General features: G+C 55.0%; 46 protein-coding genes, 2 tRNA genes and 2 other RNA genes. 24 read left to right on the top strand and 26 right to left on the bottom strand.

Annotation, left to right across the window (positions count from 1 at the left end):
* Positions 1-653 precede the first annotated feature (653 nt).
* Positions 654-1,061 (top strand): histone-like nucleoid-structuring protein H-NS, encoded by a 408-nt coding sequence (gene hns / locus HII27_RS23140; protein WP_185669730.1) that lies wholly within the window; start codon positions 654-656, stop codon positions 1,059-1,061.
* Positions 1,062-1,228: 167 nt separating this feature from the next.
* Here hns and galU read toward each other — a convergent pair whose 3' ends face one another.
* The 3 genes from galU to rssA form a co-directional block, all read right to left on the bottom strand.
* Entirely contained in the window at positions 1,229-2,137 is a 909-nt protein-coding gene (galU, locus tag HII27_RS23135) for a UTP--glucose-1-phosphate uridylyltransferase GalU (protein WP_185669729.1), read from the bottom strand.
* A gap of 320 nt (positions 2,138-2,457) precedes the next feature.
* Positions 2,458-3,471, bottom strand: a complete 1,014-nt coding sequence (gene rssB / locus HII27_RS23130) for a two-component system response regulator RssB (protein ID WP_185669728.1) — start codon at positions 3,469-3,471, stop codon at positions 2,458-2,460.
* A 91-nt stretch (positions 3,472-3,562) separates the two neighbouring features.
* Positions 3,563-4,474 (bottom strand): patatin-like phospholipase RssA, encoded by a 912-nt coding sequence (rssA, locus tag HII27_RS23125; protein WP_185669727.1) that lies wholly within the window; start codon positions 4,472-4,474, stop codon positions 3,563-3,565.
* 111 nt (positions 4,475-4,585) lie between these two features.
* Here rssA and HII27_RS23120 point away from each other — a divergent pair, with 111 nt between their 5' ends.
* The 6 genes from HII27_RS23120 (at position 4,586) to HII27_RS23095 (ending at position 6,648) form a co-directional block, all read left to right on the top strand.
* The gene (locus tag HII27_RS23120) at positions 4,586-5,044 is read left to right on the top strand and encodes a YchJ family protein (RefSeq protein ID WP_185669726.1); all 459 of its coding nucleotides are present in this window, start codon (positions 4,586-4,588) and stop codon (positions 5,042-5,044) included.
* Between the two features lie 45 nt (positions 5,045-5,089).
* On the top strand, positions 5,090-5,932 hold the full coding sequence (gene purU, locus HII27_RS23115; RefSeq protein ID WP_185669725.1) for a formyltetrahydrofolate deformylase: 843 nt from the start codon (positions 5,090-5,092) through the stop codon (positions 5,930-5,932).
* A gap of 162 nt (positions 5,933-6,094) precedes the next feature.
* A tRNA-Tyr gene (locus tag HII27_RS23110) sits at positions 6,095-6,179 on the top strand.
* A 44-nt stretch (positions 6,180-6,223) separates the two neighbouring features.
* A non-coding RNA gene (locus tag HII27_RS23105) (RtT sRNA) lies at positions 6,224-6,355 on the top strand.
* A 34-nt stretch (positions 6,356-6,389) separates the two neighbouring features.
* A tRNA-Tyr gene (locus HII27_RS23100) sits at positions 6,390-6,474 on the top strand.
* A gap of 46 nt (positions 6,475-6,520) precedes the next feature.
* Positions 6,521-6,648: non-coding RNA, RtT sRNA (locus HII27_RS23095), on the top strand.
* A gap of 157 nt (positions 6,649-6,805) precedes the next feature.
* Here the strand turns inward: HII27_RS23095 and narI are convergent.
* The 5 genes from narI to HII27_RS23070 form a co-directional block, all read right to left on the bottom strand.
* Positions 6,806-7,483 carry a respiratory nitrate reductase subunit gamma gene (narI, locus tag HII27_RS23090; RefSeq protein ID WP_035895580.1) on the bottom strand — a complete coding sequence of 226 codons (678 nt, stop codon included), beginning with the start codon at positions 7,481-7,483 and terminating at the stop codon, positions 6,806-6,808.
* The gene (gene narJ / locus HII27_RS23085) at positions 7,483-8,193 is read right to left on the bottom strand and encodes a nitrate reductase molybdenum cofactor assembly chaperone (protein WP_185669724.1); all 711 of its coding nucleotides are present in this window, start codon (positions 8,191-8,193) and stop codon (positions 7,483-7,485) included. The genes narI and narJ overlap by 1 nt, the downstream gene beginning before the upstream one ends.
* Complete coding sequence (narH, locus tag HII27_RS23080) at positions 8,190-9,728, bottom strand: nitrate reductase subunit beta (RefSeq protein WP_185669723.1); 1,539 nt, start codon at positions 9,726-9,728, stop codon at positions 8,190-8,192. Before narH ends, narJ begins: the two co-directional genes overlap by 4 nt.
* On the bottom strand, positions 9,725-13,468 hold the full coding sequence (locus HII27_RS23075; RefSeq protein WP_185669722.1) for a nitrate reductase subunit alpha: 3,744 nt from the start codon (positions 13,466-13,468) through the stop codon (positions 9,725-9,727). The genes narH and HII27_RS23075 overlap by 4 nt, the downstream gene beginning before the upstream one ends.
* 393 nt (positions 13,469-13,861) lie before the next feature.
* Complete coding sequence (locus HII27_RS23070; RefSeq protein ID WP_185669721.1) at positions 13,862-15,253, bottom strand: NarK family nitrate/nitrite MFS transporter; 1,392 nt, start codon at positions 15,251-15,253, stop codon at positions 13,862-13,864.
* 311 nt (positions 15,254-15,564) lie between these two features.
* Between HII27_RS23070 and narX the strand changes: the two genes are divergently transcribed.
* Positions 15,565-17,364 (top strand): nitrate/nitrite two-component system sensor histidine kinase NarX, encoded by a 1,800-nt coding sequence (gene narX / locus HII27_RS23065; RefSeq protein ID WP_185669720.1) that lies wholly within the window; start codon positions 15,565-15,567, stop codon positions 17,362-17,364.
* Entirely contained in the window at positions 17,357-18,007 is a 651-nt protein-coding gene (gene narL, locus HII27_RS23060; protein ID WP_065356687.1) for a two-component system response regulator NarL, read from the top strand. The genes narX and narL overlap by 8 nt, the downstream gene beginning before the upstream one ends.
* A 9-nt stretch (positions 18,008-18,016) precedes the next feature.
* Here narL and HII27_RS23055 read toward each other — a convergent pair whose 3' ends face one another.
* The 7 genes from HII27_RS23055 to nasR form a co-directional block, all read right to left on the bottom strand.
* The gene (locus HII27_RS23055) at positions 18,017-19,471 is read right to left on the bottom strand and encodes a YchO/YchP family invasin (RefSeq protein WP_185669719.1); all 1,455 of its coding nucleotides are present in this window, start codon (positions 19,469-19,471) and stop codon (positions 18,017-18,019) included.
* Positions 19,472-19,534: 63 nt separating this feature from the next.
* Positions 19,535-22,141, bottom strand: coding sequence for a nitrate reductase (locus tag HII27_RS23050; RefSeq protein ID WP_185669718.1), 2,607 nt, complete (start codon positions 22,139-22,141; stop codon positions 19,535-19,537).
* Positions 22,138-26,202 (bottom strand): nitrite reductase large subunit NirB, encoded by a 4,065-nt coding sequence (nirB, locus tag HII27_RS23045; protein ID WP_185669717.1) that lies wholly within the window; start codon positions 26,200-26,202, stop codon positions 22,138-22,140. Before nirB ends, HII27_RS23050 begins: the two co-directional genes overlap by 4 nt.
* Positions 26,203-26,211: 9 nt before the next feature.
* Positions 26,212-27,000: an ABC transporter ATP-binding protein gene (locus HII27_RS23040; protein WP_185669716.1), complete on the bottom strand. Its 789-nt coding sequence runs from the start codon at positions 26,998-27,000 to the stop codon at positions 26,212-26,214.
* Between the two features lie 9 nt (positions 27,001-27,009).
* Positions 27,010-27,885: a nitrate ABC transporter permease gene (ntrB, locus tag HII27_RS23035; protein ID WP_185669715.1), complete on the bottom strand. Its 876-nt coding sequence runs from the start codon at positions 27,883-27,885 to the stop codon at positions 27,010-27,012.
* Between the two features lies 1 nt (position 27,886).
* Positions 27,887-29,143, bottom strand: coding sequence for a CmpA/NrtA family ABC transporter substrate-binding protein (locus HII27_RS23030; protein ID WP_185669714.1), 1,257 nt, complete (start codon positions 29,141-29,143; stop codon positions 27,887-27,889).
* A 207-nt stretch (positions 29,144-29,350) separates the two neighbouring features.
* A complete protein-coding gene (gene nasR, locus HII27_RS23025) occupies positions 29,351-30,568 on the bottom strand; it encodes a nitrate regulatory protein NasR (RefSeq protein WP_185669713.1) in 1,218 nt (405 codons plus the stop codon).
* A gap of 70 nt (positions 30,569-30,638) precedes the next feature.
* On the opposite strand from nasR, the gene HII27_RS23020 reads away from it, so the two are divergent.
* Positions 30,639-30,992, top strand: coding sequence for a DsrE/DsrF/TusD sulfur relay family protein (locus HII27_RS23020; protein ID WP_185669712.1), 354 nt, complete (start codon positions 30,639-30,641; stop codon positions 30,990-30,992).
* A 276-nt stretch (positions 30,993-31,268) separates the two neighbouring features.
* Entirely contained in the window at positions 31,269-31,514 is a 246-nt protein-coding gene (locus HII27_RS23015) for a DUF1883 domain-containing protein (RefSeq protein ID WP_185669711.1), read from the top strand.
* A gap of 42 nt (positions 31,515-31,556) precedes the next feature.
* On the opposite strand, the gene HII27_RS23010 is transcribed toward HII27_RS23015, so the two are convergent.
* Positions 31,557-32,219 (bottom strand): gamma-glutamylcyclotransferase, encoded by a 663-nt coding sequence (locus HII27_RS23010; protein ID WP_185669710.1) that lies wholly within the window; start codon positions 32,217-32,219, stop codon positions 31,557-31,559.
* A 364-nt stretch (positions 32,220-32,583) separates the two neighbouring features.
* Here HII27_RS23010 and chaA point away from each other — a divergent pair, with 364 nt between their 5' ends.
* Positions 32,584-33,684 (top strand): sodium-potassium/proton antiporter ChaA, encoded by a 1,101-nt coding sequence (gene chaA, locus HII27_RS23005; RefSeq protein ID WP_185669709.1) that lies wholly within the window; start codon positions 32,584-32,586, stop codon positions 33,682-33,684.
* A gap of 110 nt (positions 33,685-33,794) precedes the next feature.
* Here the strand turns inward: chaA and kdsA are convergent, their stop codons facing one another.
* From kdsA to hemA, 6 genes are read right to left on the bottom strand one after another with little or no spacing between them, the layout of a single operon-like run.
* Positions 33,795-34,649, bottom strand: a complete 855-nt coding sequence (gene kdsA, locus HII27_RS23000; protein ID WP_035891549.1) for a 3-deoxy-8-phosphooctulonate synthase — start codon at positions 34,647-34,649, stop codon at positions 33,795-33,797.
* 52 nt (positions 34,650-34,701) lie between these two features.
* Positions 34,702-35,511: an invasion regulator SirB1 gene (gene sirB1 / locus HII27_RS22995; RefSeq protein WP_185669708.1), complete on the bottom strand. Its 810-nt coding sequence runs from the start codon at positions 35,509-35,511 to the stop codon at positions 34,702-34,704.
* A gap of 3 nt (positions 35,512-35,514) precedes the next feature.
* Complete coding sequence (gene sirB2 / locus HII27_RS22990; RefSeq protein ID WP_185669707.1) at positions 35,515-35,907, bottom strand: invasion regulator SirB2; 393 nt, start codon at positions 35,905-35,907, stop codon at positions 35,515-35,517.
* Entirely contained in the window at positions 35,904-36,755 is an 852-nt protein-coding gene (gene prmC / locus HII27_RS22985) for a peptide chain release factor N(5)-glutamine methyltransferase (protein ID WP_185669734.1), read from the bottom strand. Before prmC ends, sirB2 begins: the two co-directional genes overlap by 4 nt.
* A complete protein-coding gene (gene prfA, locus HII27_RS22980) occupies positions 36,755-37,837 on the bottom strand; it encodes a peptide chain release factor 1 (RefSeq protein ID WP_185669706.1) in 1,083 nt (360 codons plus the stop codon). Before prfA ends, prmC begins: the two co-directional genes overlap by 1 nt.
* Positions 37,838-37,872: 35 nt before the next feature.
* Entirely contained in the window at positions 37,873-39,129 is a 1,257-nt protein-coding gene (gene hemA, locus HII27_RS22975) for a glutamyl-tRNA reductase (protein ID WP_185669705.1), read from the bottom strand.
* Positions 39,130-39,326: 197 nt separating this feature from the next.
* Between hemA and lolB the strand changes: the two genes are divergently transcribed.
* The 4 genes from lolB (at position 39,327) to dauA (ending at position 43,759) form a co-directional block, all read left to right on the top strand.
* Positions 39,327-39,950: a lipoprotein insertase outer membrane protein LolB gene (gene lolB / locus HII27_RS22970; protein WP_185669733.1), complete on the top strand. Its 624-nt coding sequence runs from the start codon at positions 39,327-39,329 to the stop codon at positions 39,948-39,950.
* Positions 39,950-40,798, top strand: a complete 849-nt coding sequence (gene ispE / locus HII27_RS22965) for a 4-(cytidine 5'-diphospho)-2-C-methyl-D-erythritol kinase (RefSeq protein ID WP_185669732.1) — start codon at positions 39,950-39,952, stop codon at positions 40,796-40,798. The genes lolB and ispE overlap by 1 nt, the downstream gene beginning before the upstream one ends.
* 206 nt (positions 40,799-41,004) lie before the next feature.
* Positions 41,005-41,952 (top strand): ribose-phosphate diphosphokinase, encoded by a 948-nt coding sequence (gene prs / locus HII27_RS22960; RefSeq protein ID WP_003856663.1) that lies wholly within the window; start codon positions 41,005-41,007, stop codon positions 41,950-41,952.
* A 124-nt stretch (positions 41,953-42,076) separates the two neighbouring features.
* Positions 42,077-43,759, top strand: a complete 1,683-nt coding sequence (gene dauA / locus HII27_RS22955) for a C4-dicarboxylic acid transporter DauA (RefSeq protein WP_317983866.1) — start codon at positions 42,077-42,079, stop codon at positions 43,757-43,759.
* A gap of 93 nt (positions 43,760-43,852) precedes the next feature.
* Here the strand turns inward: dauA and HII27_RS22950 are convergent, their stop codons facing one another.
* Positions 43,853-45,316 carry a pyridoxal phosphate-dependent decarboxylase family protein gene (locus HII27_RS22950; RefSeq protein ID WP_185669704.1) on the bottom strand — a complete coding sequence of 488 codons (1,464 nt, stop codon included), beginning with the start codon at positions 45,314-45,316 and terminating at the stop codon, positions 43,853-43,855.
* Between the two features lie 15 nt (positions 45,317-45,331).
* Positions 45,332-46,717 carry a diaminobutyrate--2-oxoglutarate transaminase gene (locus HII27_RS22945; protein WP_072011324.1) on the bottom strand — a complete coding sequence of 462 codons (1,386 nt, stop codon included), beginning with the start codon at positions 46,715-46,717 and terminating at the stop codon, positions 45,332-45,334.
* 610 nt (positions 46,718-47,327) lie between these two features.
* Here HII27_RS22945 and lysC point away from each other — a divergent pair.
* Entirely contained in the window at positions 47,328-48,689 is a 1,362-nt protein-coding gene (lysC, locus tag HII27_RS22940; protein WP_185669703.1) for a lysine-sensitive aspartokinase 3, read from the top strand.
* Positions 48,690-48,778: 89 nt separating this feature from the next.
* Here the strand turns inward: lysC and ychH are convergent, their stop codons facing one another.
* Positions 48,779-49,063, bottom strand: coding sequence for a stress-induced protein YchH (gene ychH / locus HII27_RS22935; RefSeq protein WP_185669702.1), 285 nt, complete (start codon positions 49,061-49,063; stop codon positions 48,779-48,781).
* Between the two features lie 279 nt (positions 49,064-49,342).
* Here ychH and pth point away from each other — a divergent pair, with 279 nt between their 5' ends.
* Both pth and ychF read left to right on the top strand, forming a co-directional pair.
* Positions 49,343-49,927: an aminoacyl-tRNA hydrolase gene (gene pth / locus HII27_RS22930; protein ID WP_185669701.1), complete on the top strand. Its 585-nt coding sequence runs from the start codon at positions 49,343-49,345 to the stop codon at positions 49,925-49,927.
* A gap of 160 nt (positions 49,928-50,087) precedes the next feature.
* Entirely contained in the window at positions 50,088-51,182 is a 1,095-nt protein-coding gene (ychF, locus tag HII27_RS22925; protein WP_185669700.1) for a redox-regulated ATPase YchF, read from the top strand.
* A gap of 303 nt (positions 51,183-51,485) precedes the next feature.
* On the opposite strand, the gene HII27_RS22920 is transcribed toward ychF, so the two are convergent.
* On the bottom strand, positions 51,486-52,538 hold the full coding sequence (locus HII27_RS22920) for a LacI family DNA-binding transcriptional regulator (protein WP_185669699.1): 1,053 nt from the start codon (positions 52,536-52,538) through the stop codon (positions 51,486-51,488).
* A gap of 222 nt (positions 52,539-52,760) precedes the next feature.
* On the opposite strand from HII27_RS22920, the gene HII27_RS22915 reads away from it, so the two are divergent.
* The 5 genes from HII27_RS22915 to HII27_RS22895 all read left to right on the top strand — a co-directional run.
* Entirely contained in the window at positions 52,761-53,201 is a 441-nt protein-coding gene (locus tag HII27_RS22915) for a PTS sugar transporter subunit IIA (protein ID WP_185669698.1), read from the top strand.
* A 10-nt stretch (positions 53,202-53,211) separates the two neighbouring features.
* Complete coding sequence (locus tag HII27_RS22910) at positions 53,212-53,478, top strand: PTS sugar transporter subunit IIB (protein WP_185669697.1); 267 nt, start codon at positions 53,212-53,214, stop codon at positions 53,476-53,478.
* Positions 53,479-53,509: 31 nt separating this feature from the next.
* Positions 53,510-54,772 carry a PTS ascorbate transporter subunit IIC gene (locus HII27_RS22905; RefSeq protein ID WP_185669696.1) on the top strand — a complete coding sequence of 421 codons (1,263 nt, stop codon included), beginning with the start codon at positions 53,510-53,512 and terminating at the stop codon, positions 54,770-54,772.
* A gap of 22 nt (positions 54,773-54,794) precedes the next feature.
* Positions 54,795-55,472, top strand: coding sequence for a D-allulose 6-phosphate 3-epimerase (gene alsE, locus HII27_RS22900; RefSeq protein ID WP_185669695.1), 678 nt, complete (start codon positions 54,795-54,797; stop codon positions 55,470-55,472).
* Between the two features lie 133 nt (positions 55,473-55,605).
* The coding region (locus HII27_RS22895; RefSeq protein ID WP_185669694.1) for a hypothetical protein at positions 55,606-55,766 on the top strand (161 nt) is incomplete at its 3' end.

Here is a 55,766-nt window from a genome sequence, read left to right as displayed (position 1 = left end):
AGCGGAGCAGGAAGGACATCTGATGGAAATGGAAGCCACGCAAGCACCTTAAAATCACCATCATACACTAAATCAGTAAGTTGGCAGCATTACCGCGAAGTCCTTACCATTGTTATCTGCAAATTAAACGTAACTTTCCGAAAATAACATCGTCATAACTATGGACATAACCCCGCAGCCCCGTATACCGTACGACGCAATTGCCCTTTTCATCCATTGAACTTACTTACCGTGCGTATACAATTTATCGCCGCGTGCTATCAATCAAATAGATGAATGAAGGTTAAGAAACAGAGCAGCAGAAAGCCTGGAGGGCACAAAGCGGTAAGGAACCATCCCCTTTATCCACGATAAAACCGTGTTCGGCAAAGGATGCATTCTGGCTAATACATAAGGTTGATATTTATCCATACGGAGTATATTTATGTGGGTAAACCGTCCTGCATCCCGCGTGTAATCACGTGTTGCCCTTCAACAATAAGCGCAGCGCGGCAGTGGGTGTTCGTCAGCAATTTAACTTATACATATTAAATATCGCACCAAATAACAGGTTATTTTGAATTCCTTACATTCTTCCCTATTGCACAACTGATTTTATCGCTCTATTATTACCTCAACAAACCACCCCACAATATAAGTTTGAGATTACTACAATGAGCGAAGCACTTAAAATTTTGAACAACATCCGTACTCTTCGTGCGCAGGCAAGAGAATGCACCCTTGAAACGCTTGAAGAAATGCTGGAAAAATTAGAAGTTGTTGTTAACGAACGTCGTGAAGAAGAAAATGCGGCAGCTGCTGAAGTTGAAGAGCGCACTCGTAAACTGCAACAATATCGCGAAATGCTGATTGCTGACGGTATTGACCCGAACGAACTGCTGAATAGCATGGCTGCTGCTAAAGTTGGCACTAAAGCTAAACGCGCTGCTCGTCCGGCTAAATATAGCTACGTAGACGAAAACGGCGAAACTAAAACCTGGACTGGCCAGGGCCGTACTCCAGCAGTTATCAAAAAAGCAATGGAAGAACAGGGCAAATCCCTGGACGATTTCCTGATCTAAGGTTAATCCATCCTGCTTCGTAAAAATCCCGCTTCGGCGGGATTTTTTATATCTGAAAAACACTGGCGATGATAACAAGCAGGCATAATGGCGCTCGTTTTTTATCCATTAGTGTTATTCAGATATAAAAAAGCCGGGTTTCCCCGGCTTTAGCAACATTCGTTAAATTACTTCGCAACGCCCAACGTGTCTTGCAGCCAGGCTTTGAAATCTTCGCCCAGCGTATTGTGGCGAATACCGTATTCAACAAACGCCTGCATATAACCGAGTTTATTCCCACAGTCGTGGCTTTTGCCTTTCATGTGATACGCTTCAACCGTTTCTTTTTCGATCAGCATATCAATAGCATCGGTTAACTGAATTTCGTCGCCGGCACCCGGAGGGGTTTTTGCCAGCAGCGGCCAGATTTCAGCGCTCAGGACATAGCGACCAACAACGGCCAGGTTAGACGGCGCAACGTCCGCTTTTGGCTTCTCAACCACGCCAACCATCGGGACGCTATCGCCTGGGTTCAGAGCGGCACCTTTACAGTCAACCACGCCGTACGCCGTCACGTCTGCTACCGGCTCAACCATGATCTGACTTGCGCCAGTTTCATCGAAACGCGCAATCATATCAGCAAGGTTGTCACGGCTCAGATCGGATTCATATTCATCCAGAATCACGTCTGGCAGAATAACCGCAACGGGTTCATCACCCACGACCGGATGCGCACACAGCACCGCATGGCCCAGGCCTTTCGCCAGCCCCTGACGCACCTGCATGATGGTCACGTGTGGTGGACAGATAGACTGCACCTCTTCCAGAAGCTGACGTTTTACGCGCTTCTCCAGCATGGCTTCAAGCTCGAAGCTGGTGTCAAAGTGGTTTTCAATGGAATTCTTGGAAGAATGGGTAACCAGTACAATTTCAGTGATACCAGCTGCAATACACTCGTTCACAACATACTGAATTAAAGGCTTATCCACCAACGGCAGCATTTCTTTAGGGATTGCTTTCGTTGCTGGCAGCATCCTTGTACCTAATCCCGCCACCGGGATTACAGCCTTTCTTACTTTCGAATTTAGGGCAGCCATTCAAATCTCCTGAACTGTTCAAACTTTGAACTTGCTCGTTAATTAATAACGCAATAAGTATATCATCACAGCCACATGAGGCTGCTCCGAAAAGAATGCGTTAACCTCGAATTAAGATTAATACTCGAAGAAGTCGAGCTGTAGGAGGGAACGCCGCTCATAAACTCAGGTTACAGATTGAAACACTGTCACAAAAGTAATGAACCTGACCAACGCACCAGCACGCTGAAACATGACGAGTATATCCACATCAATTTGCCAGATAGTATCACTACGGCAGATAAGCTGTTAAAGCTATCCCTGTAAAAAAATGCGTTTGCTCATTCCGCAGACAACATTAAGCGTAAACGGCCGCCATTACCCCAAATCTGACACTGCCATGAAGTGCAGCGTTGACTTATTTGATTGAGATAGGCCGTTCCTAACGTCCCCAAAGGAACGCCATTGCTTATTTGTATTTGATGCTCACCGGTATTTAAGGTTCCATTCAAACCGGCCGACACGAGGATAAGATTTTTTAATCCGCTATGGTAATAACCAACTAACAGTGGGAACTGACCTGGAAGATTTGCCTGGCGAAGAAGTTGGTTGACCTGTTTTAACAAACTGCCCAATTCCGGCAACCGTTGCCCCTGGTGGGAAAGCTGCTCCTGAAGCAGGCCATTAAAAAGCACGCGAAGTAATAACGCCGCCAGCACGCCATTATCCCCTGCCCGGGTGACATCCAGGCAATAAAAAGCCAAATCGTGTTCTGATAGCGGCGCAATATCGAGCACCAACCCCGGCGCGTCCACCGCCATTAATTGGCGATAATTTATACGACAGCGTGAAATAACCTGCTGAACCGGCGGCTGCAACTCCTGTAAGAGCTTAGCCGCGGCAGCAGGATTGTTAACCAACGCGTCCCAGTCTTCAAATAACCGCTCTTCTTCTTCCACCCGGGAATTAAACATATTGGGATAAAGACAGGCCAGCACCGTCTCACGCAGTCGGTTCAGGTCTTTCACCGGTTTTAATAAGACGTCCTGTACGCCAAGGCGTAGCGCTTTGGCAATATCGGCCATATTTTCAGTGGCGGAAATAATCAGGATTGGAATCTGCTCACCGGCGTTGCGGACGTGCTCCACCAGCTGCAGCCCATTCATGCGGGGCATCGCGAGATCGCAAATCATCAGGTCAGGTTTTTGCAGCGCCATCTGCGCCAAAGCGTCGACGCCGTCCTGCGCCACCAGCGTTTTCGCGCCCAGTGACGAAAGCCATGAGTCCATAAGTGAGCGGAAAACGGGTTCGTCTTCGACTATCAAAATCTGTTTTCCCGCCAACGGCTGCGTCATGATGTCTCCCCTGCCCGACGATAATTAAATAGTGGCATGCTATTGTGATAATCGCCTGTCAGAATATGCTGAAGTAGTCGAAAAAAATGCCTTAAGTCGAACTCTGTACCAAAGGCAAAAGCTCATCTGTCTTTTTTTCAACCGCTTGTTGACCCGCGGCTATTGCAGATGAGGCTCGATGAAAATCCAGTGTCGAGATCTGGGGGCAAAACGGCTGTAATAAAATATCCGGCGGGTCACCCGCCATGCGGTTTCGCTTAAGTCTGTTTTCCAGAACCTGGATTGAGGTCGTCATGATTTCCATCGCCGTCGGCGCTACCACCGAACGACGCGCTGCGGCGCGACCGAGTCGGGCACGCAGACGCTCATGCCATGATAGCTCATCTGCTGATTCATTCATCTCTTCATCGGGCTGAATATGGACGGACAGGAGATCCTGCTGCATAAGATGTGCGTCATGTTGCAAATCAACCGCTATCACAATATCGGCACCCAGCGCACGGGTCAGCGAAACGGGAACCGGGTTAACCACCGCGCCGTCAACCAACCAGTAGCCGTTATGTAGCACCGGCGCCATCAAGCCTGGGATGCTGCAGGATGCGCGTACCGCCATGTGCAGGTCGCCTTCGGTAAACCACAGCTCACGCCCGGTACTCAGATTAGTCGCTACCGCCGCAAAACGCCTCTCGCACTGTTCAATCACTTCATTAGGCATGATTTGCCGATACTGATTAAACACCCGCTCGCCGCGTAAAAGCCCACCGCGCCGCCAGGAGAGATCCATCAGGCGCAAAACGTCCCAGTAGCTGAATGAACAGACCCACTCTTCCAGTTGAGGAAGCCGGTTGCTGGCATACGCCGCCCCGACCAGTGAACCGATGGAACACCCTGCAACAATATCAATCTCGATGCCCATCTTCTGTAGCGCTTTAATGACCCCAATATGTGACCAGCCTCGCGCAGCTCCTGAGCCTAATGCCAGGCCAATTTTGATTTTTCTCATTGCGACCGATGAACATCCTCTTACTGATAGCGTGGCATCATTGCCAGCGCTCGGTTAACATAGTGCTATCGGGCGTTAAAACGCCGTTAATTATCGATTCAGGAGTTGTCTTTGTCTGAACTGTGCCCTTGTGGCAGCGCTCTCGAGTATAGCTTATGTTGCCAGCGTTATCTGTCCGGTAACGAATGTGCCGCCGAGCCGTCACTGCTGATGCGCTCGCGCTACACTGCCTTTGTTAAGCGGGATGCCGATTACCTGGTGAAAACCTGGCATCCCTCCTGTCAGGCTGGAACCTTCCGCGACGACATCCAGAACGGATTTGGTCAAACCGAATGGCTGGGGCTGACCGTCTTCGCGACCGAGCCAGGCCGTTCGCCTGATGAAGGCTTTGTCAGCTTCGTGGCCCGTTTTCGTGAAAATAACAAGAATGGTGCCATCATTGAGCGTTCGCGATTCTTAAAAGAAAACGGCCAGTGGTACTATATTGATGGCACCCGTCCATTAATTGGCAGAAATGACCTCTGCCCCTGTGGCTCAGGGAAAAAATTTAAAAAATGCTGCGGGCAATAAGCCCGGAACAGCTTCGCAAACATCATCAACAGGATTTACCCGGCAATGCATTCCATTCAACGTAAAGTTCTTCGCACCATCTGCCCTGACCAAAAAGGGCTTATCGCGCGTATCACCAACATCTGCTACAAGCACGAGCTCAATATCGTGCAGAACAACGAGTTTGTCGATCACCGCACCGGACGCTTCTTTATGCGTACCGAGCTGGAAGGCATCTTTAACGACTCCACCCTGCTGGCAGACTTAGACAGCGCGCTGCCGGAAGGCTCCGTTCGCGAATTAAATCCAGCCGGTCGCCGCCGTATTGTGATTCTGGTCACCAAAGAGGCCCACTGCCTTGGCGATCTGCTGATGAAGGCCAACTATGGCGGGCTGGACGTCGATATCGCCGCCGTGATTGGCAACCACGACACGCTGCGTTCGCTGGTTGAGCGTTTCGGTATTCCATTCGAGCTGGTCAGCCATGAAGGGCTAGCGCGTGAAGAGCACGACAAGCTGATGGCGGATGCCATTGAAGCGCACCAGCCGGACTACGTGGTGCTGGCGAAATATATGCGCGTGCTGACGCCTGAATTCGTTTCTCGCTTCCCGAACAAGATTATCAATATCCACCACTCGTTCCTGCCGGCGTTTATCGGTGCGCGTCCGTACCATCAGGCCTACGAGCGCGGCGTGAAGATTGTTGGCGCTACGGCGCACTACGTGAACGATAATCTGGACGAAGGCCCAATCATTATGCAGGACGTGATTCACGTCGATCACACCTACACGGCGGAAGATATGATGCGTGCCGGCCGCGACGTGGAGAAAAACGTTCTCAGCCGTGCGCTGTACCAGGTATTAGCGCAGCGCGTCTTCGTTTACGGCAACCGAACGATTATTCTTTAATCGCTAGCGAAATGAATTGATTAGCTTTAATCCGTTACGGACAAAAAGCACGCAAACAGTTCATTTTCGGTAAACGAATGCTTTACAGCGGCGCGTCATTTGATATGATGCGCCCCGCTTCCCCAGAAGGAAGCAGGCCAGTAAAACCAAGCTTTACCCCGTGGTGGGGTTCCCGAGCGGCCAAAGGGAGCAGACTGTAAATCTGCCGTCATCGACTTCGAAGGTTCGAATCCTTCCCCCACCACCATTATTCACTACAGCGATGTAGTTACCTCGGTGAGCAATGCAGATGTTTGCACTTATCGGGGAAGGGTGAGAACCTTCGATTAAGGTTCGACTCGAGCGAAAGCGAGAGAACGTTGCCAAAGGCAACGGCCCGAAGGGTGAGGAGCGAAGCGACGAATAATCCTTCCCCCACCACCATCTCCAAGCTTTACCTACAATTTGAATTACCCCTGGTGGGGTTCCCGAGCGGCCAAAGGGAGCAGACTGTAAATCTGCCGTCATCGACTTCGAAGGTTCGAATCCTTCCCCCACCACCATCACTTCCTGATAGCACCCTACTAAATCAAAACACTGAAATTCTATATTCTACCCATGCAGGGAAGGATGAGAAGCTTCGACTAAGGTTCGATTCGAGCGCCAGCGAGAAAGCGTTGCCGCAGGCAGCGACCCGAAGGGCGAGGCGCAGCCGAGTCATCCTTCCCCCACCACCATCTTCTCCCGGTAGTAACTCCTCTAATTAAGTATCCAAATCTGCCTTAATTATCTCTTTGAGTTTTCTCATTCTATTTTGTCTCTCTGCCATATATATCCCGGCCGCACAAACAAAAAACCCCGCCGAAGCGGGGTTTAGAGCATCATAGAACCGTATTAATGACGCGCACGAACAATCTGATACTTGCGGGTCAGATACTCGACCGGCACGCTCCAGATGTGTACCAGACGCGAGAACGGGAACAGCAGGAACAGCGTCATCCCCAGCACCAGGTGCATACGGTAGATAAACGCCACACCGTCCAGATGGGCGGAAGCACCACCGTGGAAGGTCACTACGGACTGCGCCCAGCCCACCAGTTTCATCATCTCACTACCGTCCATATGCTGCGCGGAGAACGGAATCGTCAGCAGGCCCAGCGCACACTGGATAACCAGAACGGACAGCACCAGAATATCAGCACCCGTCGTCGTGGCACGCACGCGTGGGCTGAACAGACGGCGTTTAAGCAGCAGCACACCGCCAACCAGACACATCAAGCCAGCCGCGCCGCCGCCAAACATCGCCATCTTCTGTTTCACTTCCAGCGGCAGCCACGCTTCATACATCCAGTGTGGCGTCAGCATGCCCAGGAAGTGACCGGCGAACACGCCCAGGATCCCGAGGTGGAACAGGTTAGACGCCAGGTTCATCCCTTTGCGATCCAGCATCTGGCTGGAAGCAGCGCGCCAGGTGTACTGACCGTAGTCATAGCGTAACCAGCTGCCAATCAGGAAGACAGAACCCGCAATGTACGGATAAATGTCGAAGAAGAACATATTCAGGAAGTGCATTATTGCTGTCCTCCGTTGGAGATATTCAAATATTGCGGGGCCACGGCTCCGGCAAAACGACGCTGGTGATTGGTAATTTCAGAATCACCGCAGCCCTGGTCGGCAAAGAATTTCACCTGCTCTTCTTCCCACACCGCGTCCAGCGCCTGTGGCGTATCATCACGAGCTTCGTCGGCAATTTTTTCCGCCACTTTCGCTTCATCCACCGCGCTGTTCGCGAGCTTCAGCAACTGTTCAAACAGCACCGCATAACGGCTCTCACGCTGCTGCAGACGCGCGCAGAGCAGCGCCATAATCGGCGCGATATCCTGCAGACCACCAATCGCTTCGCTCTCTGGCAGCTGCGCCAGATACTCCAGATACAGCGGCAGGTGATCCGGCAGCTCACGGCTGTCGAGGACCAAACCATGCTGCTCGTACTGATTCAGCAGATCGACCATCGCCTGCCCGCGGTCGCGGGATTCGCCGTGAACGTGTTCGAACAGCAGCAGCGACGTCGCGCGACCACGGTCAAACAGTTCGCTATAGGCAGCCTGAGCATCCAGCAGATCCTGCGCGGTTAAATCGCGCAGGAAGATGCCCAGGGCCTGAGCATCTGCGGGTTCCAGTTTTTCTGATTCAGACAGAACGTCAAAGAGTTCGCCTTGATGCTGCCATAAGGCAGCATCCGGGTACTCAAGGAGACGTGAAATCACCACGAGTTCAATCATGCGTGCGGCTCCGTTTTGCTGCTCACGTCCACAGAATCGATACGGCGGCTGTTGAACAGGTTGAACTTGGTGTCCGAACCGTGGCAGCCATCGCCGAAGCTAAAGCCACAACCGTTTTTCTCTGGGAACGCTTCGCGCGCTTGTTCACGGTGACTGCTTGGTACCACGAAGCGATCTTCGTAGTTAGCAATCGCCAGATAGCGATACATTTCCTGCGCCTGTGCTTCGGTCAGCCCCACCTCTTCCAGCGCACGGGTATCGATAACGCCATCGACGGTTTCCGTACGTTTGAAGTGACGCATCGCCAGCATACGTTTCAGCGCCAATACTACCGGTTGGGTGTCGCCTGCGGTCAGCAGGTTAGCCAGGTACTGAACCGGGATACGCAGACTTTCAACGTCCGGCAGAATACCGTTGCTGCCCAGTTCACCCGCATCGGCGGCGGACTGAATTGGTGACAGCGGCGGCACGTACCAAACCATCGGCAGCGTACGGTATTCAGGGTGCAGCGGCAGCGCCAGCTTCCAGTCCATCGCCATTTTATAAACCGGCGATTTCTGGGCAGCGTCAATCACGCTCAATGGAATACCGTCTTTCTGCGCCTGTTCGATGACCTTCGGATCGTTCGGATCGAGGAACACGTCCAGCTGACGCTGATACAGATCTTTCTCGTTCTCGGTGCTCGCAGCAGTTTCAATCGCATCCGCGTCATACAACAGCACGCCGAGGTAACGAATACGGCCTACACAGGTTTCTGAACACACAGTCGGCTGACCTGCTTCAATACGCGGGTAGCAGAAGATACATTTTTCAGACTTGCCGCTCTTCCAGTTGAAGTAGATTTTTTTGTACGGGCAGCCGGTGATACACATACGCCAGCCGCGGCACTTGTCCTGGTCAATCAGTACGATGCCATCTTCTTCACGCTTGTAAATCGCACCGCTCGGGCAGGTAGCAACACATGCCGGGTTAAGGCAGTGCTCACACAGACGCGGCAGGTACATCATGAAGGTGTTTTCAAACTGGCCGTACATCGCCTTCTGCATGTTGTCGAAGTTTTTGTCTTTCGACAGCTTCTCGAACTCACCGCCGAGGTCGTCTTCCCAGTTCGGCCCCTTGGTGATTTTGTCCATGCGTTTGCCGGTAATCAGCGAGCGTGGACGGGCAATCGGCTGCGCCTTGCTATCGGCCGGTGCGTTGTGCAGCGTCTGGTAGTCAAAATCAAACGGCTCGTAGTAATCATCCAGACCCGGCAGATGCGGGTTGGCGAAGATTTTACCCAGCAGCAGCGCTTTGTTACCCATGCGCGGCACCAGCTTGCCGTTGATCTTACGGATCCAACCGCCTTTGTATTTCTCCTGGTCTTCCCAGTCGGTCGGGAAACCGGTGCCTGGCTTGGTTTCAACGTTGTTGAACCATGCGTACTCGGTCCCCTCACGGCTGGTCCAGACGTTTTTACAGGTCACTGAGCAGGTATGACAGCCGATGCATTTATCGAGATTCAGCACCATGCCGACTTGTGAACGAATTTTCATTTTACGCTCTCCTGTACCTGGTCATTGCCTTCGCCGTCCAACCAGTCAATGTTCTTCATCTTACGTACCACCACAAACTCATCACGGTTCGAACCCACGGTACCGTAGTAGTTAAAGCTATAAGCCAGGTGCGCATAGCCGCCGATCATATGGGTCGGTTTTGGCGTGATGCGGGTCACTGAGTTATGGATACCACCGCGTTGACCGGTAATTTCAGAACCTGGCAGGTTAACAATACGTTCCTGCGCGTGGTACATCATGGTCATCCCAGCCGGTACACGCTGGCTCACAACTGCACGTGCGGTCAGCGCACCGTTGTTGTTGAAGACTTCAATCCAGTCGTTATCTTCGATACCGATCTCTTTGGCATCTTCTTCGCTCATCCACACCACCGGACCACCACGACCTAAGGTCAGCATCAGCAGGTTGTCGCTGTAGGTTGAGTGAATACCCCATTTCTGGTGCGGAGTCAGGAAGTTCAGCGCCTTCTCTGGATTACCGTTTGATTTCTTACCCATCACCTCTTTCACCGAACGGGTGTCGATAGGTGGGCGGTAAACCAGCAGGCTTTCACCGAAGTCACGCATCCACTGGTGGTCCTGATACAGGGACTGACGACCAGACAGCGTACGCCATGGAATCAGCTCGTGAACGTTGGTATAGCCAGCGTTGTAAGAGACGTGTTCGTCTTCCAGACCGGACCAGGTTGGGCTGGAGATAATCTTGCGCGGCTGCGCCTGAATATCACGGAAGCGAATTTTCTCGTCTTCTTTATTGAGGGCCAGGTGCGTGTGGTCACGACCGGTAAACTCGCTCAGCGCTGCCCAGGCTTTCACCGCCACCTGACCGTTGGTTTCCGGCGCCAGGGTGAGGATCATTTCAGCAGCATCAATCGCCGTATCCAGCATCGGCTGGCCTTTCGCCGGGCCTTCTGCTTTGGTGTAGTTGAGCTTACGCAGCAGATCCATTTCACTCTGGGTGTTCCAGGCAATCCCTTTACCGCCGTTACCGATTTTTTCCATCAATGGCCCGATGGAGGTAAAGCGCTCGTAGGTTGCCGGATAATCACGTTGAACCGGGATAATGTGCGGTGCGGTTTTACCTGGGATCAGGTCACATTCGCCTTTTTTCCAGTCCTTCACGTCTAACGGCTGTGCCAGTTCGGCCGCAGAGTCGTGCTGGATTGGCAGCGTAACAATGTCCGTTTCCTGGCCGAGGTGACCCACGCAGACTTCAGAGAATTTCTTCGCGATGCCTTTGTAGATTTCCCAGTCGCTTTTTGATTCCCATGCTGGGTCAACAGCAGCAGACAGCGGGTGAATAAACGGATGCATATCCGAGGTATTCATGTCGTCTTTTTCATACCAGGTTGCCGTTGGCAGCACGATATCGGAATACAGACAGGTGCTCGACAGACGGAAGTCCAGCGTCACCACCAGATCCAATTTACCGTCGAGACCGTTGTCCTGCCATTCCACTTCTTCCGGCTTCAGACCGCCCTGCTTGCCCAGATCCATCCCCTGAATACCGTGTTCGGTACCCAGCAGGTATTTCAGCATGTATTCATGACCTTTACCGGAAGAGCCCAGCAGGTTAGAACGCCAGATGAACAGGTTACGCGGGTGGTTTTTACCGTTTTCTGGCTGTTCAGCCGCAAAACGAATAGAACCTTCTTTCAGCGCCTTAACGGTGTAATCCACCGGATCCATCCCGGCTTTCTTCGCATCATCAACAATACGCAGTGGGTTTGTGCCTAACTGCGGTGCAGACGGCAGCCAGCCCATACGTTCTGCACGGACGTTAAAGTCCAGCAGATGACCGGTGTAGCGAGATTTATCCGCCATCGGTGACAGCAGTTCCTGCGCGGTAACCGACTCATAACGCCATTGGCTGGAGTGGTTATAGAAGTAGGAAGTACTGTTCATGTGGCGCGCTGGACGCTGCCAGTCAAGACCGAATGCCAGTGGCTGCCAACCGGTCTGCGGACGCAGTTTTTCCTGGCCGACATAGTGGGCCCAACCACCGCCGCTCTGGCCGATACAACCGCAGAACACCAGCATATTAATCAGGCCACGATAGTTCATATCGAGGTGATACCAGTGGTTAAGGCCGGCACCGACGATGATCATTGAACGACCGTGCGTTTTATCGGCGTTATCGGCAAACTCACGCGCAATACGAATAATCTGCGCACGTGGAACACCGGTAATTTTCTCAGCCCACGCCGGGGTATATGCCTTGATATCATCGTAGCTGGTTGCACAGTTTTCATCGTTCAGACCGCGATCCAGGCCGTAGTTAGCCATGTTCAGATCGTAAACGGTGGTCACCAGCGCGGTCGTGCCGTCGGCAAGTTGCAGACGTTTCACCGGCAGTTTGTGCAGCAGAATGTTTTCAAGCTCGACGCTGGTGAAGTGCTCGGTGCCTTCACCACCAAAGTAAGGGAAGCCCACCTGAGCAATCTCATCGTGGCTACCCAGAAGGCTCAGCTGCAGTTCGGTTTCATCACCGGATTTGCCGTCACGTTGCTCAAGGTTCCATTTACCTTTTTCGCCCCAACGGAAACCGATAGAACCATTCGGTGCCACCATCTCGCCATCGGTATTGATGGCAACGGTTTTCCACTCTGGGTTATTTTCCTGGCCCAAAGCGTCAACCAGATCAGCAGCACGCAGCATACGACCCGCAGCGTAATAACCTTCGCGCTCTTCCAGCATCACCAGCATCGGGAAGTCGGTGTAGCGGCGAACGTAGTCGGTGAAGTACTGGCTCGGTTTGTCGAGGTGGAATTCACGCAGCATCACGTGGCCCATGGCCAGCGCCATGGCCGCATCGGTACCCTGTTTCGGTGCTAACCACAGGTCGCACAGCTTAGCGATTTCAGCGTAGTCCGGCGTGATAGCAACGGTTTTGGTGCCTTTATAGCGAACTTCGGTGAAGAAGTGCGCGTCCGGGGTGCGAGTCTGAGGAACGTTGGAACCCCAGGCGAGGATGTAGCTGGAGTTATACCAGTCAGCGGATTCTGGTACGTCGGTCTGTTCGCCCCAGGTCTGCGGAGAGGCAGGCGGCAGGTCACAGTACCAGTCGTAGAAGCTCAGGCAGGTACCGCCAATCAGGGAGAGATAGCGTGCGCCGGAAGCGTAGGAGACCATCGACATCGCCGGAATTGGCGAGAAGCCTGCTACACGGTCTGGACCGTAAGTTTTCACGGTGTAAACGTTAGACGCCGCAATCAGTTCGTTCACTTCCTGCCAGGAGGAGCGAACGAAGCCGCCGCGACCACGTGCTTGTTTGAAGCTTTTCGCTTTATCGGCATCTTCAATAATGGATGCCCAGGCATCAACCGGATCGCTGTGCAGTTTTTTCGCCTCACGCCACATTTTCATCAGGCGTTTGCGCATCAGCGGATATTTCAGACGGTTGGCGCTATAGAGGTACCAGGAATAGCTCGCCCCACGCGGACAGCCGCGAGGTTCGTGGTTTGGCAGATCAGGACGGGTGCGCGGATAGTCAGTCTGCTGGGTTTCCCAGGTGACCAGACCGTTTTTGACATAAATTTTCCAGCTGCAGGAGCCAGTGCAGTTTACGCCGTGCGTAGAACGAACGACCTTATCATGCTGCCAACGCTGGCGGTATCCATCTTCCCAATCCCGGTTGGTATCTAGAATCTGTCCGTGCCCATCGGCAAATGTTTCACCCTTTTGTTTAAAGTAGCGAAACCGGTCCAGGAATTTACTCATCGGGTCTCTCCTGTTTGGAGCCTCACGGCTCTCTGATAAATCGACATTGCTGAATTTGCAGCGAAGTTAACGCGCTGAAAGATGAAGGGAATTGATAACGATCAAGGCGGCACGGCTTAACAAACGCAGCAAAAAAGCCACATACCACCAATGGGGTATGTATTCTTATTTTTTATATACTTGAAATTTAAAGATTTTTAATTAAAAGTGCATATTTCAATATGTAAAATTTAGCCCTGGCGGTATTAAGGGGTAGAGCCATTCCTGCTGGACGCTTTGCCACCCGGGCACGATGCCAACAGCACGTAAAACAGCAAAAGTATGTTGTAACTAAGTAGCGATAAAATAAAGGCGCGAAATCTCGCGCCTTTATTGCAGAAATAACGTCAGCCGTTATTTTTTCGCTTTACGACCGTATACCGCCCAGGTCACCACGACGCAGACAATATAGAACACGAGGAACACTTTCATCGCGCCCGCCGGTGAGCCGGTTAAATCCAGCGACGTCCCGAACGCTTTCGGAATAAAGAAGCCGCCGATAGCGCCAATCGCTGAGATAAAGCCCAGCGCTGCCGCCGTATCGGTCGCGGCTTCACGCATTGCTTTCTCGTCGGAACCACCCTCTGCTTTCACGCGATCCATCGTCAGCTTACGGAAGATAACGGAAATCATCTGGAAGGTGGAACCGCTACCCAGCCCGGCCGTCAGGAACAGCGCCAGGAAGACCACATAGAAGGCAACGAAGTTACCGCCCACGCCGTTAGTTGGCAGGGTCATGAACAGCAGCGCACTGAATACCGCCATCAGGATAAAGTTAATCAACGTCACGCGCGTCCCGCCCAGACGGTCGGAAATAGCCCCACCGGCAGAACGTGCCAGCGCGCCGATAAACGGACCGAAGAAGGCGTAGTGCAGGATCTGAATTTCCGGGAACTGGGTTTTCGACAGCATCGCAAAACCGGCGGAGAAGCCGATAAACGAGCCGAAGGTCGCCAGATACAGCAGGCTCATGATCCACAGGTGACCACGTTTCAGTACCGGCAGCTGCTCTTTCAGCGACGCCTTAGACGTGGCCAGTTCGTTCATGCCAAACCAGGCTGCTACGGTGAAGATGGCCAGGAACGGTACCCAGATCCACGCCGCGTTTGCCAGATACAGTTCGCTACCGTCCGGCTGCGTCACGCCATGGCTACCAAATACGGCGAAGATGGAGAGAGAAACCGCCAGTGGAGCCACCAGCTGCATCACGCTCACGCCCATATTGCCGAGGCCGCCGTTAAGGCCAAGCGCACCGCCCTGCTTCTGTTTCGGGAAGAAGAAACTGATGTTCGCCATGCTGGACGCAAAGTTTGCACCCGCGAAACCGCACAGCAGAGAGATAATGATAAAGGTGCTAAACGGCGTGGAGGTGTCCTGAACGGCAAAGCCCAGCCATAAGCAAGGAATGATAAGGATCCCGGTGCTGAACGCCGTCCAGCGACGGCCACCCACCAGCGGTACCATAAAGGAATACGGTACGCGCAGCAGTGCGCCAGAAACGGAAGGTAACGCGGTCAGCATGAACAGCTGATCGGTTGTAAACTGGAAGCCCACCTTTGGTAAATTAACGGCAACTGCGCTGAACAGCATCCATACGCAGAAAGCCAGCAGTAAACACGGAACGGAAATCCACAGGTTCCGGCTTGCAACGCGATGGCCGCGCTCTTGCCAGAACGCCGGATCTTCCGGTCGCCAGTCGGTAATGACAGCGCCGGTTGCCCTTTCCGGGGCAGTGGAGTGACTCATAGACACCTCTGATTATTAATATCAACCCTTGCCACATTAGGGTTTACACCGCGCGGTAAGTTGATATAAATCAAAGGAAAAGTTGACATTATCTTGTTTAAAAAAACATCATCACCCTTTATGGGTAGACTTTTATTGATAAAAAAACCTGTTTTATCACGTGGCTGTTACGCTTGTACCCCTCTACCCCAGACACCTCAGCTATTATGGAAATAAAGGAGTAACCCTTTAGGGGTATGGGTATACTCCAGGCGATAGTCGAAAATAACGCCACTCACCGGAAAGTCTTCCGCCAGGAGCCGTATCGCACCATGTTTAGACGTTTTTTTACACCACTCACGCTGGTGAATCAACTGGCCCTCATCGTACTGCTGTCCACCCTTATCGGTGTGGCGAGTATGATGATTTCTGCACGTCTGGTGAACGGCGTCCAGGGCAGCGCTCACGCGATTAACCAGGCGGGTTCGCTGCGTATGCAGAGCTACCGTCTTCTGGCCGCGATTCCGGTGGATAAGAACGACGAGCCGCTATTCGCTGAGATGCAAAAAACGGTTTTCAGTCCGGAATTACAGCTGGCCGCCGAGCGCGATGGCCAGGTCCAGCAGCTTCACGAACTTCAGCAGTACTGGCTAAAACATCTGGCGCCAGATATTAGTGAGGCGAAAAACCCGGACGATATCGCCGCCGATCTTGCCGGCTTTGTTAACCGCATTGACCAACTGGTCACCGTCTTCGATCACACCACCGAACAGCGCATCTCTCACGTGGTGTGGATGCACCGGCTATTGGCCTTTTTCATGGCGGTACTGCTGATCTTTACCGTTTTCTGGCTGCGCACCCGCCTACTGCATCCATGGCGGCAGCTGCTGCGCATGGCCGAAGCCATCAGCCACCGCGATTTTACCCATCGCGCGCAAATCAGCGGTCGCAACGAAATGGCCACCCTTGGCATGTCACTGAATAATATGTCCGCCGAGCTCGCGGAAAGCTACGCCTCGCTGGAGCGTCGCGTACAGGAGAAAACCGCCGGGCTGGAGCAGAAAAATGCCATTCTCTCCTTCCTGTGGCAGGCTAACCGCCGCCTGCATTCCAGCGCGCCGCTGTGCGAACGCATCTCTCCGGTGCTGAACGGCCTTCAGGAACTGACTCCGCTGCGGGAAATTGAAGTCCGGGTTTACGATACCGAAGATGAAGATAACCATCAGGAATTTAGCTGTCACTCCGGCTGGGAGTGCGACGACCGAGGCTGTTACCTCTGCCCACGCGACGTCGATACCGCAGCCCATGACGGTATCACGCTGAAATGGCGGCTAACCGACCCGCGTAACCAGTACGGCATCCTGCTGGCAACCCTGCCGCACGGCCGTGAGCTAAGCCACGATCAGCAGCAATTGGTTGATACCCTACTCGAGCAAATCACCTCGACGCTGGCGCTGGACAAACAGCTGGAGCGCCAGCAGCAGCTAATTGTAATGGAAGAACGTTCAACGATTGCCCGCGAGCTTCACGACTCCATCGCCCAGTCGCTCTCCTGTATGAAGATGCAGGTTAGCTGTCTGCAGATGATGCAAAAAGAGCAGTCGTCCCCTGAAAGCCGCGAGCTGTTGAGCCAGGTGCGTAATGAACTCAACACCTCATGGGCGCAGCTGCGCGAACTGCTGACCACCTTCCGCTTGAAGCTGACCGAGTCCGGCCTGCGCCCGGCGCTGGAGGACAGCTGTCAGGAGTACAGCAGCCATTTCGGCTTCCCGGTGCAGCTCGACTACCAACTGCCGCCGCGCTACGTGCCGTCGCATCAAGCGATTCACCTGCTACAGATTGCCCGCGAAGCCTTAAGCAACGCGCTTAAGCACTCGCAGGCGACAGAAGTGAAAGTCAGCGTTACCCAACAAAACAACCAGGTCAAACTGGTGGTGGCTGATAACGGCTGTGGCGTTCCGCTACATGCTGAACGCAGCAACCATTATGGCCTTATTATTATGCGTGACCGCGCACAAAGCCTGCGTGGCGATTGCCAGGTTCGTCGTCGTGAAAGCGGCGGCACCGAAGTCGTGGTTACGTTTGTCCCCGAACAATCGCTTTCTACTCCCCAAGGAGATACCCATGAGTAATCAGGAACGGGCTACTATCCTGTTAATTGACGATCATCCTATGCTGCGTACCGGCGTCAAACAGCTGGTCAGTATGGCATCAGATATTCAGGTCGTAGGCGAGGCCAGCAACGGTGAACAAGGTATTGAACTGGCAGAAGCGCTCGATCCCGATCTGATTCTGCTCGATCTCAATATGCCCGGCATGAACGGTCTGGAAACCCTCGACAAGCTGCGTGAGAAATCTCTCTCCGGCCGTGTGGTGGTATTCAGCGTGTCCAACCACGAAGAAGACGTGGTCACCGCACTCAAACGCGGTGCCGACGGCTATCTGCTGAAAGATATGGAGCCGGAAGATCTGCTGAAAGCCCTGCAACAGGCTGCCGCCGGTGAGATGGTATTAAGCGAAGCGTTAACGCCGGTGCTGGCCGCCAGCCTGCGCGCCAACCGCGCCACCTCTGACCGCGACATCAACCAGTTAACCCCGCGCGAGCGCGATATTCTCAAGCTGATTGCCCAGGGTTTGCCGAACAAGATGATTGCCCGCCGTCTGGATATCACGGAAAGCACCGTGAAGGTTCACGTGAAGCACATGCTGAAGAAAATGAAGCTGAAATCCCGCGTCGAAGCCGCCGTGTGGGTGCACCAGGAACGTATTTTCTGAGAATCGCCGTTACGGCACCATGTCCAACCAGCTATTGCCCTGCGGGGCAAAGCTGACGACAGGCTCGGTCAACGCTAGCGTTATCTCATTCGAGGTGACGCGCTGCCCCTTACCATCTTCCACCACCACTGACAGATGCCAGATATTGCTGGCCCCCTCCGTCGGATCCCAGGCCGGCATGATAATGCTCCAGCCATCGGTGCTATTGCCCGCGGCTGGCGGCGTCAGGCTTAAGGCTTCGGTATCGCCCTGCCAGCTGATGGATTTGATCCCATACTCGTCGTGCACCTGAATTTTCAGCGCCACCGTCTCGTAGCCCGTGAGATCCCACGGCGGGGTGGCGAGATAGACGCTCAGGCTTTTGCGTTGACGAAACTCCATCACCGGCTGGTTGTTGCGTTCTGGTGCATCGTAGCGGCTGCCGCGTAGCGTTCGGGTCTGCGCCACCTCATCAGCGGCAAGCTGCTTCTTCAGCGGCACGCCAAAGCGGTAGTTAACCTTCATGCCGAGGTTGTTCTGATTCACCCCGCTCTCCCCCTGCTTGTGCTGGGCACTGAAGGTGAATAACGGCACCGGGGTGTAGTTCAGGCCCAGTGAGACCGCGACCGGGTTACGGTAGCCCGTGCCGCTACGAAACAGATCGACGCTGTCGCCGAAATACTGCTCGACGCTGAGGCTGGTGTTGATGTGATTGTAAGCCGGGATCCACGCCTGCGCGGTCAGGTCATAGCCGCGCGCCATGCGCTGTTGCAGCGTGGTGCCGCTGTTTTGCCAACCGTGCAGTGGGTAGTAGTAGTTCGCCGAAAAACGCAGGTTCTCGCCCCATGCTTCCGCGCCAAGCCCGCCGCGATTGAGATGGGCATCGAGCAGGCTGTCATAAAAAGTGTTGTAGCCAAGCAGCCACTGCCCGGCGACCCAGCGCTGCCCCAGCCCCAGATTACCCACCAGCCCTTCGTCATGCTGCGTCAGGCCAAGCTGGCTCCAGGTGAGATACTGCATGTTGTCCTGTAGCGGAACAAACCAGCTTCCGTGGCTGCCGGTCATCTTGCCCTGATCGTCCACCAGCAGTTGAATATTGGTATTGCCCCAGGGAGATAGCCAGCTTTCGAGCTGCTGGTTCATCTGGCCGTTAACCTTGTCCTGTAGCTGCGTCATGGCAAATAGCCGCGCCTGCTCGCCGGTATCCAACCCGTTGTCAGTCATGCTGGCTTCGCCGAAGGCCTTCACCATCTCGGCAAAGTGTTTCTCCGCATCATGATTTTCCGGGGCGATACTCAGATCCGGCAGGCTATCGGCCTGATTATCGAAGGGATGTTCCGCCTCTTCGACAAACGACGTCAGCGCACGCGCGCTCCCGCCAGTCAACGCCAGCAACACGAAAAATGACGAGTAAAAACGCAAAGACAAAACCGCAACCCCATAGCCAGCTTCAATGCAGGCTGAAAAATTCAGCCCCAAAGTCATTAGTCTAGCGCCTTTGCGGGCAGGGTTCAGCCTTCGTGGCCTCTTATAAGAATTGCCTGAAGGTCATAAAATCGTCACCTTCATTGCCGTGCTGGCGAGCAGTGCCTTTAACTCCGGTATGCAGGATCCGCAGTTGGTGCCGCATTTCAACCGTTCGCCCAGCTCGCCCGACGTACGGCAGCCCTGTTTTTCAATCGCTTCGAGGATGGTTTTTTCGCCAACGCTGAAACAGCTGCAAACAATTTTCCCCACCGCTGGGCGCGCCAGATCCTGGCCACTCAGCAGCGCATGACGCGCCGCCAGTGTCTGTGGCGCCTCATTAAACGCCCGGCACACTAATGCATCGTCCACTTCCGGTAGCGCATCACCGCTCCAGAAGCCGAGCATCAAACGTCCGTCCAGCCATGCCAGTAGATGCCAGATCTCACCAGCATTGGCGAGTTGCACCTGCCAGCCCTGCTGCTGACACCAGGCCAGCATCTCGTGTTGCACCAGACGATCGCCGCAGAGGGTGACATGGTGCAGTCCCGGTGCGGCTTTACGCCACCAGTGCAGATGCCCCGGCAGCGGCACTTCGCTGCGGGAGTAGAGTTCCCCCTGCCATAACGGCTGCCACGGCGCGATGCGCACGGCGGTCTGCTTACTTTCCGGCTGCCCGGAGTGCGGGTCGACCACCGAGGCCACCAGCCCGTTCACTTTCCCCTGACGGGCAAAGCAGTCATTCCAGTGCATCGGCGTAAACAGCGAGCCACGGCGCTGACTCTCCGTCACCACTACCTTCGCCACCATCACGCCATGTGGCGAACTGATGCGCGCTAAACCACCGGGCAACAGCGCAAAGTGCGCGGCATCCGGCGGCGAGACTTCCACTATCGGCTGCGCGATATGCTGCATCAGGCGCGGCACGCTACCGGTGCGAGTCATGGTGTGCCACTGGTCGCGGATCCGCCCGCTGTTGAGGATCAGCGGATAGAGCGGCTGCGTCTGCGCCTGCATACCACGCGGCGTGACCGGCACCATCCGCAGCCGCCCGTCGCTACGCCAGCCACGATGCAGATCCAACGTGACGTTGCGACGGCTGACTGGCCAGCGCACCGGCGCAAGTTCATCCCACGCCTCACGGCTTAATTCGGCAAGCCCGCTGATATCAAACGCCCGCTGGCCGTTATTTTCAAAGCCGGAGAGCGCGGCGTGTTCACTAAAAACCTCATGCGGGTGCTGCCAGGCAAACGCCGCGCCGAAGCCCAGACGCTCGGCGACACGAGCGATGATCCACCAGTCGGCCCGCGCCTCACCGGGGGCGGGCAGAAACGCCCGCTGGCGCGAAATACGCCGCTCGGAGTTGGTCACGGTGCCATTTTTCTCCCCCCAGCCCAGCGCCGGAAAGCGAATATGCGCGTACTGCGAGGTTTCCGTCTGTGCAGCAATTTCAGAGACAATCACCAGCGGGCAGCGCTTCAGCACCTGGCTTACCGCGTGGCTGTCCGGCAGTGACACCGCCGGATTGGTGCCCATGATCCACACCGCTTTCACCTCACCGCGCCCGATAGCCGCGAAGAGATCCACCGCCATCAGCCCCGGCGTTTGCGCCAGCCGCTCGGTGCCCCAGAAACGCGCCACCCTCGCGAGGTCGGCGGGTTCGAAGTTCATATGCGCCGCCAGCATCGTTGCCAGCCCGCCCACTTCACGCCCACCCATCGCATTCGGCTGCCCGGTCAGCGAAAAGGGGCCGCAGCCTTCACGGCCAAATTTGCCGCTGGCAAGGTGAACGTTAATGATGGCGTTGCATTTGTCGCTGCCGCTGGAGGATTGGTTAATGCCCATGGTGTAGAGCGTGATGGCCTTCGGGGCGGCAATAAAGTCCTGATAAAACGCAGAGACCTCTTCTGGCGGCAGCCCGCAAAATGCCGCCACACGTTCGACGCCCCAGGATTGCGCCGCCTCCCGCGCGGCGGGCGCATCGGCAAAATCATCCACGCATCCTCCGCGTTTGACGATGGCGTTCAGCAGCCCAACAAATAGCCCGGCATCCGTGCCGGGGGCAATCGCCAGATGGCGGTCGGCAATATCGCAGGTGGCAGTACGACGCGGGTCGATGACCACCACCTTCATCTGCGGGTTTTGCTGCTTCGCCTGCACCAGTCGCTGATAGAGCACCGGGTGCGCCCAGGCCGCGTTAGAACCGACCAACACCACCAGGTCGCTGCGCTCTACGTCCTCATAGCTGCACGGCACCACATCGGCGCCCCACGCGCGTTTATAGCCGGTGACCGCTGACGACATACACAGCCGCGAGTTGGTATCAATATTCGCCGCACCGATAAAGCCTTTCATCAGCTTATTGGCGGCGTAATAGTCCTCGGTCAGCAGTTGCCCGGAGGCATAAAACGCCACCGCCTGCGGGCCGTGCTCGGCGATAATAGCCTGTAGCCGTTCACCGGCCGCATCCAGCGCCTGCTCCCAACTGACATCATGGCCGTCCACCGACGGTTGCAACAAACGCCCCTCCAGACCGGTGGTTTCGCCGAGCGCAGAGCCCTTCACGCACAGGCGACCAAAGTTTGCCGGGTGGGCGTCATCGCCCCGCACGCTGACCGCGCCGTCAATCACCGTGGCCAGCACCCCACAGCCAACGCCGCAGTAAGGACATGTTGTTCGGGTTTCAGTCATGAAGCCTCCGCGCGCATCACCAGTTCCTGGCTACTGACCCACACTTTGCCGTCTTCAACCTTAACCGGCCAGGCGCGCACCACCGGCTCGCCGCTGTCAGGATGGCGGCCATCGCGCAGACGAATACGCTGTTTGTAAAGCGGCGAAATGACGATAGGTTCGCCGCTGGCGTCACCCAACAAGCCGCGCGACAGGACGTTAGCCTGGCTGCCGGGCTCCTGATTATCCAGCGCATAGACGTGGCCGTTGAGGCGGAATAGTGCAATCTGCATCTCGCCTAACCGCGCGCCAATCCCGGCCTGTGCGGGGATCTCTTCCAGCGTACAGACCGCCTGCCACGGACGACGGCTACCCGCCAGCACCGGCGTCACGGTAACCGGCGCCAACTGCGGCTGCCCACGCACGGTTTCACGCTGCACCGCTTCGTCCGGCATATCGCTGTTAACAAACGAGCGGAACAGCGTCAGCCGCTGCGGATCGTTCAGGGTGGTCTGCCATTCGCACTGGTAGCTGTCGATAACGCGCGCCATCTCCTGCTCCAGCTCCTCGCCAATACCCAGCGAATCGTCGAGGATCACGCTGCGTAGATATTCCAGCCCGCCTTCCAGATTATCCATCCAGGTGCTGGTGCGCTGCAGACGGTCGGCGGTACGGATATAGAACATCAAAAAACGGTCGATGGTGCGCAGCAGCGTCGCGTCGTCGAGGTCGCTGGCGAACAGATCCGCATGACGCGGCTTCATCCCGCCGTTACCGCACAGATAGAGGTTCCAGCCCTTGTCGGTAGCAATCACCCCCACGTCTTTGCCCTGCGCTTCCGCGCACTCGCGGGTACAGCCGGAGACCGCCATTTTAATTTTATGCGGCGCACGCAACCCTTTGTAGCGATGCTCCAGGGTTACCGCCAGCCCGGTGGAATCCTGCACCCCGTAACGGCACCAGGTTGACCCCACGCAGGACTTCACCGTACGCAGTGACTTGCCGTAGGCATGTCCGGTCTCAAAACCGGCCTCCACCAGCGCTTGCCAGATAGCCGGAAGCTGCTCCAGCCGCGCGCCAAACAGGTCAATACGCTGGCCGCCGGTAATCTTGCTGTAAAGTGCATAGCGTTTGGCTATCTGCCCGATGGCAATCAACCCGTCCGGCGTGACTTCACCGGCCGGCATGCGTGGCACCACGGAATAGGTGCCGTCTTTCTGGATGTTGGCAAAGTAGCGGTCGTTGGTGTCCTGCAGGGGCAAATGCGCGGGCTTCAGCAGGTATTCATTCCAGCAGGAGGCCAGCACTGACCCCACCAGCGGCTTGCAGATTTCGCAGCCGTCGCCGTGGCCGTAGCGGGCAATCAGCTGTTCAAAGGTGTGAATGCGGTTCACGCGTACCAGGTGATAGATCTCCTGGCGCGAATACGGGAAGTGTTCGCAGATGTCTTTTTTCACCTCCACGCCCTGCTGCGCCAGCTGATACTCCATCACCTGTTTGACCAGCGCGCTACAACCGCCGCAGCCGGTAGCCGCTTTGGTGCAGATTTTTATTGCCCCCATCTCGGTAGCGCCGTTGCTCACCGCATGGCAGATATCGCCTTTGCTGACGTTGTGGCAGGAGCAGATTTGCGCGCTGTCCGGCAGCGCCGCCACGCCAAGCGCTTTTGGCGCACTGCCTTCCAGCGCAGGCAGGATCAGCGATTCCGGGTGCGACGGCAGCGCGATATCGTTGAACATCATTTGCAGCAGCGTGGCGTAGTCGCTGGCATCCCCCACTAGCACGCCGCCGAGCAGCGTTTTGCCGTCGGCGCTGACCACAATCTTCTTATAGATTTGCTCCGGGCCGTGAACCCATTGATAGCTCTGACTTCCGGCGGTGCGCCCGTGCGCGTCGCCAAATGAAGCCACATCGACGCCGAGCAGCTTGAGCTTGGTGCTCATATCCGCCCCGGTAAACTCGCTCGTTTCACCCGCCAGCGCTCCGGCGGCCACCCGCGCCATCTGATAGCCTGGGGCCACCAGACCATAGATTTTGTTATCCCACAGCGCGCATTCACCAATGGCAAAGATATCGCTATCGGAAGTGCGGCACTGGTTGTCAATGGCGATACCGCCGCGCTCACCCAGGCGGATGCCGCTGCTCCGCGCCAGTGCGTCCTGCGGGCGAATACCCGCCGAGAACACCACCATATCGGTAGTCAGACATTCACCGTCGGCAAACTGCAGCGTGAGCCCTTCTTCCGTCTGGCGAATTTCCGTGGTGGCTTTACTGGTGTGTACGCTTACGCCAAGCTCGGTAATTTTCTCCCGCAGCATGGCGGCACCGCCATTATCCAGCTGCACTGCCATCAGATTCGGCGCGAACTCCACCACGTGGGTCTCCAGACCCAGCTGACGCAGCGCGTTTGCCGCCTCCAGCCCCAGCAGGCCGCCGCCAATCACCACGCCGCGGCTCGCCGTTTTGGCACAGGCGGCAATCGCATCGAGGTCGTCCAGCGTACGGTAGACAAAGCAGCCGGGCAGCGTGTTGCCGGGGATGGGCGGCACGAACGGGTATGAGCCAGTGGCGAGCACCAGCTTATCCCAGTGCAGTTCATGTCCCTCGGCGTCGCGGATAATCCGGGCTTCGCGGTTAATTTCCGCTACCGGCTGCGACAAGCGCAGCTCAATGCCGTTATCAGCAAAGAAATCACCCGCCACCATTGAGAGCGACTGCGCGCTGCGGCCGGCAAAATATTCCGACAGATGCACCCGGTCGTAGGCGGCATAGCGCTCTTCGCCCAGTACCACAATCTGATACTGTTCGTGCAACTGGTGGCTGACACACTGCTCAAGAAAATGGTGGCCGACCATCCCGTGCCCGACGACCGCTAATGTTGGTTTTGTCATGGTTTGCGTTCCTGCAGCCGACGGCTGCGTGGTAAAGGGGTCGAAAATCCAGCTCGCCTGCGCGGGCTGGACGGTATGCAATAAATCGGTAAAGACGGCAGCGCTGGTGCAGTCGCCAAGCAGCAGCACGCCGGCCAACTGGCCGTTAGCCACCAGCAGTCGCCGATAGTGCCCAGTCTGCGGGTCATAGGAGGACCACTGGCTATCCCCGTGGATGGGCTGAACCCGCCCGGCGCTGAACAGGTCGATGCCGGTCACCTTCAGGCGGGTGCCGCGATCCTGCCAGTGGAAATCGGCCCGCGGGTTACCGCAAAGCCTTGCTGCCAGCACGTCCGCCTGTTGCATGCAGGGCGCGACGAGGCCGAAGGTTTGTCCTTCAATCTCGCAGCATTCCCCAATAGCGCTGACGCCGGGGATACCCGTTTCCAGTTGGCGGTTAACCACAATGCCGCGCTGGCAGGGAATACCGGCCCGCTGCGCCAGCGCGATATTGGGACGTACGCCGGTTGCCATCACCACACGGGTTGCCGGAATGGCACGCCCGGTGTTTAACACCACCGCGTTCGGCGTAATCTCCGTGATACCGGCGCTCAGTTCGCAGTCGATGCCGCGTTCGGCTAATCGCTGGGTCAATAGCTCGCCCGCCACCTCGTCTAACTGCTGCTCCATCAATCGTCCACTGCGATGAACTAAAGTGACATTGTCACCTCTTAAACGCAGCGCGGCGGCGGCTTCTACCCCCAGCACCCCGCCGCCAATCACCACCGCATCGCCCGGCGTCGCGAGAATGGCTTCCACGTCTGCCAGGGTGCGAAAGGCAAAAACGTGCGGCAGGTCGATGCCCGGCAGCGGCGGCAGGAAGGCCTGTGAACCGCAGGTGAACACTAATTCATCCCACTCCAGTTCACGCTGGGTGGTGGTCGCCCGGCGTGCCTGCACGTCAACTGCCTGCACCGTTTCACCGAGGCACAGCGTGATGTGATGGTCGCGGTACCACTGCGCCGGCTGCAGCAGCGTCTGGCTAAAATCCTTTTCCCCACCCAGCACCGGAGAGAGCTGAATGCGGCTGTAGGCCGGATGCGGCTCGTCGCCAATAAGGGTTATCGCAAACGCTCCCGGCGCGTTCGTCACCAGCATTTCCGCTAGCCGGGTCGCCGCCATCCCGTTGCCGATCATCACCAGTCGCCGCATAGGAGCCCCTTACGCCGCTTTCGGCTGTTTTTCGTAAAGGAAGTGGAGGATCTGCTGACGCAGGTGGTGATAGCGGCTGTCATCCGCCAACTGCACACGGTTACGCGGGCGCGGCAGATTCACCTCCAGTACTTCGCCCACCGTGGCCGCGGGGCCGTTGGTCATCATCATCACTCGGTCAGAGAGCAGTACCGCTTCGTCAACATCGTGGGTAATCAGCACGATGGTGGTGTTCAGCGACTGTTGAATTTGCATGACTGAGTCCTGCAGATGGGCACGGGTGAGCGCATCCAGTGCGCCAAACGGTTCGTCCATTAGCAGCACCTTTGGTTTCATTGCCAGCGCCCGCGCGATACCCACGCGCTGCTTCATACCGCCGGAGATTTCGCCTGGACGCTTATGCATGGCATGCCCCATCTGGACGCGGTCAAGGTTGTGCGCAATCCACTCCCGACGCTCCGCTTTGTTCATGGTCTGGCGAAACACCTGGTCGACCGCCAGCGCCACGTTGTCAAAGCAGGTCAGCCACGGCAACAGCGAGTGGTTCTGGAACACCACCGCCCGCTCCGGCCCCGGACCGGCAATTTCACGGTTATCACACAGCAGCCCGCCTTCGGTCGGCAGCGTAATGCCGGCAATCAGGTTAAGCAGCGTTGATTTACCGCAGCCCGAGTGCCCAATCAGACTGACGGTCTCCCCTTCGTGAATATCAAAAGAGACGTTCTGCAAGGCCAGAAATTCGCCGCTGGCGGTATGAAAACGCTGGCTCACGGCCTGGACCTGAATTAATGGTTTCATGATGTGCTCCTATTTCTCTTGCCAGCTAAAACGACGCGCAATCAGCATCAGCCCCTGCTCCAGCAGCAGCCCCACCACGCCGATAATGACGATGGCGATAAGGATGTTTTCGACGTTGAGGTTGTTCCACTCGTTCCAGATCCAAAAACCAATGCCCAGCCCGCCGGTCAGCATCTCTGCGGCGACAATCACCAGCCAGGCGATACCAATCGACAACCGCACCCCGGTGAGCACCGACGGCAGCACCGCCGGGAAGAGGATTTTGCGCATCACCGTCCATTCCGAGAGATTCAGCACCCGCGCCACGTTGAGATAGTCCTGCGGTATGCGGCGCACCCCTTCAGCGGTGTTAATCACCATCGGCCAGATCGAGCAGATGAAAATTGTCCAGCTGGAAGCGGGTTCCGCTTTCTGAAACAACAGCAGACCAATTGGCAGCCAGGCCAGCGGGCTGACCGGACGCAGCAGCGCAATCAGCGGGGTGAACATGCGCGAAGCAAAGGTAAAGCGGCCAATCAGGAATCCGAGCGGAATGCCCACCAGCGCCGCGAGGCCGAAGCCCACCGCCACACGCTGTAAAGAGGCCAGCACGTTCCAGCCCACGCCGACATCGTTAGGGCCGTTGTTGTAGAACGGGTCAGAAAAGAGGGTAATCGCCGAGTCCAGGGTGCTGAGCGGCGTTGGAAAGCCTTTGCTGTTGACGGCGGCCAGCTGCCAGACCAGCACCAGCAGACCCAACCCCAGCACCGCGGGAATCGTGCGCTCTGCGAGTTCACGAAGATGGCGGCGCAGCGCAGGCGGTCTACGGCGAACCTGCACCGGCGGCATAGCGATCACTTCGCCAGCAGGTGCTGGCGCGTCGATAGGTTTGGTTTTGGTATTCATCTCATGCCCCTATACGTTGAATGGCGAAACTGCGGGCGTATCCAGCCGGGTCAGCCCCGGTCCAGACGGAGCCGTCGATTAACTTACTGCTGCGCAGGGTTTGCGTGGGGACGGCAATACCGCCAACCGCCTGCGCCGCCTCTTTCCAGATATCAATACGGTTAATACGCTGGGCGACGGCCAGGTAGTCCGGGTCACTTTTCAGCAGCCCCCAGCGGCGGAACTGGGTTAAGAACCACATGCCGTCCGAGAGCCACGGGTAGCTCACCTCGCCCTGTTCGAAGAAGCGCATCGGGTGCGCATCCTGCCAGCGGCGGCCGATACCGTTGTCGTACTCCCCCAGCATTCGCCCGGTGAGGTATTGTTCTTTGGTGTTGAGCCAGCCGCGATGAGAGAGGATTTGCGCGGTTTCGCGTTTGTTATCGTCAGAGGCGTCAATCCAGCGGGCAGCCTCCATCAGTGCGGCCACCAGCGCCCGTGCGGTATTTGGGTGTTGCTCCACCCAGTCACGACGTGCGCCAAGCACTTTTTCCGGATGCTCCGGCCAGATGTCCTGGCTGGTCGCGGCGGTAAAACCGATGCGATCGTTAATGGCGCGGGCGTTCCACGGCTCGCCGACGCAGAAGCCCACCATGTTGCCGATGCGCATGTTCATCACCATCTGCGGTGGCGGCACGACCACCGTGCGCACATCGTCAAATGGGTTGATCCCACCGCTCGCCAGCCAGTAATAGAGCCACATAGCATGGGTGCCGGTCGGGAAGGTGTGGGCGAAGGTATAGGTGCCCGGCGCGCTTTGCCCGACCAGGGTTTTCAGCGTGCTCAGGTTGGTGACGCCCTTTTCCTGCAGATCGCTCGACAGCGTGATCCCCTGACCGTTGCGGTTGAGGGTCATCAGGTTCGCCATCGGCTGCGGTTTCGCCGCCACGCCCAGTTCCAGCCCGTACAACAGGCCGTAAAGCACATGCGCCGCGTCCAGTTCGCCGTTGACCAGCTTATCGCGCACCGCCGCCCAGCTGGCTTCTTTGCTCGGTACCAGCGTAATACCGTACTTTTTGTCGAAGCCTTTCAGTGAGGCAATCGCCAGTGGCGCACAGTCGGTCAGCGGAATAAAGCCCACCTTCACCGTTTGCAGTTCCGGCTTATCGGAACCTGCCGCCCACACCGCCTGACTCATGCCGGGCAGCAGCATTGCGCCGCCCAGTGCTGCGCCCGCCTGCAACAGACGTCGCCGTGATAGTGAAACCGTCTCGCCCATACTCGCTCCCGAATGCAAAAAAAAAGCGCCCGGCAATGCTTACGCATTGCAGGACGCCTTTATCCTCGTGGTGTGCAGGCCGCCATTGGCCCACCACCGACTATTTACTTTCTGACTACTCTAATGCAATTCAGATGCCAGCTTTTACAGCGCGAAATCCGGGGAAAATGTGCGCTCGATCGCTGTTTTTGCACCGACGAAAGGCATTCATGCCCGTTCATTGTGCAACGGCGATGCCGGTTCGTTCTGCCACAGCGCCTTCACCGCCAGCAGCGCGCGGGCAATTTCCACCATGCGCTGGTTCTTATCCATCGCCATTTTGCGTAGGCAGTGCCAGGCCTGTTCCTCGTTCATCTGTCGATGGGTCATCAGCACGCTTTTGGCTTTATCAATCAACCGACGCTCCTCCAGCGTATCCTTGAGCGAGGCTAGCTGGCTGGAGAGCTGCTCCAGCTCCCGCGCCTGCTGGCGCACCAGTGGTAAAAGCTGACGGTCGAGATGCAGCATCAGGTTATCGCTGGCCGGATCGTCACCCGCCGGATCCAGCGCCTGCCGCTCTTCATCATCGAGCAGCAGGTCATCCACCGCCGCCATCAGTTCACCAATCAGCGCCTCTTCCAGACCGCGCATCTGTTCCAGACGCTGGGTTTGCAGCTGGAACCAACGCAGCGCACTGGCGCCGTCGTCCGCCGGGGGCTGGCGAGTACAGGCAATACGCCGCAATTGTTCAATGGCGATACTCGCCTGACATTCGGTATAAAACAGCATCTTGAGCGGGCTGGTCGCCAGTGATAAAAAGCTGTCAAAACAGGGCTGCTGACCGTCGATACGATCCACCAGGCGTTGGCGCAGTTCGCTGCTAAAGCAGCCCAGGGCAAAACCCTGCGCCCCCAGCGCGCGCTCCTGTCCCACCAGCTCTTTGCCCTGCATAAAGCTGTACAGCGCCACCAGCCGCCCGGCGAGCGTCGGGTCATCAATACTATCGTTGAGTTGCGGGATGATATTCAGCAGATGGCGGATAGTGCGGTTGAACTGGCTGGTTGCCGTTTCCGCCGAGACCTGCAGACCGGCAACGCTTTCTCTCAGCGACGGTAGCTGTTCCAGCGACCAGACGGCGCGGGCAATGCGCTGGCATAACCCGCTGGCAGAAGGTAAGTATTGCGGCTGGAGATGGGCCAGCAGTTGGCGAATCTGTTCATCTACCAGCGCAGCGCTGGCGCGACGTTCGGCGGCGTATAATCGCCCCTGCGAACATAACCAGATGTTGGATGCCCCGCGTTCACACTGTAACATGTGCACCACGTGGCTTAGCTGGCTGACCAGTTGCCCTTGCTGCGCCAGCTGCCGGAGCTGTGCTTTCTGCACCTGACGCGCGTAACGAAACCACTCGATAGCGCCGGGTGTATCATCTTCACGGTTTATCATGCGCTCTCCCGTTAGAGGATTTTCTTACCATCCTAACGTCTAGCAATAACCGTGCCTTAAAGGAGTTCTGATGCAACGTATCGTCATTATCGCCAACGGTGCTGCCTACGGCAGCGAATCCCTGTTCAATAGCCTGCGTTTAGCCATCGCCCTGCGCGAGCAGCAGGACGATCTGCAGCTACAGCTTTTTCTGATGTCTGATGCCGTGACGGCTGGCCTGCGCGGGCAGAAACCGGCCGAGGGCTACAACATTCAGCAGATGCTGGAAATTCTGACCGCGCAGGGCGTGCCGGTGAAACTGTGTAAGACCTGCACCGACGGGCGCGGCATCACTAGCCTGCCGCTGATTGACGGCGTCGAGATTGGCACGCTGGTCGAATTGGCTCAGTGGACGCTGGCGGCCGACAAAGTGCTGACCTTCTGATTTGGCATCGCCAACGCCCCCATCAGCGTAGCCCGCTAAAACCATGACCATTTAAAGGATATTATTTCACCTCTGCGACATTCCTCACCTCTTTGTCACGATAGCTGAATGGATTCAGGGATATTGTCATTTTTGTTGAAGTGTTACGGCATTTTTTGATCAAAATCAGCATCGGTGAGGTCAGGGTTTGGTGTTATGCGATGAGTGATTTGTGAACAACATCACAGGCAGGATTAACGCGTAGGGAGTGCGTAGACTCATTTGCAGCGGGGTATTTTGGCGATGGTAAAAGCAAGTTTGACGTTATTTGGCGGAGATACAGTAGTGGTGCGTTGTTCAGAACGTTGCCATATTCATTTAATGAGCACGCAGAAAAGCACCAGCAGCAGCGGTTCCGATATTTTAAGCGTGCAGAACGAAGAGAAAGCGTATCTGACCGTGCCTTACAGTGGGACCTGGAACGTGCTGATCGACAGCCACAGCCAGTCTCTTGAACACTCCATCAGCTACGTTGCCGCCTGATGATTCACCCCGGAAGCACGCACTTCCGGGGTTTTTATTGACTTACTTCCCGCCCACCAGATGCCGCACGTTGCTAATCAGCTCGTTCAGGCCGTCGTCCGGCATTCCCAGCTTCTGTAACTCCTGCTCCAGTGAGAAGAGATACTGCGCATTGGTTCCCAATGGCCCACTGGCACGGGCAATCAGCGGTGCAATCAACTGCACGCTGGTATCAGACTCATACAGCGGATGGCGCGGGTCCATAATAAACACCAGCGCGTTGACCGTCCGACCATCATCGAGCGCCAGCTTGCACCAGGTTGGCAGGTAGCAGCCGGTGATCATCTCGCGCTTCCACAGCAGCGACAGCTCGTTTTCAATTTCATCATCCGGCAGACGGTAAGCCACACCGGTAGTGCGCCCGCCCTCTTTCAGCGCTAGCATACGCCCTGGCTGACAGGCGCTGCCGCGTCCCGCCGTCAGACGCAAACAGAATGCACGATGCCAGCCCACCAGTGTACCGGTTACCGACTCACTAAAATTGAGCGCCGGGTTCCACATCAGAGAGCCGTAGCCGAAAATCCATACCGGCCCATTATCTGGCCGACAGGCCAGCGTCGCCGCCAGCGACGCTGCACGCTGTTCAGCAGACCAAAGCAGAGATTCCTCAATGGCGCCAAACGCCGTTGTACAATCCGCCTTCATTAAGAAATCACGCGTTAACACTTTAAACCTCCACCGCCACTTCTCTTCCCTGCTTCACATGCGTTCTTACGGGAACGGATGGCGACCTCCGGAGCTGTCTTTGATGAAATATTATCCAGCTTTATGGTTCAGGATGCAATTTGTCTCCCATTGCATTCCGCTGTTCAAGCCGGTTTTACCGATAAGTAAAATAGGAAAACCAGCGCATTAATACGCTGTTATTTAAAAAATATTTAGTCAGTATTTTATATTATAGCCATCTATTAGAAAAAATGGCGTTATGGGTAAATTTTAGTAAAAGATCGCAATCCAGGTGGAAAAATTTGTTAATTTACGCAGCTGATTTTTTCTATAATTATAAATACCTGCAGATATGGAGACAAACATGACCCACGTACAAGAGGCGGTGAAAACTCGCCATAAGGAGACGTCGCTCATTTTCCCGTTGGTGGCGCTGGCAATTCTGGCCTTCTGGGGAAGCAGCCAGTCATTGCCAGTGGTTATCGCCATCAATGCCCTGGCGCTGGTGGGTATTCTGAGCAGCGCCTTTAGCGTTGTTCGCCACGCGGACGTTCTCGCACACCGTTTAGGCGAGCCCTACGGCTCGCTGATTTTAAGCCTTTCGGTGGTTATTCTTGAGGTGAGCTTAATCTCAGCGCTGATGGCAACGGGCGATGCCGCGCCGACGCTGATGCGCGATACGCTCTACTCCATCATTATGATTGTGACCGGCGGTTTAGTCGGCTTCTCGTTATTGCTCGGCGGGCGCAAGTTTGCCACGCAATATATGAACCTGTTTGGTATTAAGCAGTATTTAATTGCCCTATTCCCACTGGCTATTATTGTGCTGGTATTCCCGACCTCGCTGCCGGGCGCCAACTTTACTATTGGCCAGTCGCTGCTGGTGGCCCTCATTTCTGCCGCCATGTACGGCGTATTTTTGCTTATTCAAACCAAAACGCACCAGAGTCTGTTTGTCTACGAGCATGAAGATGACAGCGACGACGACGACCCGCACCACGGTAAACCGTCGGCGCACAGCAGCCTGTGGCATGCGGTATGGCTGATTGTGCACCTGGTGGCGGTTATCGCTGTCACCAAAATGAACGCCAACCCGCTGGAGACGCTGCTGACCAGCATGAATGCACCGGTTGCCTTTACCGGCTTCCTGGTGGCGCTGCTGATTCTCTCTCCTGAAGGACTGGGGGCATTGAAGGCGGTGCTGAACAATCAGGTACAGCGTGCGATGAACCTGTTCTTTGGTTCGGTGCTGGCAACTATCTCACTGACCGTGCCGGTGGTGACGCTGATTGCCTATATGACCGGAAATGAGCTGATGTTTGGTCTTGGCGTGCCGGAGATGATTGTGATGGTCGCCTCGCTGGTGCTGTGCCACATTTCGTTCTCAACCGGGCGTACCAACGTGCTGAACGGCGCGGCGCATCTGGCGCTGTTTGCGGCGTATCTGATGACGATTTTTGTCTGAGTGCAGTTCCCGGCGGCGCTTCGCTTGGCTGGGCTACAGGCCATTTACCATCAGGCAACCGTAACAAAAAAGCCGACCCTGAGGTCGGCTTTTTTATTCATCAGCAAAACTTATTTGCTGGTATCCAGCTCGTCGAAGCCTTTCACCAGGTCATCGATAGCTTTCATTTGCTTCAGGAATGGTTCCAGCTTGTCCAGCGGCAGCGCGGACGGGCCGTCGCAGCGTGCGTTTTCCGGATCCGGATGCGCTTCAATGAACAGACCAGCGATACCTACCGCCATACCCGCGCGCGCCAGCTCGGTAACCTGAGCACGACGACCGCCGCTTGCTGCGCCAAACGGGTCGCGGCACTGCAGGGAGTGGGTCACGTCGAAGATAACCGGGGAGTTGTTGGACGCTTTTTTCATCACGCCAAAGCCCAGCATATCGACAACCAGGTTGTCGTAACCGAAGTTAGAGCCACGGTCACACAGGATAACCTTGTCGTTACCGCCTTCGATAAACTTGTCGACGATGTTACCCATCTGACCAGGGCTCACGAACTGTGGTTTCTTGACGTTGATGACCGCGCCGGTTTTCGCCATCGCTTCCACCAGATCGGTCTGGCGAGCGAGGAACGCTGGCAGCTGGATCACGTCAACCACGTCAGCAACCGGCTGCGCCTGGCTTGCTTCGTGAACGTCAGTGATGATTTTCACGCCGAAGGTCTGCTTCAGCTCCTGGAAAATCTTCATCCCCTCTTCCAGGCCTGGACCACGGTAAGAGTGAATGGATGAACGGTTGGCTTTATCAAATGAAGCTTTAAATACGTAAGGGATGCCCAGCTTCTGAGTCACGGTCACGTAGTGTTCGCAGATACGCATCGCCAGATCGCGAGACTCCAGCACGTTCATGCCGCCGAAGAGAACAAACGGCAGGTCGTTTGCTACCTTGATATCACCAATGCTAACCACTTTTTCTTTCATAAGATCGCCTTGTTAGGGAATTTTGCGCGATTATAACCGCGTTTGTCGCTAATTAGTGAAGCGTAATTTGTTTATGCGAAATAGTATTAATCTGCGCGCGGATCATTTCGCTAATCGGGTCTTCCGGACATTGCTCAACGAAATAATTCAAATCATTCAGCGCGATATGCTCGCATTCAAGCTGCGCATAGATGAGCCCGCGATCGCGAATTTCGTACGGGTCTTCCGGATTAAACTGCAGCAGCGTCTGGCTGGCGCCCAGCGCCAGTTCCATCTGCCGCTCTTCCATCAGCGCCGACTTCAGCGTATCGAGCAGTTTGCGGATCACTTCCGCGTTATCCGCTTCATCGAGGTCTTCATTGAACAGCTCAGCCATCGGGCCGATGTTGCCTTTCAGCCACACTTCCAGCGTGTGCTCATCCAGCGTGTCGCCGTTAAACGGGTTAATCAGCCACATCTCGGCATCGTCAACATCGGCACGCAGCAACAGCTGAGTTGGGAAAATGACGGGCACGACAGGAATCTCGAGGCTATCGGCTATCCACAGCATGATTGCGCCCAGCGCCACCGCGCTGCCGCGACGGTTTTTTAGCACCTGATCCAGCCACAGCGCGTCGGACAGACGGTATTTACCGGAGGAATCGCTGAAATTCCACTCATGATAAAAGAGCTCTATCAGGCGCTCCATCTGGCGCGTCAGCGTCCAGGATGGACTAATCTCTTCGCGCGCCAGCGCCACCAGGCACTCGAGCTGCTCACGCACCACCTGCGACGGGAAATCATCACGAATGAATTCGGAAATCAGGATCATACCGTCGCAGAGCGGCGCTTTATTAAATTCAAAATCAGCCAGTGACTTCATACCCTACCCTAGCAGCGGAACTTTAGTGATGGCGAGTTTAACGATGATGCACAACACCACCAGCGCCAGCAAAAAGGCGACAAAACCGCTCTGCTGACTGCGCGGGCGACGACGGCCCAGCGCGACAAACCCTAAAATAATGTAAATGATAACGCCAAACAGCTTCTCAGTCAGCCATGTCCCTTCTTCGGTAAACGGGAAATAGCGCGTCATCACCATCAGCGCAACACCGCTGAGCAGCAGAACGCTGTCAACGGTATGCGGCAGTATGCGCACCCAGCGCGCATCAAACAGCGCACTTTTGTGGTGTTTCCACCAGAAACGCAGTGCGAAAAAGCTCACCGAGACGATAGCCGAGGCGATGTGTAAATAGAGTACCCACAAAAACAGGCTCATGCATGTGCCTCCATGTTTCCAGGCCATTGCGCCAGCGTCAGACGGTCATTATCACCGTAATCGCGGCAGGTTTGCGCCTGACGGTATCCGGCGTTGTCGAACAGTGCGCGCACGGCGGCACCCTGTTTCCAGCCGTGCTCCAGCAGCATGAAGCCACCGGGTTCCAGCCACTCGCGCCCCTGGGTGATGATATGCGCCAGGTCAGCCAGACCATGGTCACCGGCCACTAGCGCGGTTTTCGGCTCAAAGCGCACGTCGCCCTGCGCGAGATGCTCATCCTGCTCGTCAATATACGGCGGATTGCTGACTATCATCGCAAAACGCTGCTCGTCCAGCGCGCTGAACCAGTCGCTTTGCATGATGGTGATATTGGTGATACCCAGGTGCTCGGCGTTACGTTGGGCAAGTGCGACAGCGTCGGCGATATAATCCACGGCGGTGAGCTGGCAGTCCGGGCGTTCGCTCGCCAGCGCCAGCGCTACCGCGCCGGTACCGGTGCCGAGATCCAGAATATGACAAGGCGTGGACGGCAGACGTGCCAGCGCCTGTTCGACCAGACACTCAGTGTCCGGGCGCGGAATAAGCGTAGCGGGAGAGACAAACAGCGGCAACGACCAGAATTCGCGCGTTCCCACCAGATGGGCCACCGGCTCGCCGTTCACGCGACGCACCAGCAGCAGCGCCAACGTCTCAGTCTGCGCCGCGTCCAGTTCGGTTTCATCAAACGCGAGGATATAGGTACGCGCTTTTCCGGTCACATGCCCCAGCAGGATTTCCGCATCACGGCGAGGGCTTTCACCACCCTGTAGCGCCATCACGGCCTGCTGCAGCCATTGTCGATAGGTCATCATTCCTGCTCAGAGAGCGCCGCCAGCTGGTCGGCCTGGTATTCCTGAACGATAGGTTCGATCAGCATATCCAGTTTGCCTTCCATGGTTTCATCCAGACGGTAGAGCGTCAGGTTGATACGGTGGTCGGTCACGCGGCCCTGCGGGAAGTTATAGGTACGGTTACGGTCGCTGCGGTCGCCGCTGCCCAGCAGGTTACGACGCTCGGAGGCTTCCGCCTGCTGACGACGGGCAATTTCCGCGGCGCGGATACGCGAACCCAGCACCGACATCGCTTTGGCTTTGTTTTTATGCTGAGAACGTTCGTCCTGACACTCCACCACGATACCGGTTGGCAAGTGGGTAATACGAATAGCGGAGTCAGTGGTGTTAACGTGCTGACCGCCCGCGCCCGAGGAGCGGAAGGTATCAATACGCAGGTCCGCCGGGTTGATATCCGGTAATTCGGCTTCCGGTACCTCTGGCAGCACGGCCACGGTACAGGCGGAAGTGTGGATACGCCCCTGAGATTCGGTGGCCGGTACGCGCTGCACGCGGTGACCGCCGGACTCAAACTTCAGACGGCCGTAAACGCCTTCACCGCTGATTTTAGCAATCACTTCTTTAAAGCCGCCATGTTCGCCTTCGTTGGCGCTCATGATCTCCACGCGCCAGCGGCGTGATTCGGCGTAGCGGCTGTACATGCGGAACAGATCGCCGGCAAACAGCGCGGCTTCGTCACCGCCGGTACCGGCACGCACTTCGAGGAAGGCATTGCGTTCATCGTCCGGGTCGCGAGGCAGCAGAAGCACCTGCAGCTGTTGCTCCAGTTCTTCTTCTTTGGCTTTGGCTTCCTGCAGCTCTTCCTGCGCCATTTCGCGCATTTCCGGGTCGTCGAGCATCATCTGGGCGGTTTCAATATCGTCCTGAACCTGACGCCAGTCGGTATAGCAGCGAGCCACGTCGCCCAGCTGTGCGTATTCGCGGGACAGCGCGCGGAAACGGTCCTGATCGGCAATAGTTGCTGCGTCTCCGAGCAGCGCCTGAACTTCTTCATGGCGCTCGTAGAGAGCTTCCAGTTTAGCAACAATAGAAGGCTTCATTGGCGTAAATGCACCTTGTTATAAATAGAGTTGTGCTACTCCAGCCCGAGGCTGTTGCGCAGAATATGCAGGCGTTCATCATCCCCGTCACGGGCGGCCTGCTGAAGAGATTTGGTTGGCGCGTGGATCAGGCGGTTGGTTAATTTCCGCGCCAGATCCTGCATGATGACCTGCGGGTCGCCGCCCTGTTCAAGAGCCGCGATCGCTTTAGCGGTGAGCTCTTCACGCGCCGTTTCAGCCTGGGAACGATAATCACGGATGATTTCGCTGGCGCTTTGCGCGCGGAGCCAGGCCATAAATTCACTGGTTTCCTGCTCAACAATGGTTTCAGCCTGAACCGCGGCGGCTTTGCGCTGCGCGAGGTTATTCTGAATGATGTTTTGCAGGTCATCGACGCTGTAGAGATAGGCGTTGGCGAGTTTCCCCACCTCCGGCTCAACGTCGCGCGGTACGGCAATATCCACCAGCAGCATCGGCTGGTTACGACGCGCTTTCAGCGCGCGCTCCACCATCCCTTTACCAATAATCGGCAGCGGGCTGGCGGTAGAACTGATAATGATATCGGCCTCTTTCAGCCGCTCATCCACGTCGCTCAACGCGATCACTTCGGCCCCGACCTCATCGGCCAGCACCTGTGCACGTTCGCGGGTACGGTTGGCAATCACCATTTTTTTCACATGATGCTCGCGCAGATGGCGCGCCACCAGTTCGATGGTTTCACCGGCGCCGACCAGCAGCACCGTCACCGAAGAGAGTGATTCGAAAATCTGTCGCGCCAGGGTACAGGCCGCAAACGCCACCGACACCGCGCTGGCGCCGATATCCGTTTCCGTGCGCACGCGCTTGGCAACAGAGAAGGATTTCTGGAACATGCGTTCCAGCTCGCTGACATGCAGATGCCCGCGACTGGAGTCGGCAAACGCTTTTTTAACCTGCCCTAAGATTTGCGGTTCGCCCAGCACCAGCGAGTCCAGCCCGCTGGCAACGCGCATCAGATGGCTGACGGCATCGTTATCCTGGTGCCAATAAAGGCTCTGGCGCAGTTCTTCTTCATTCAGGCCGTGGTAATCGCACAGCCAGCGGATAATCGCTTCATGCTGATTTTCCTGCTCCTCTACGCTGAGGTAGAGCTCGGTGCGGTTACAGGTCGACAGTACCACGCCTCCTTGCACCATTGGCTGAGCCAGCAGGCTCTCCAGCGCCTGGTCGAGCGTATCTGGCGAAAACGTTACACGTTCTCGCAGCGCTACCGGGGCTGTTTTGTGATTAATGCCAAGAGCTAAAAGGGTCATTGTGCGGGAGTAGTACCAGCGTTGATAAGGTTAGTCTGAGCGCATCATACAGGATGCGCGAGATCAATAAAAGGGACGCCCCCCTTTTGGAGTAATAGGCAGGCTGGGTTAATTTTATGATTTAAGACAACTTGAGCGTAGACGCTGCCCGCAGGCGACGCTAGCATTAAGCGTTATCACTGCAACGCACTTCAAGGATTGTCATGTCTGATTTCCGCCTGATTCGCCTGCTGCCGCTGGCAGCCCTGGTCCTTACCGCTTGTACCACCACTGCGCCAACCGGTCCGGGTAAAAGCCCTACCGCCCCACAGTGGAAGCAGCACCAGCAGGACGTTCTTCACTTAAGCCAGTATCAGACCCGCGGTGCGTTTGCGTATCTGTCTGACCAGCAAAAGGTTTACGCCCGCTTCTTCTGGCAGCAAACCGGCCAGGACAACTATCGTCTGTTGTTAACCAACCCGCTTGGCAGCACCGAGCTTGAGCTGATTGGCAAACCGGGCTCTGCCCAACTGACCGATAACAAAGGCCAGCACTATACCGCCGCCGACGGCGAAGAGATGATTGGCAAGCTGACCGGGATGCCGATTCCGCTCAACAGCCTGCGTCAGTGGATCCTCGGCCTGCCGGGCGACGCCACCGACTATAAACTTGACGACCAGTATCGTCTTAGTGAACTCAACTACACCCAGAACGGCAAAACCTGGAAAGTGGTGTACGGCGGTTACGACAACAAAACCCAGCCAGCGCTGCCGTCCAACATGGAGCTGACCGAAGGCTCCCAGCGCATCAAGCTGAAGATGGATAACTGGATCGCTAAATGATGACCCGTTGGCCCTCTCCGGCAAAGCTGAACCTGTTTTTATACATCACCGGGCAGCGCGCTGACGGCTATCACACGCTGCAGACGCTGTTTCAGTTTCTCGACTACGGCGACACGCTGACCATTGTGCCGCGCCAGGATGGGCAACTGCGACTGCTCACCCCCGTGGACGGCGTGCCAAACGAAGAGAACCTGATTATTCGCGCTGCGCGCTTGCTGATGAAAACCGCCGCCGACAGCCAGCGTCTGGCGGACGGCTGCGGCGCGGACATCAGCATTGAAAAACGCCTACCGATGGGCGGCGGCCTGGGCGGTGGTTCCTCAAACGCCGCTACCGTTCTGGTTGCGCTAAACCATTTGTGGCAGTGCGGGCTCTCGGAAGATGAGCTGGCGGCTATTGGCCTGACGCTGGGTGCCGATGTGCCGGTGTTCGTTCGTGGCCATGCAGCGTTTGCTGAAGGGGTTGGCGAGGTGCTAACGCCGGTTGAGGTTGCGGAAAAATGGTATCTGGTGGCCCACCCGGGCGTCAGCATTCCAACCCCGGTTATCTTCCGCGATCCGGAGCTGCCACGAAACACCCCTGTCAGGTCAATAGAAACGTTATTAAATTGTGAATTCGGCAATGATTGCGAGGTTATCGCAAGAAAACGTTTTCGCGAGGTTGATGATGTGCTTTCCTGGCTGTTAGAATACGCGCCGTCGCGCCTGACTGGAACAGGAGCCTGTGTCTTTGCTGAATTCGACACGGAACTCGCTGCCCGCCAGGTGCTTGAGCAAGCCCCGGAATGGTTGCAAGGCTTTGTGGCGAAAGGTGTAAACCTCTCTCCATTGAAGCAAGCCCTGCTCTGAATCATTCGGTTTCCGTCAGTCATGCTGACGAAAGAAGAATGGTGATGAGTGACCCTGCCGGGCAAACTGAGCTCTGGTGACAACGTCACCCTGTTCCAGACGTTGCATCGCGCTCTTTAATACACCGCCTGGATGAAATCGCGCCTGGCCCGCACAGTTTTTGGCCCGTTTCATCCACCACTGGACGCATGCCTGAGGTTCTTCTCGTGCCTGATATGAAGCTTTTTGCTGGTAACGCCACCCCGGAACTAGCACAACGTATTGCCAACCGCCTGTACACTTCTCTCGGCGACGCCGCTGTAGGTCGCTTTAGCGACGGCGAAGTCAGCGTACAAATTAACGAAAACGTACGCGGTGGTGATATTTTCATCATCCAGTCCACTTGTGCCCCAACTAACGACAACCTGATGGAATTAGTCGTTATGGTAGATGCCCTGCGCCGTGCTTCCGCAGGCCGTATCACCGCCGTTATCCCTTACTTCGGTTATGCTCGCCAGGACCGTCGCGTTCGTTCTGCTCGTGTACCAATCACCGCTAAAGTTGTCGCTGACTTCCTGTCAAGCGTTGGCGTTGACCGCGTACTGACCGTAGACCTGCACGCTGAACAGATCCAGGGCTTCTTCGATGTTCCGGTTGATAACGTATTTGGTAGCCCAATCCTGCTCGAAGATATGCTGCAGCTGAACCTGGATAACCCAATCGTGGTTTCTCCAGACATCGGTGGCGTAGTCCGCGCTCGTGCTATTGCTAAACTGCTGAACGATACCGACATGGCTATCATCGACAAACGTCGCCCACGTGCGAACGTTTCCCAGGTTATGCACATCATCGGTGACGTTGCCGGTCGTGACTGCGTACTGGTTGATGACATGATCGATACCGGTGGCACGCTGTGCAAAGCAGCTGAAGCGCTGAAAGAACGTGGTGCGAAACGCGTATTTGCTTACGCAACTCACCCGATCTTCTCCGGCAATGCGGTGAACAATCTGCGTAACTCCGTCATCGACGAAGTAGTCGTCTGCGATACCATCCCATTAAGTGATGAGATCAAAGCGCTGCCAAACGTTCGTACCCTGACTCTGTCCGGGATGCTGGCCGAAGCGATTCGTCGTATCAGCAACGAAGAATCCATCTCCGCCATGTTCGAACACTAATCGGATTTGGTTAAAAAACCCGCTACGGCGGGTTTTTTTGTCTGTGTAGTTAATTTGTATGATTTATGCCAACTTCAACTATCATTCATATGGTAGATGATGCGCTCATGGATGAAAGACAACTGTGAATAAATTACTTTCCCCTCACGTTATGCCTTTCCGCGCGCTGATTGACGCCTGCTGGAAAGAGAAATACACCTCCGCGCGATTTATGCGCGATCTGATTGCCGGTATCACGGTTGGGATCATCGCGATTCCGCTGGCGATGGCGCTGGCGATCGGCAGCGGCGTGGCACCGCAGTATGGCCTGTACACCTCCGCCGTCGCGGGGATTGTTATCGCCCTGACCGGTGGCTCGCGCTTTAGCGTCTCCGGGCCGACGGCAGCCTTTGTGGTTATTCTCTACCCTGTCTCTCAACAGTTCGGCCTGGCAGGCCTGCTGGTTGCAACCCTGATGTCCGGGATATTCCTGATCCTCTTTGGCCTGGCCCGCTTTGGCCGCCTGATCGAATATATTCCGCTGTCGGTGACACTCGGCTTCACCTCAGGGATTGGTATTACCATCGGGACCATGCAGATTAAAGATTTCCTCGGTCTGCAGATGACGCACGTTCCGGAACACTATTTACAGAAGGTGGGCGCGCTGGTGATGGCGCTGCCGACCATTAACGTTGGCGATGCAGCCATTGGCGTTGTTACTCTCGGCACGCTGATCCTCTGGCCTCGCCTCGGCCTGCGCCTGCCGGGCCACCTGCCCGCGCTGATTGCTGGCTGCGTGGTGATGCTGATTGTGAACCTGCTCGGTGGCCACGTCGCCACCATCGGCTCTCAGTTCCACTACATCCTGGCTGACGGTTCTCAGGGCAACGGTATCCCGCAGCTGCTGCCGCAGTTTGTGCTGCCGTGGGATATGCCGGTCTCAACCTTTACCTTAAGCTGGGCCTCCATTCACGCTCTGCTACCAGCGGCGTTTTCCATGGCAATGCTGGGGGCGATTGAATCCCTGCTGTGTGCGGTGGTGCTCGACGGTATGACCGGCACCAAGCACAAAGCGAACAGCGAGCTGGTCGGTCAAGGCCTCGGTAATATTATTGCGCCGTTCTTTGGCGGCATTACCGCCACCGCGGCGATTGCGCGCTCGGCGGCGAACGTTCGTGCAGGCGCTACTTCACCGGTTTCGGCGGTGATCCACGCGGTTCTGGTGATTCTGGCACTGCTGATTCTGGCCCCGGTGCTCTCGTGGCTGCCGCTGTCGGCGATGGCCGCCCTGCTGCTGATGGTAGCGTGGAACATGAGCGAAGCGCACAAGGTGGTGTACCTGCTGCGCAAAGCGCCGAAAGACGACATCATCGTGATGCTGATCTGTATGTCGCTGACCGTGCTGTTTGATATGGTTATCGCCATCAGCGTTGGTATCGTGCTGGCTTCGCTGCTGTTTATGCGCCGTATTGCGCGCATGACGCGTCTTTCCGCCGTGAACGTCACCGTGCCGGACGATGTGCTGGTGCTACGCGTGATTGGCCCGCTGTTCTTTGCCGCCGCCGAAGGGTTGTTTAGCGATCTTGAGACACGTATTGAAGGCAAACGTATCGTAGTGCTGAAGTGGGATGCCGTACCGGTGCTGGACGCCGGTGGCCTGGATGCCTTCCAGCGCTTCGTGAAAAAGCTGCCTGAAGGCTGCGAGCTGCGCGTCTCTAACCTGGAATTCCAGCCGCTGCGCACCATGGCCCGCGCTGGCATTCAGCCGATTCCTGGTCGCCTGACCTTCTTCCCAAACAAGGATGCTGCACTAGCAGACATCATCTAACCGCCTCCCGGCGGCGCTTCGCTTGGCCGGGCTACAAATGACAGGCAAAAAAAATGGCTCCCGAGGGAGCCATTTTTATCGCAACGTGAATGCTTACGCTTTCAGCAGTTGCTCGGCGGTGTCTTTCACGCTTGCCAGCAGAACTTTAACGTCTTCCAGGCAAACCGTTGGGTTCAGCAGCGTCAGCTTCAGGCAGGTTACGCCATCAGCTTCGGTCACACCCACGTTAGCGCTGCCGGAAGCCAGCAGAACGTCACCAATACGTTGGTTCAGCAGGGCCACAAACGCGCTGTCGTTGTTTTCCGGACGGAAACGGAACAGCACGCTTGCCAGCTGCGGCTCCATGACCAGCTCCAGATGCGGCTGGGTTTTCACAAACTCAGCAACATCGCGCGCCAGCGTAACGCCGTTATCAATGATTTCGGCATACTGCTTTTTGCCCAGCGCTTCAAGGCCCATCCACAGCTTCAGCGCATCGAAACGACGCGTGGTTTGCAGAGATTTGGACACCAGGTTCGGCACGCCGTGCTCTTCGTCGAAATCAGAGTTCAGGTACGCCGCCTGATAACGCATCAGTTCATAATGACGCGCATCTTTCAGCAGGAACGCCCCGCAGCTGATGGTCTGGAAGAACTGCTTGTGGAAGTCCAGAGTGACGGAGTCAGCCTGCTCAAGTCCATTGAGGAAATGACGATACTTCTCAGACAGCAGTAACGCCCCGCCCCATGCTGCATCCACATGAACCCAGATCTGCTCTGCGGCGGCCAGCGCGGTAATTTCCGTTAACGGGTCGATTGCGCCCGCGTCGGTAGTACCTGCCGTCGCAACAATCGCCATCACCTGTTCGCCGTTGGCTTTCGCCTGCGCCAGCTTCTCTTTCAGGTCATTGATGTCCATACGAGAGAAAGCATCGGTTTTCACCAGCGTGACGGACTGATAGCCGTGGCCCATCAGCGCCATGTTTTTCTGCACGGAGAAGTGCGCGTTCTCAGAACAGAACACTTTCATCTTGCGCAGATCGCCGGTAATACCGTCTTGCTGTACAGAGTGCCCCTGACGCGCATAGAACGCATCACGCGCCAGCATCAGGCCCATCAGATTGCTCTGGGTGCCGCCGCTGGTGAACACGCCTGCATCGCCTGCCGGGAAACCAACCTGCTCACGCAGCCATTCGATCAGTTTGATCTCAATAATGGTCGCGGATGGGCTCTGATCCCAGGAGTCCATGCTCTGGTTGGTGGCGTTAATCAGCACTTCCGCCGCCTGGCTAATGACCAGACTTGGGCAGTGCAGGTGCGCCACGCACTGTGCATGGTGAACGGACAGACTGTCTTTCAGAAAGTATTCAACCGCACGCTCAATGGCGGCCTGGTTGCCCAGGCCTTGAGACGTAAAGTTCAGGTTGATACGTTCACGCAGCTGTTCAACGGTTTTGCCCTGATACATCTCAGGCTGTTTTAACCATTCAACGACCGCTTTAGTACTCTGCTCGATAGCGTCCTGATAGGCAGCAATACTCTGCGCCGAGCCGGACAGAATCGGGTTTACGTCAGACATTCGATCCTACTCCGTTTAAACCGGCTTCACGCCAGCGGCATTCAGGGCGTTTTCAAATTTATCGAGGAAGATTTCCAGCTCATCGTTGGTGATCAGCAGGGATGGCAGCAGGCGCAGTACGCAACCGTTACGACCACCGCGTTCCAGGATCAGACCCGCCTGGAAGCATTTCTTCTGCAGCAGCGCAGACAGCTCGCCGTCAGCCGGGAAGCAACCCATGTGGTCAGGCGCTTCGTTAGGCTTAACGATTTCCAGACCGATCATCAGACCCAGACCGCGAACGTGACCGATAACCGGGTAACGTTTCTGCAGTTCAGCCAGTTTGCCTTTCAGCCACTCGCCCTGGGCGGCAACTTTATCGGCAATTTTGTCGTCTTTGAGGATCTTCAGCGTGGTCAGGCCGGTCGCCATCGCCAGCTGGTTGCCGCGGAAGGTACCGGTGTGGTGGCCTGGTGCCCATGCGTCAAACTGCTTTTTAATACCCAGAACCGCCAGTGGCAGACCGCCGCCAACCGCTTTGGACATGACGATGATGTCTGGCTCAATACCGGCGTGTTCAAAGGCGAACAGTTTACCGGTACGCGCGAAACCAGCCTGAACCTCATCGAGGATCAGCATGATGCCGTGTTCTTGAGTCACTTTACGGATGCGCTGCAGCCACTCGACCGGAGCCGGGTTCACGCCGCCTTCACCCTGAACGGCTTCAAGAATCACCGCCGCAGGTTTACGCACGCCACTTTCAACGTCGTTGATCAGGTTTTCGAAGTAGTAGGTCAGCGCTTTCACGCCCGCTTCGCCACCAATGCCCAGCGGGCAGCGGTACTCGTGCGGATATGGCATGAACTGCACTTCCGGCATCATATTGCTGACGGCTTCTTTCGGTGACAGGTTACCGGTCACGGACAACGCGCCGTGAGTCATACCGTGGTAACCGCCGGAGAAGCTGATTACGCCAGAACGACCGGTCGCTTTTTTCGCCAGTTTGATAGCCGCTTCTACAGCATCCGCGCCGGATGGGCCGGTGAACTGCAGGCAATATTCTTTACCCTCGCCCGGTAACAGGGAAAGTAAATAAGATGAAAATTCATCTTTTAATGGGGTCGTGAGATCAAGCGTATGTAACGGTAAGCCACTCGTGATGACACTTTGAATGCTTTGAAGTACATCAGGATGATTATGACCAAGTGCCAGGGTGCCGGCACCCGCCAGACAGTCAAGGTATTGATTATTTTCAACGTCAGTGATCCAAACGCCCTGTGCCTTGGCGATAGCCAGCGGCAGCTTACGTGGATAGCTTCTGACGTTAGATTCAAACTCAGCTTGTCTTGCTAAAAAGGTATCATTGCTCTGTGGTAATGAATTAGCACGTAAAGTATCAATACGGACTTTATCCGTCATCATATCACTCCTACAACCAGGTGTAGATTAACGCCTGATTGAATAAATGGTTATAAGGATTACCTGTAAAAAATCGCGGCTAATATATGTTGTTTTAGCTAAGGACTCAATCATTTATTTTACGCGGTTTTCAGATGCCATTTTTCACTTTAAAATCAAAAGGTAACAACACAAAACCAACAACACCTTGATGCTAAATTGTTACCATTTATTATAAAAAGCTTCAGAGAAATACAAAGCCTGCGATGTAATGATAGCCACCCAATTGTTAAGGTTTTATTATTTTTTTACGTGTCTTTACCGTAAATAAGGTTGAGGATTTCGAATAAAACGGGATTTTTCATTTATTTACTGAGAGATAAATAAAAAAGTCGATCCCTTGTGATAAATCACTTACTATGGCGCGCTTATTTACCCCCCAGTAAATATAGACTAATGCGCAGCACCCGATAGCGTGTGACGGGCAGAACACGTTATCGACAACAGGATTACTCCTGGGTTGTCATCCAGAAATGTTCGCGGGCGGACATTTCGTAAGGAGAAGGAACCTTCCCTTATGCCGAGAATGAAAATTTTCTAGCCATATATTATGGCGCCCTGATATGAGAGTGTTATGACCCGCATTTACCCACAATTCATCGTTGCCAAGTTTGGCGGCACCAGCGTTGCTGACTTTGATGCGATGAACCGCAGCGCCAGCATTGTGCTTGCCGATCAAAATGTTCGTTTAGTTGTCCTGTCTGCTTCCGCAGGTGTCACCAACCTACTGGTTGAGCTTTCTGAAGGTCTGGAAAGTCATCAGCAGTTAGACAAGCTTGAGACCCTCCGGACCATTCAATACAACATTATTTCCCGTCTGAAGCAGCCTTCTGTCATCAGCAAGGAAATCGATAATCTCCTCGATAATATTAGCCGTCTGGCGCAAACGGCGATGGTTTCACCGTCTGACGCTCTAAGCGATGAGCTGGTGAGTCACGGGGAATTGATGTCCAGCCTGCTGTTTACGGAAGTGATGCGTGAACGCGGCGTTGAAACCAGCTGGTTTGACGCCCGCAGCGTGATTCGCACCGACTCCACTCACGGCTGCGCAGAACCTCAGGTTAGCGCCGTGGCTGAGCTGGCGGAAACGCATCTGCGCCCGCGTATCGAACAAGAAATCATGATTACCCAGGGTTTTATCGGCCGTGACGCTAACGGTCGCACCACCACGCTGGGCCGTGGCGGCAGCGACTACACGGCTTCCCTGCTGGGTGAAGCGCTGCACGCAGGCCGCGTTGATATCTGGACCGATGTCGCCGGTATCTACACCACCGATCCTCGTATCGCGCCAAACGCGAAACGCATCGACAGCATCTCGTTCTCTGAAGCGAGTGATATGGCAGGCTACGGCGCGAAAGTGCTGCACCCGGCGACGCTGCTGCCAGCGATGCGTAAGAACATTCCGGTGTTTGTTGGATCCAGTAAAGACACAGCCGCTGGCGGTACGCTGGTATGCTGCACAACGGAGAACCCGCCGCGCTATCGTGCGGTTGCGGTACGCCGCAAGCAGACGCTGCTGCGCCTGCACCGTCTCGACGATCAGCCATCTAACCGTTTCTTAGCGCAGATCTTCACGCTGCTGGCTCAGCACAACGTGGCAACGGATCTGGTGACGACATCAGAATCGACCATCGCGCTGGCGCTGGACTCATCAAACGCGACCTCCGGTGAAGATCACACGCTGACCACCGCGCTGTTTACGGCCCTCTCCTCCCACTGCCGTGTGGAAGTAGAAACCGGGCTGGCGCTGGTAACGTTAGTGGGTAATCAACTGACCAAAGAGCTGGGCGTGTGTAACGATGTCTTCTCTCGTCTGGAAGAGCATGCGGTGCGGATGATTTGTCACGGCGCGTCTCATAACAACCTTTGCTTCCTGCTGCCAGGCGATGCGGCCGACAGCGCGGTCAAGGCGTTGCACCATCGACTGTTCGAGTAAATTCGACCACTCTGAAAGCACAAAGTCCCGGCTTTCGGCCAGGACTTTGGAAGTTGTCTGTATGGCTCCCACGGGAGCCATTGTCATATTTAGCTGTGACGGTGAGAGGTATTATCGTTGCGGCGACAGCGTTTGTCATAGTGGCGTACCCACCAGTATCTATCGCTCACCTGCTCGTGCCCACCGACACGCGCGCCAACCAGCCAGAGAAGTGCGCCGACAAAGATGCTTAACACCGCACCATGCGCAAAAAACTGAGGTAGGTTAAGCTGCGGCATCTGGTTTAAAATAGAATAACCAACGCCGCCGATCATGACGACCAGACCTAACCCCATGAGCACATTACCGAGTAACGAAGCGTTTTTGCGTTTCATAGTGTCACCTCCGTAGATTGGCTTTGGGTTTAGGGATATATCCCTATTCCTAGTGTGTAAAGTATAGACAACACCGCCAGGGATAAGTGCGCTGGTGATCACAAATAAGAACATCTCATCAACAAATCTTTACATTTAAGTGACTGAAATACTTTCCAATCAACATTATTCCGGTTGTGAACTATTCAAGTTTTGCCGCTCAGGGCGCTTATTTTTGTCAAGCGCGCCCTCTCGACGTAAACTAGCCGCCGGAAAGATTGCCCACTCAGGAATAACAACGTGACGATTAAACTGATTGTCGGCCTGGCAAACCCCGGCGCAGAGTACGCGGGAACGCGTCATAACGCGGGTGCCTGGTACGTCGATTTGCTGGCAGAGCGTTTTCGCGCACCGCTGCGTGAAGAGAGTAAGTTTTTTGGCTACACCTCCCGCATTAATTTAGCCGGAGAAGATGTTCGCCTGCTGGTGCCGACCACCTTTATGAACCTTAGCGGTAAAGCCGTTGCGGCACTGGCGACCTTCTATCGCATTAATCCAGATGAAATTCTGGTGGCGCATGACGAGCTGGATCTCCCACCAGGCGTGGCGAAGTTCAAACTGGGCGGCGGCCACGGTGGCCACAACGGTCTGAAGGATATCATCAGTGAACTGAGTAATAACCCTAATTTTCACCGCTTACGCATCGGAATTGGTCATCCGGGCGATAAAAGCAAAGTTGTTGGTTTTGTATTAGGTAAGCCGCAGGCGACCGAACAGAAGCTGATTGACGATGCCGTAGACGAAGCGGCGCGCTGTACCGAGATCTGGCTGAAAGACGGGCTGACTAAAGCGACTAACCGCCTGCATGCCTTTAAAGCGCAATAAGTATTCACCGGTACGCTAAACTATTCAGGTTGCCGCCATCGCAGCAGGATGAAGTACGTTTTTTTTCCTGTATGACGTGTATAATAGGCGGAGTTATTAACTTTTCTACAATCTGTTTTCTATAACAGGTTGAATATCAAAAGATTAAGGTGATTTAAACATGGGATTCAAATGCGGTATCGTTGGTTTGCCAAACGTAGGCAAATCCACCCTGTTCAACGCGCTCACCAAAGCGGGTATTGAAGCGGCGAACTTCCCGTTCTGTACTATCGAGCCGAACACAGGCGTTGTTCCGATGCCCGATCCGCGTCTGGACCAGCTGGCGGAAATCGTTAAACCTCAGCGCATCCTGCCAACCACCATGGAATTCGTTGATATCGCGGGCCTGGTAAAAGGCGCTTCCAAAGGTGAAGGCCTGGGTAACCAGTTCCTGACCAACATCCGTGAAACCGAAGCTATCGGTCACGTTGTGCGTTGCTTCGAGAACGACAACATCATCCACGTGAACAACAAAGTGGACCCGGCTGACGATATCGACGTTATCAACACCGAACTGGCGCTGTCTGACCTCGACACCTGTGAACGCGCCCTGCACCGCGTGCAGAAAAAAGCCAAAGGCGGCGACAAAGACGCTAAAGCTGAACAAGCTGCGCTGGAAAAATGTCTGCCACAACTGGAAAACGCGGGCATGCTGCGCGCGCTGAAAACGCTGACCGACGAAGACAAAGCGGCCATCAAATACCTGAGCTTCCTGACCCTGAAGCCAACCATGTATATCGCCAACGTTAACGAAGACGGTTTTGAGAACAACCCGTACCTCGACAAAGTGCGCGAAATTGCAGCGGCTGAAGGTTCTGTTGTGGTTGCCGTATGTGCCGCCGTTGAAGCCGATATCGCTGAACTCGACGATGCCGACCGTGAAGAATTCATGGCTGAAATGGGCCTCGAAGAACCGGGGCTGAACCGCGTTATCCGCGCCGGTTACGAACTGCTGAACCTGCAAACCTACTTCACCGCGGGCGTGAAAGAAGTCCGTGCATGGACCATCTCTGTTGGTGCAACTGCGCCGCAGGCTGCGGGTAAAATCCACACCGACTTTGAAAAAGGCTTTATCCGCGCACAAACCATCGCGTTCGAAGACTTCATCACCTACAAAGGTGAGCAAGGCGCGAAAGAAGCGGGCAAGATGCGTGCAGAAGGGAAAGATTACATCGTTAAAGATGGCGATGTGATGAACTTCTTGTTCAACGTCTAAATAAAGTTTGTTGTCTCATGAGGTTTCCATAATCTCATGAAGTTCATAAAACCCTATAAAATCCACGCAATAGCGTGGATTTTTGTTTTCATGACGTCTTATGCAATCTCACTGTAACGCTGCTAGAAATGGCACTAGCATGAAAACAATCACTTTCTATTTTCATTTCAGTGGTATCCCCATCCCCCTTCAAGTTACCTCAGCATAGCCAAATGCGCTCGACACGCCAAAGGGGTATGTTCTCAGCAACGCAAATCTCGCTGTGTTTGACGGAATAGCAAATCAATAAATATCTTATCTGCACTACTGCTTTCTGGTGCTGGCACGAACTTGTAAGGTTGAGGGTAATTCAATAGCGCTATCTGTCGATTTGCCAGCCAGTAGATCAAGCAACGTCTTTCCTGCGAGAGTGCCTGTCTCACTCCATGGAAATTCGACCGCAGTCAGAGCCGGTGAGCAAACTGCGGCAAGGGTACCACCGCTCAAGCTTGCCAATGCCAGGGAATCTGGCACTTTTTGCCCTGCACCGTGGCAAGCCATGATGCAGCCGCAGGCAATTTCATCAGATGTGCAAATCAGTGCATCCAACTCAGGCCAGGTGATACGAATATCGCTCAGCAGATTTAAACCGGTCGTAATGCCTGCTGGTAGATGCGAGGTAACCACCCGATGTGGGGAGTGGTTAATGGAGATCATGGCGCTGTTCCAACCGCTCAGTACCTGACGAAACATAATATTATTAGAGGCCGTGCAAAGCAGACCGATATTTTTATATCCGGCCTGTACAAGTGATGTGACCAACTTTTTAATGGCTGCACCGTAGTCAACACCAATGCTGACCCAGTTTGCATCACGATTAATAGCGCCAATCTCAACCACCGGCACGCCGGTGTTACTGATCATTTGCGAACAACTGCTGATGTTATCAATATTGAATTGAACAATCGCCGCCGGGTTGTAAGCAAGCATTTGTGTAAAGGCTTTTTCTTCACTCTGCCCACCCTGGCCGGATTCGATAAACATCATGCTGTAACCCTGCGTCGCGATCACGGTCTGCAGCGTTTCGGAAACGGCGAGAAATCCTGGAGAGGAAAAAGAAGGCACCACCCCCATCACCAGGCTGGAGTCAGCAGAGGCGAGGCTGCGGGCCTGTAGATTTGGCACATAGCCCAACTCGCTAACCGCCGCTTCAATACGGGTGCGCAGTTCAGGATTTACTTTTTCAGGCATGCGCAACGCGCGTGAGACCGTCATCGTGCTAACGCCGACCAGTTTTGCCACTTCGGCGAGCGTAATTTTACCAGTGTTTTTCCTGCGTTTTTCTCTCCCGCTATCGTCCACTTCTAACGTCTGCACTGATGTCCTCCTTTCGCCTGGCTGGGCAGCCATTGTAAATGATATTTAGCGTTTTGCGCATTGCCCAACTGCAAAGTAATGATAAGTATGGTTAACAAAGTTAGCGGTAACAAGAATTTTAACACTAGCGCCATGTTAGCGCTAACTTTGCGAGGAAGATCACGGTAACCCGTGAAGGCATTCCACTATAGTAGGCTCACTTTCAACGCTATCGGGGTATTTATGATTACGACCTGGCTACCAACGGAAAATATACAGATTGTGGATTCAGTCAGCGACTGGAAACAAGCTATTACGTTATCGGCTCAGCCCTTATTAGCGAAAGAAGCGATTACAGAAGATTATATTCAAGCCATTTTTAACAGCCATCAGAAACTTGGTCCTTATTATGTCCTGGCGCCAGGTTTGGCAATGCCTCATGCCCGTCCGGAGCAAGGGGCAATAAAAAATGGATTATCGTTTTTACATGTTAAACAAGGCGTGTCTTTTGACGCAAAAGAGAATGACCCGATTTACGTTGTGATTATGTTGTGCGCACTTTCTGGTGATGAGCACATCAATATGATTACAGCACTGGCGGACATTTTTAGCGATGATGAACGACTATCAGCACTTCTGAAAGCATCATCAATGGATAAAATTCAAACCGTTATCAACGGATAGTGAGGTAGAGATGAAAAAGGTTCTGATCGTTTGTGGTAACGGTTTAGGTAGTAGCTTTATCGTTGAAATGAATGTAAAAAAAATCATTAAAGAGCTGAATAAAGAAGCTGAAATTTCCCATACCGACCTGACGTCGGCAAAGAGCGAAACAGCCGATATTATTCTTAGCGCTAAAGATATTGCCGAACATCTGTCCAGCCATTCTGCACAAGTATTTGGTTTATCTAACTTGCTGGATAACAATAAAATAAAAGAAATTCTTTCCGAGAATCTCTAATTAATTATTTGCGGCCTTACGGAGTCATTCTATGCTGCAGTTTATTATTCATGATGTGTTAGGTACACCAGCTATACTGGTTGGTTTGTTTTCCTTGATCGGTTTACTATTACAGAAAAAAGCCGTTTCCGATGTTATTTCCGGGACTCTCAAAACCATTATGGGTTTTGTGATATTAACATCCGGGGCGGCGATTATCGCCACTACGTTAACAACGTTTAGCCAGCTGTTTGAGCACTCGTTCCATATTCAGGGAGTCGTACCCAATACTGATGCCATGGCGGCGCTGGCGCAGAAAAACTACGGTACCGCAACGGCAATGATCATGGTGCTAGGGATGTTGTTTAACATTGTCCTTGCCCGTATTACGCCGCTGAAGTACATCTTCCTGACCGGGCACCATACGCTGTATATGTCGGCAATGCTGGCTGTCATTCTCTCTGTCGGCGGTCTATCACCATTCTGGGTAGTACTGGTGGGGGCAGTGATCCTCGGCATCATGATGGTCGTCTCTCCGGCCATTCTACAACCGTTCACTCGCAAAATAACAGGCACTGATGACCTGGCGTTGGGCCACTTTGGTTCAACTGGCTATCTGCTGTCGGCACTGGTGGGGAAAGTAGTCGGTAAAGGAAGCCCGTCGATTGAAGAGCTTAAGGTACCGAAATCGCTGAATTTCCTGCGTGACTCCTCGGTTGCCATCTCGCTGACGATGATGATCCTGTTCATCATTCTGGTACTGGTCGCAGGCAAAGAGTTTGTTGAGGCCAACATCAGCGCGGGTCAGAACTTTATCATCTTCGCCATTATCCAGTCGCTTACCTTTGCAGCTGGCGTGTGGATCATCCTTGCGGGTGTACGCATGATTATTGCCGAAATCGTTCCGGCCTTTAAAGGCATCGCCGACAAGTTGGTGAAAGACGCCAAACCGGCACTCGACTGCCCTACCGTCTTTCCGTTTGCCCCGAACGCGGTGATCGTCGGATTTCTGTCAAGCTTTGCCGCTGGCCTGGTGAGTATGTTCCTGTGCCCACTGTTTGGTTTAAGCGTCATCGTTCCTGGCCTGGTACCGCACTTCTTCTGCGGCGCGACGGCGGGCGTTTACGGCAACATCTGCGGTGGTCGGCGCGGCGCGGTGGTGGGTGCATTCGCTCACGGTCTGTTGATTTCATTCTTGCCTGCAATTTTGCTGCCTCTAATGGGCGACCTTGGCTTTGCATCCACCACTTTTGGCGATGCGGACTTCGGCGTTGTTGGCATCATTCTTGGGCATGTCGTGTCACTGTTTAACTAATTAATTCTTTTGGAGGTGAAGTATGGCGGCTAAATTTTCGCCCTCGTTAATGTGCATGAATTTAACACAGTTCAGAGAGCAAATTACGGCAATGAATGGCCGAGCTGATTTTTATCACGTCGATATTATGGACGGTAGCTATGTGAAGAACATTACGCTCTCACCATTCTTTATCGAAAACCTGAAAAAAATCACCGATGTGCCAATTGATGTGCATCTGATGGTGAATCACCCGGAAGATATTATCCCAATGTGCATTGATGCTGGAGCCGATATTATCAGCTTCCATCCGGAGACAGCGAATAACAAAATCTTCCGGCTGCTGAATCAGATCAAAGATGCGGGTCGTCGCTGCGGCGTGGTGTTGAACCCTGCTACTCCGGCTGATGCGATTAAGGAGTACGCGCACCTGCTGGATAAAGTGACCGTCATGTCAGTTGATCCCGGCTACGCCGGCCAGAAGTTTATTCCGGAATCGCTCAACAAAATCAAGCAGCTGATTGCGATGCGCGAAGCGCATGGTTACCACTACCTGACCGAGATTGACGGCTCCTGCAACGAGAAGACCTTTAATGTCATCTCCCAGTCCGGCGTTGATGTCTTTATTGTAGGGACCTCTGGCCTCTTCTCACTGGCAGATAATGTCAGCGATGCCTGGGACAAAATGGTCGATTTCTATCAGCGCGAAGTCGCTGCCTAAAATTGCAGCGCGCTCAACCGTACTGAGCCATTGTGCAAGGCGAAGAGTCTATTTAACCGGTCTGGCTCTTTACCCTCGCGATTGATTTATACGGTTGAGGGCGCTGTAACCCTTTTATATCTGGAGTTCCCTCATGACGACTCGTCGCACGCTAGCGAATGCTTTGCGCATGCTTTCTATTGATGGTGTACAAAAATCGAATTCCGGTCACCCGGGTGCCCCAATGGGTATGGCTGACATTGCCGAAGTCCTGTGGCGTGATTTTCTGAACCATAACCCGCAGAATCCGTCCTG

The sequence above is a fragment of the Kluyvera sichuanensis genome, assembly GCF_014218705.1.
GTDB classification, from domain to species: domain Bacteria; phylum Pseudomonadota; class Gammaproteobacteria; order Enterobacterales; family Enterobacteriaceae; genus Kluyvera; species Kluyvera sichuanensis.
The sequence above is the reverse complement of the archived record's forward strand: the minus strand, read 5'-3'. Positions and strand labels throughout refer to the sequence as shown.

What these genes read in the sequence shown, in the direction of transcription:
- alsE (WP_185669695.1), top strand. Translation starts at nt 54,795, where the DNA reads ATGGCGGCTAAATTTTCGCCCTCGTTAATGTGCATGAATTTAACACAG.
- narI (WP_035895580.1), bottom strand. Translation starts at nt 7,483, where the DNA reads ATGCACTTCCTGAATATGTTCTTCTTCGACATTTATCCGTACATTGCG.
- HII27_RS23075 (WP_185669722.1), bottom strand. Translation starts at nt 13,468, where the DNA reads ATGAGTAAATTCCTGGACCGGTTTCGCTACTTTAAACAAAAGGGTGAA.
- rssA (WP_185669727.1), bottom strand. Translation starts at nt 4,474, where the DNA reads ATGAGAAAAATCAAAATTGGCCTGGCATTAGGCTCAGGAGCTGCGCGA.
- ychH (WP_185669702.1), bottom strand. Translation starts at nt 49,063, where the DNA reads ATGAAACGCAAAAACGCTTCGTTACTCGGTAATGTGCTCATGGGGTTA.
- HII27_RS22910 (WP_185669697.1), top strand. Translation starts at nt 53,212, where the DNA reads ATGAAAAAGGTTCTGATCGTTTGTGGTAACGGTTTAGGTAGTAGCTTT.
- prfA (WP_185669706.1), bottom strand. Translation starts at nt 37,837, where the DNA reads ATGAAGCCTTCTATTGTTGCTAAACTGGAAGCTCTCTACGAGCGCCAT.
- nasR (WP_185669713.1), bottom strand. Translation starts at nt 30,568, where the DNA reads ATGATAAACCGTGAAGATGATACACCCGGCGCTATCGAGTGGTTTCGT.
- HII27_RS23040 (WP_185669716.1), bottom strand. Translation starts at nt 27,000, where the DNA reads ATGAAACCATTAATTCAGGTCCAGGCCGTGAGCCAGCGTTTTCATACC.
- prmC (WP_185669734.1), bottom strand. Translation starts at nt 36,755, where the DNA reads ATGACCTATCGACAATGGCTGCAGCAGGCCGTGATGGCGCTACAGGGT.
- rssB (WP_185669728.1), bottom strand. Translation starts at nt 3,471, where the DNA reads ATGACGCAGCCGTTGGCGGGAAAACAGATTTTGATAGTCGAAGACGAA.
- HII27_RS23030 (WP_185669714.1), bottom strand. Translation starts at nt 29,143, where the DNA reads ATGGGCGAGACGGTTTCACTATCACGGCGACGTCTGTTGCAGGCGGGC.
- HII27_RS22950 (WP_185669704.1), bottom strand. Translation starts at nt 45,316, where the DNA reads ATGTCTGACGTAAACCCGATTCTGTCCGGCTCGGCGCAGAGTATTGCT.
- purU (WP_185669725.1), top strand. Translation starts at nt 5,090, where the DNA reads ATGCATTCCATTCAACGTAAAGTTCTTCGCACCATCTGCCCTGACCAA.
- hns (WP_185669730.1), top strand. Translation starts at nt 654, where the DNA reads ATGAGCGAAGCACTTAAAATTTTGAACAACATCCGTACTCTTCGTGCG.
- ychF (WP_185669700.1), top strand. Translation starts at nt 50,088, where the DNA reads ATGGGATTCAAATGCGGTATCGTTGGTTTGCCAAACGTAGGCAAATCC.
- galU (WP_185669729.1), bottom strand. Translation starts at nt 2,137, where the DNA reads ATGGCTGCCCTAAATTCGAAAGTAAGAAAGGCTGTAATCCCGGTGGCG.
- ntrB (WP_185669715.1), bottom strand. Translation starts at nt 27,885, where the DNA reads ATGAATACCAAAACCAAACCTATCGACGCGCCAGCACCTGCTGGCGAA.
- lysC (WP_185669703.1), top strand. Translation starts at nt 47,328, where the DNA reads ATGACCCGCATTTACCCACAATTCATCGTTGCCAAGTTTGGCGGCACC.
- kdsA (WP_035891549.1), bottom strand. Translation starts at nt 34,649, where the DNA reads ATGAAAGAAAAAGTGGTTAGCATTGGTGATATCAAGGTAGCAAACGAC.
- HII27_RS23070 (WP_185669721.1), bottom strand. Translation starts at nt 15,253, where the DNA reads ATGAGTCACTCCACTGCCCCGGAAAGGGCAACCGGCGCTGTCATTACC.
- HII27_RS23020 (WP_185669712.1), top strand. Translation starts at nt 30,639, where the DNA reads ATGCAACGTATCGTCATTATCGCCAACGGTGCTGCCTACGGCAGCGAA.
- HII27_RS22915 (WP_185669698.1), top strand. Translation starts at nt 52,761, where the DNA reads ATGATTACGACCTGGCTACCAACGGAAAATATACAGATTGTGGATTCA.
- narL (WP_065356687.1), top strand. Translation starts at nt 17,357, where the DNA reads ATGAGTAATCAGGAACGGGCTACTATCCTGTTAATTGACGATCATCCT.
- sirB1 (WP_185669708.1), bottom strand. Translation starts at nt 35,511, where the DNA reads ATGAAGTCACTGGCTGATTTTGAATTTAATAAAGCGCCGCTCTGCGAC.
- narH (WP_185669723.1), bottom strand. Translation starts at nt 9,728, where the DNA reads ATGAAAATTCGTTCACAAGTCGGCATGGTGCTGAATCTCGATAAATGC.
- HII27_RS22945 (WP_072011324.1), bottom strand. Translation starts at nt 46,717, where the DNA reads ATGATGACGGATAAAGTCCGTATTGATACTTTACGTGCTAATTCATTA.
- chaA (WP_185669709.1), top strand. Translation starts at nt 32,584, where the DNA reads ATGACCCACGTACAAGAGGCGGTGAAAACTCGCCATAAGGAGACGTCG.
- ispE (WP_185669732.1), top strand. Translation starts at nt 39,950, where the DNA reads ATGACCCGTTGGCCCTCTCCGGCAAAGCTGAACCTGTTTTTATACATC.
- sirB2 (WP_185669707.1), bottom strand. Translation starts at nt 35,907, where the DNA reads ATGAGCCTGTTTTTGTGGGTACTCTATTTACACATCGCCTCGGCTATC.
- hemA (WP_185669705.1), bottom strand. Translation starts at nt 39,129, where the DNA reads ATGACCCTTTTAGCTCTTGGCATTAATCACAAAACAGCCCCGGTAGCG.
- HII27_RS23050 (WP_185669718.1), bottom strand. Translation starts at nt 22,141, where the DNA reads ATGACTGAAACCCGAACAACATGTCCTTACTGCGGCGTTGGCTGTGGG.
- narX (WP_185669720.1), top strand. Translation starts at nt 15,565, where the DNA reads ATGTTTAGACGTTTTTTTACACCACTCACGCTGGTGAATCAACTGGCC.
- HII27_RS23055 (WP_185669719.1), bottom strand. Translation starts at nt 19,471, where the DNA reads ATGACTTTGGGGCTGAATTTTTCAGCCTGCATTGAAGCTGGCTATGGG.
- nirB (WP_185669717.1), bottom strand. Translation starts at nt 26,202, where the DNA reads ATGCGGCGACTGGTGATGATCGGCAACGGGATGGCGGCGACCCGGCTA.
- HII27_RS22905 (WP_185669696.1), top strand. Translation starts at nt 53,510, where the DNA reads ATGCTGCAGTTTATTATTCATGATGTGTTAGGTACACCAGCTATACTG.
- narJ (WP_185669724.1), bottom strand. Translation starts at nt 8,193, where the DNA reads ATGATTGAACTCGTGGTGATTTCACGTCTCCTTGAGTACCCGGATGCT.